The following is a 57671-nucleotide window of genomic DNA, read 5'->3' on the forward strand; positions in this document are numbered from 1 at the left end:
ACGCATGGTTTGATCCATGCGGATCTGATGCACCTGGCGTTTAATATGATTGCGTTGTATTCTTTTGGTATAGCCCTTGAAACTTATTTTTTCCCCGACGACCGGGTTTTCGGGGCAGATGCGCCGATGTATTTTACTGGCTTATATGTTGGAGGGCTTGTAGTGGCCAGTCTGCCGGATTATTTCAAGCACAAGGATGATTATTACTTCAAAAGTCTTGGAGCTTCCGGCGCTGTTTCTTCGGTGATCTTTGCGTGTATCGTGTTATTTCCTACACTTCCCATTCGCTTTTTATTTCTGCCCGTAGACATTCCCGGTTGGATATTCGGTGGATTGTACCTGCTGATTTCTGCCTATCTCGACCGGCAGGGGGGCGGGCGCATTAATCATGGCGCACATTTATGGGGTGCCGTTTTCGGTATTGTTTTTATTGTGCTGTTTGTTAGTTTGAAAGGACAGCTGAATGTTTTCGAAAACTTTATTCACCAGATCCGGAAGTGATTGGGTTACGCGGGAACCCATTCCAGATCCGGCGGCATTATAACCGGATGTTCTATTTTGAACCGGCAATTTCATTTCCGATAATAAGTATGGGAATCTTCAGCCGGTGCCGCACATTGTTAATCGTGCTGCCATAGATAAAATCCTTCAGGCCTTTGTGCCCATGTGCGCCCATTACCAGCAGGTTGGCCTGCTGATCGGTAACGATCCTGGGAATTTCGCGGGATGCAATGCCATAGCCCAGTTCCCATACGACCTTGTATCCCTTTTGGCGGATCTGCTTGGCATACCCGTCCAGGTAGGCCTTATCTGTTTTGGATTCTTCATCTTTTATTTCCCGGTTATTGAACCGTGCTGCTACACTCTCCACCACATGGATCAGTACAAACCTTGTTTGGGCACCGCCCTGTTTTAATGCCTGGGTGATGAGTACACTGTCGGTTTTCCCAAAATCAACCGCCACAGCAATGGTATCATAGGTATTGGCGCCGGTTGAAAGATCGAGTGGTTCCGGCTCCGGATGCACCGGGGAGAAGCTGGTTTTAAGTCCTCTTTTACTGAAAGGGTAGAAGATGGTATAAGCCAGCAGGACCAGTATCCCTGTACTGGCCAGGATGATCAGCAGCTTCCATCCCCAGGAGGCCGTGGTGGCAAAATAACCGGTGATCGCATCGGTAACCATGCGGCCGTTTAAATAGATCAGTACCGCCGTAATGATCCAGGCAAATAGTTTTGTAACCGGTTTAATGGTAAACATGCCCATTGTGTTCCGGTCGCTTACAAAATGGATCAGGGGTATGATGGCAAATCCCAGCTGCATGCTCAATACCACCTGGCTGAAGATGAGTAACTGGTCTACTTCGTTCTCACCATAAAGTCCAATGACCAGCACCGCGGGCACAATGGCAATCAGCCGGGTGAGCAGGCGGCGCACCAGCGGATTGATCCGGAGTTTTAAGTATCCTTCCATGATGATCTGGCCCGCCAGCGTACCGGTTACAGTGCTGCTTTGGCCGGCTGCGATCAATGCTACGGCAAAGAGTTTAGACGCGAAGTCGCTGCCGAGATGGCTGGGCAGCAATTCATAGGCCTGGCGGATCTCCGCTACATCGGTTCTGCCGGTTTTAAAGAAAATAGTGGCCGCCAGTACCAGGATGGCGGCATTGACCAGGAAGGCCAGGTTCAGGGCAATGGCGCTATCCCAGAAATTATATTTTAGTGCCTTCCGGATCCCCTCCTCTGTATTTTTAAATTTTCGGGTCTGCACCAGGGCCGAGTGCAGGTAGAGGTTATGGGGCATTACTGTGGCACCGATGATACCAATGGCAATATACAGGGCCGCATCATTCTGGATCCGGGGTACAAAGCCGGAGGCCATTTCCCGGGGATCGGGTGATGCGATGATAATCTGCACCAGGAACGACATGCCAATGATAAAGATCAGCCCGATAACAAAAGCTTCCAGTTTGCGCATTCCGAACCGTTGCAGCAGCATCAGCAAAAAAGTGTCCAGTACGGTGATCAGTACGCCATACATCAGGGGCATGCCGGTTAATAACTGCAACCCGATGGCCATTCCCAGCACCTCAGCCAGGTCGGTAGCGGCAATAGCGATCTCCGCCAGCAGGTACAGGATAAAATTGACGCCGCGGGGATAGGTTTCCCGGTTGGCCTGCGCCAGATCCTTATGCCGTACAATTCCCAGACGGGCGGAAAGGCTCTGCAGCAGGAGTGCCATCAGGTTACTCATCAGCAACACCCACAATAAGCTGTATCCAAACTGGCTGCCTCCGGCCAGATCAGTGGCCCAGTTGCCGGGATCCATATATCCCACGCTTACCAGGTAGGCCGGTCCGAAAAAAGAAAGGATCCGCCGCCATTTGGGTTTGTTGGATTGGGTGGTATCTACCGATTGGTGTACCTCGCTCAATGAAATATCGGAGTGATGCTTATTCATGATCCTTTACTAAAATGTTTTGCGATAGTTCTTTGGATATTTGTATGGTTTGCTTGCCTCCGGTTTTTATTTCCAGCGACTGATCGTAGGCAAACCGTTTCCGGACCTCCAGCAAGGTGCCGATCTTTATTTGCTTTTCATCCAGCAGCTCCAGTATACCTGCAGACTGATCGGCGATCTGAACCACTTCCACCGGCGTTTGCAGAGGGATCGCGGATAGCAGTTTATGGGTGCGTTTAACAATATGTCCTTTTTCATCGGGAATCGGGTCGCCATGCGGATCAATGCGGGGAAAACCTAAAAAAGCATCCAGCTTGTTGATGAGGCTGGTGCTGCCTACATGTTCCAGCTCTTCCGCAATATCATGTACCTCATCCCAGTTGAACCCGAGCTTTTTTGACAGGAAATATTCCCAGAGGCGATGCCGCCGGATGATCATTAGTGCACTCTTCCGGCCAGCCTCGGTAAGATTGCAGCCATAATAGGCTTTATAATGAACGATTTTTTTCTGTTTGAGCTTTTTCAGCATATCGGTAACAGAAGCCGCCGCGGTTTTTAGCAGTTCCGAGAGATGGTTGGTTGCTACAGGGGCACCATCCTGCTCCAGGTGATAAATTGCTTTTATATAATTTTCTTCCGTATGCGAAAGATTTGAAGACATCTAAATAAAAATTTAGACAAATCTAAAAAAAGGTTATGACCGGGCAAAAAATTTATTTTTTATGCAGATGCCCGGGATTTTATTTATTTTGTTGTATAATTGAAAGTATGCGTAAACCTTTATACTGGTGCCTGTTTGTGGCAGCCGTATTCCTGATCGCCTGTGGCGGAAAAAAGAAAAAGAAGATGACCGGCGATGAGGCGGTGAACATAGAGGAATTTATGGATGCGTACCCAACGCTTTCGCTTCCGTTTGTATATGGAGACACGTCATTTCCCACGCGGGAAAACGATTCCCTGCGGATTGCGCCGGAAGTCCTGCACCAGTTTATACCGGATTCTATTACGCTTAAGATTTTTGGTAACCGGGCACATCCAGCCTATTACCCGGTAGGAGCGGTACAGGCGGGAAAAGGAACCTTTTACCTGCTAACGAGGGGCATCGACCGCGACCGGAAGGTGCTGCTGATTACTGCGCATAATGAGAAAAAGCAGTTCATTGCCGGTATCCCGGTAATAAAACTAACGCCCAATACCAATGTGTCGATTTCCGTAACGATTGATGCGCGGCTGAATATCAATAAGGACCTGACCCAAAAGTTGCCGAACGATATCGAAATCAGCGGGCATGATGTTTTTGTACTGAATGAGGCGGCCAGGAATTTCTCACTGATTATGACGGACAGCCTGGGTGATGGTTTTACAGAACTGATCAACCCGATTGATACATTGGCGCGCAAGCAAAAGTATTCCGGCGATTATGGCGATAACAAGATGAACCTGATTTCGATCCGCGATGGGCAGCGGGAAGGCCGGATGCGTTTTTTCATCCACCTGGAAAAAAATAACAAGGAATGTGTGGGCGAACTGAAAGGGGATGCGGTGTTTGCTTCACCTACTGTTGCCGAATACCGGCAGGGAGGAGATCCCTGTGTATTGCGTTTTATTTTTGAAAACGACCGGGTTTCGCTGGAAGAAGTGGAGGGGTGCGGTTCCCGGCTGGGGGCATTGCAATGCTCTTTTAACGGCGAATATCTGAAGAAAAAGGAAAAGAAGAAAGCCACCGCCCCACGCGGAAAATAAGTAAGCATATACAGCGGGGCCGGGCATCCCCTGCTCAAACGCGGCTGATGCCGGAAGGGGCAAACGTCTTGGTTTGCCGTTTTGCACCGGAGGCCCTCTACGCATCCCGGCTATGAAATCTCACTTTAGTATAATTTAAAACGGGCGATCGGGCTGCTCCGGTTTAAGGCCGTTGCCCTGAAGTTTCAATGAAACGAATGGTGTGTATTCTCTTTTTTTATTCGTATCTTGTATCCAATAGTTGCTTAAACGATTAAATTATCGCGTATGAAAAAACAAATCTGTTCGCTTATACTGGGGGCACTGGTAGCGTCCCTGGTTTTTTATTCCTGTTCCCGGCAGCAGGAACCGGCAATGGTGATTCCGGCAAATACCACCGCAAAGCAGGGCACATCTTCTGCAGCTACGCTTGCCGCCCTGGACCTGATGAGCGGAAACCCGATATTGCCTCCATTTACAGCAGACCCGGACATCCTGTATGCCAACGGCCGCTATTATATTTATACCACGGCCAATGGCCCTACTGTAAACGAATTTCATGCTTACTCATCAGCCGATCTGCTGAACTGGGTAGATGATGGCGTGGTATTTAATTTAAACAATGTTAGCTGGTCGCATGCCGATGGCTGGGCGCCTTGCGTAGTGGCGCGCAACGGGCAGTATTATTTTTATTTTACGGCCAGCAAAAAGATAGGAGTGGCTGTGGGCGCAAGCCCTACCGGCCCTTTTACGGATATCGGTGCGCCACTGGCGACCGGGCTGGGTACGGATCCGATTGACCCCATGGCCTTTATTGACACAGACGGGCAGGCATACCTGTACTGGGGCAATACCACGCTGAACATCCAGAAACTGAACAGTGATATGGTGTCGCTCACCGGTACCCGGAGCAATGCCAAGCCCTCCAATTATTTTGAAGCGCCTTATGTGATCAAACGCAATGGGATCTATTACCTGATGTATTCTGTAAACGACTATCGCAACAACGATTATCATGTAGAATATGCCACTGCCACATCACCCATGGGGCCCTGGACCGTTAAAGGACGCATTACAGCTCCCAATGGCAATATCCTTGGTCCGGGGCATAATGCGGTGATCACCAGACCGGGCTGCAGCAGTGAATATTATTTTGTGTATCATCGCAGAACCAGTACCAATGTGAATGAGCGGCAGGTAGCAATCGACCGGATGTTCTTTGATGCCGCCGGCAATATTATGCCGGTGAATATTACTACCTCCGGCGTTATTGGAATTACCGGGTCAGCGCCTTGTACCAGTCCCACTCCCGTTGCCAACGGCATCTATGCCATCCGTTCAAAGGTGAACACCAGTTCGGGTCAGGGACTGTACCTCGATATTCCTGCCTGTGGCACCGGTAATGCGGATGTACGTACCTGGACGCGCACCAACTGTAACGGACAACGCTGGGCACTCACTTACCAGGGGAACGGATTTTACAAGATCATTTCCCAGCAGCCCAATCATAAATCGCTGGACCTGGATGCCTGCAAACTGGCTGTGGGTACCAATATACAGGTTTGGGACCAGCTGAATAATGACTGTCAGCTCTGGCGGATTGAAGATGCCGGTGGTGGCTGGTATCGGATTTTAGCAAAAGCCAGCGGCAACGTAATGGACCTGGCCAATGGCGATCCCACGCCGGGTGCCGACATCCGGTCCTGGTCGTGGAATGGAAGCGATGCGCAGCTCTTCCGGTTTGAAGCGGCACCCTGATGGGAGTTAATAATGTGATTGTTTAAACGCCGCCTCCATTTCGTTGGCCTCCGGGATGGTTAGTGCCTGTTGTGCAACCACAATGCGGTAGGTAAAGGTTTTGGACCGGCCCGGCGGCAATACCAGGTTTAATGAATCGCTTCCGTTGCTGAAAACAGCCCTGCCCAGCGGGTTGAGGGCAAACAGGCCATACCCGCGTGCATGCCAGTACGTAGGGTAGCCGGTATTGGAGGGGTGGTCAAACATCGCAATGGTGATGGGGGCTCCGTCTTTTTTCCCTTTTAGCATTGCCCAGGTACCCTGGCTGCTCCATACGGCATCGCCGGTTTTTCCATTGGATGCATAATACATACCCGTAGGAATGCCCGGACCCGATGCCGCAACGGTTGTTATATTCCCTTTATCATCTGTAAATGATTTGGATGTTGCAGAAGGCATTTCCAGTTCTTTTGCAAGCCTTATGGCAAAGAAACCATCCTTTACATCTTTGAATACAACCGGTTGCTGCCGGGCGGTAAGCATGGTTTTGCGGGTAATGGAGAACCGGTTATGCATTACTTCAAAGAAATAGGTCGTTTGCTCATCCAAAAAAGTATCCTGCGCCTGGTTGACCCATGTAGCGGTAACCTGAAGCGTGGCCTTGTTTCCGGATGCCGACTGTTTGCGGATCTTTTGGTGTATGATGGTGCCGTAGTGTGCTTTTTTTGCAGCGGGAATCGCCGATGAATTGTTCCAGAAGTCGATGCCATTTACGGATTCATAATTCATCCAGATGCCTACATGATGTGGATGATCGGTGCTTTCACCGGGAATGGGTTTTACCGGAAATCCTCGGGTAACCGTAATACCTCCGAGTGTATTTACCGGGTACAGAAAGGGCTTGGCGATACTGTCTGTATAACAATAGGCCGTAAGTAAGCGCCCGTTATATACAACGTCTACCTGCTTTTGACCGGGACGGTTGACCAGCTCAAACCCCTTGCGGGCAGTCTGTGCTGCTAAAGCCATGCAAACAAAAAAAGACAACAGGGCAAGGAAACTTTTTTTCATATGATGCTGTTTGAAGAATCGTGAAGGAGTTCAAAGATAAGAAAGGCCGGTAAAGGGGAGAAATGAAAACTGCGGCCCACCGTTTTTACACTATGTGGCCGCAGCGTTCTGTATGGAAGAATGGGTCAGAAGCGGTAACTGACGCTGAACCGGAGGTTGCGTGGTGGTTCTGTTTGGTAATAATAGGCTGGTTTTACCGAGCTCCAGTCGCCATACACAGCAGGCAGTTCGTAATAGGAGCCGGTGTACAGATAGCTGTTAAGAACATTAAACAGGTTTAAGGTAAAACGGTACCGGTTCCGGGTGTAAAATAATCCGGCATCCAACTTGAAATAATCCGGTAATTGTTGGCCCTGTGTAGACCAGCCGGTGTGCCGGTCGATCAGCGACGTAAATCCTCCCGAGATGCCCAAGCCCTGTAGTGCTCCTTCCTGCAGCTCATAAGAAAGCCAGGCGTTGGAAGTATGTTTTGCATAGCCGGGTACGATCTCGCCTACGGTATAACTACCGGCTGCCCCGGCCGCCACTTTGGTGATCATACTTTCTGTGAACGCGTAGTTAGCGATGGCGGTAAAGCCGGGAAGAATGATACCTCGGATATCGAATTCAACGCCCCGGGCCACTTTTTCTCCGAGCACGATACTGGTGGGCTGATTGGGATTGGGTGCATCCGGATCGGCGGTTAGCTCGTTCTGCTTTAAGATACGGTATACAGACAGTGTGGTCTGCCACCGGTCGTGCAACCAGCTTTTCTTAATGCCCAGTTCCATGTTGCTGCCGGTAATGGGCTTTATTTTACCGCCATTGCTGAGTGTGCCCGATTGCGGAATAAATGCCTGGTCGTACAGGCCGTATACCGCCAGGTTCTTATTAATGGAATAGCTCAGTCCGGTCCGGGGGGTAAAATGCCGGGCTTTCGAATAATCGGTACCCGTTCCGTAAATCTGGCTTACATCGGTATAGCGGCCGGCAAGGGTCCATCGCAACCGGTCGTGGAAGAAGGCTAGTTCATCCTGTATGTATACACTGGAATACCGCTGCGTTTGAATGCCTCCTGCTGCTACTGCCCGTTCTTCCAGCGGTTTGCTGCGGTCAAATTCCGGGTAGCCGTTTACCGGGGTGCCATAATCCGGATGTGTGGGATCAAACAAGGCTCCCATGGAATCCAGATCATGCGATTGGCCCCAGTCTGCATAGTATTTTTTATTGGCGGCATCTACACCTGCCAGTACCCGGTGCCGTATACTGCCGGTATGGAATTCCCCGTTTAAGAAAACCTGACCCAGCGCCATATTGCTTTTCGCATCCCAGATGCCGATATTGCGGATGAGGTGACCGGTGGTGGAATCCATCATGGATGGCCAGGAACTCATACCTGTCTGGTTGTAGTTAAAATAAGCACCTTGTGCGGTAATCTTCCAGTTGGTATTAAATGCATGCTCGAACGTAAGGTATCCGCTTTGGTCATTGATGCGGGTGGGCGGCAGGCCGGGATTGGTAAAGCTGAGGTTGCGCGGATAAGTACCATACCCGGATTTAGAAAAGATATAATAAGATCCTACTTCGGTCATCTTTGCAAACTGACCATTGTACTCCAGTGTTACCTTGGTGTTTGGGTCGAGCTGGTAAGAGATCACGGGTGCCAGCACATACCGGTTGTTGTATTCAAAATCACGGTGTGAACCGCGGTTCTGTGCTGCCATGTTCAACCGGTATAATACTTTTTTGTCTTTGCTAAGCGATCCGTCAAGGTCGAGGCTGCCCCGGTACAGATCGAAGCTGCCAAGCGTAAGATCGATGGCCCCTTTGGTGGTACCCGTTGGTTTTTTAGTAACGATATTGTATAAGCCGCTGGGATCACCATTGGCCAGCATAAACCCGGCAGGACCTTTTACAAATTCCACGCGGTCCACAAAGCTCATATCCTCTGTTAGCGGCCCCCAGTAGGACGCCACTACGTTAAAGCCGTTGCGGAACGCCTGTATCTGGGATCCGCGCGTGGTGATGTTCGCATAAAGGTCGCCCCAGTGCTCCACCCGTGTGGCGCCGCTTACATTTCGTACCAGCCCGTCGCTCATACTGATCACCTGTTGTTGTGCAAGGGTGGCCTGGTCGATCACCTGTATGTTTTGCGGCGTTTCAAGTAATGGAGTTTTCAGGCGCAAACTTACCGAAGCGTGTTCGATGCTCTTATGTGCGTTTACCAATACGGCGTCCAGCTGTTGTGCCGTTTCGTTAATTACAAAATCGACCTTAAGCGTTGCTCCTTTTGTGAGGGTGATGCTTTTTTGCTGGTTGGTGGTTTCGGCAGCGGAGAGCAGCAGGGTCCAGGATCCCGGTTTTATATTTTTGATTTCATAGTATCCCCGGTCATCACTCTGCACGGCATGCTGTGTGCCCTCAACGGTGATGGTGATATAGGGGGCCGGCTTTCCATCGGAGGTGGTAACAAAACCCTGTATTTTTCCGGATTGGGCAAAAAGGGGCGCAACGGCCAAAAAAAGGAACATTGATAATAAAGCGTACTTCTGTTTCATATTAGATCTGCGTTAAAGAGGCGCAAATCTATTTTACAAAAAAAAGGTTTGTTTACGCGATCGGGAAAAAGAAAGCACAACTGCTTTTTATTACATTGAGGTTACAATTAATGATGGATCGTATTTATTCTTTTCGGGGAAGACCAGCTGCTGTTAAAAGATGGGAGGCGGCGTATGCGGAGCGGCATCCAGAAAATCATTGGTCATGCGGATCAGCCAACCGGTACGTTGTATCACTGCTGCATAAAAAAAGGGGCTACCAGCGGTAGCCCCTCTATCACTTAGAATTTAGTAAATCTTTCTTAGTGGTGTTCCGGCTGCACTTTTACAGCGGAGCCTGTTTTACTTTTTCTTAATCCACCTCTCAGATCCACCAGTACCGGTGCCGCCACAAAGATAGAAGAGTAAACCCCGGTTACCACACCAATCAACATCGCGAAGGCAAATCCTCTAACGGCCTCTCCGCCAAATATGAACAGGATCAATACCGTTACAAATACGGTAAAGGAGGTCATAATGGTTCGGCTTAAGGTATCGTTAATGGCTTTATTCACCAATGTTTTCTGATCCATATTCGGGTACAGTTTTCCGTCTTCACGGATCCGGTCAAATACCACCACCGTATCATTCATGGAGAACCCGATTACCGTAAGAATGGCCGCAATAAAATGCTGGTCAATTTCAAGCGGGAAGGGTACCCAATCCCTCGCATAGGAGAATACGATCAGTGTTACCAAGGCATCGTGCAACAGCGAGAAGATGGTTCCCAGTGAATACCTCCAGTCGCGGAAACGCAGGAAGATGTACACAAAGATGGCCAGTATCGCCAGCACGGTGGCAGTTACTGCACCTCTCTTCAGGTCGTCGGAGATCGTTGGCAGCACCTTTTTGGTACCCATTTTATACTGGGTGTCAAACTGCTCATAGGTAGTACCCTGCGGCAGGTGATTCTTCAAACCTCCAAACAGCTTATGTGATACGATGGAATCTGCTTTTGTTGTGTTGGGATCTGTGATCAGGTAAGAGGTGGTAATATCCAGCGCACTGGCATCACCTACGGTTTTGATGAATGGATTCTCATTATCAAAAGCGGCTTTTACATCATCACGTACTTTTTCTACATCTACTTTTTTACCAAAGTCGATCCGGTAAGAACGTCCTCCGTTGAACTCCACACCATAGTCGAACCCGTGGAATATAGTACCAATGGATAACAGGAGGATCACTACTGAAATGATGTAAGCTACTTTCCGGAACTCGATAAATTTAAAGGCGCTGTGCTTGAAGATGCTCCGGCTCAGTCCTGTAAAGTATTTCAGGTGGTGGTTTTTATTGGTGAACCAGTCGGTTACCCAACGGCTTACCAGGATACCGCAGAACAGGGAGAGCAACAATCCCAGGATCTGGGTGGTTGCAAAACCTTTCACCGGTCCTAACCCAAAGTAATAAAGAATAAATGCGGTGATCAGAGTAGTTACGTGACCATCCAGTACCGGCGCAAGGGAGCGGCTGTAACCGTCATTGATTGCGGAGATATAACTTTTCCCTTTGGTGAGTTCCTCCTTAATCCGTTCATAGATAATTACGTTACTATCTACGGCCATACCGATGGTTAATACCAGACCCGCAATACCCGGTGCTGTAAGTGTAGCACCTAACCCGGCCAGTACACCAACAGTAAACAGCAGGTTCAGGATCAGGGCGATATTGGCTACCCATCCGCTGGTATTATAATAGATCAGCATCAGGATGAAGATCACGATAAAGGAGATGGTAAAGGACATTAAACCGCCTTTGATGGCTGCTTCTCCGAGGGTAGGTCCAACGGTTTCATCCGATACGATCTTGGCAGGAGCCGGTAACTTACCAATTTTAAGAATATTGGCAAGATCTTTTGCTTCTTCTGCGCTGAAATTTCCGGAGATGCTGGAGCGGCCTCCTTCAATTACATCGTTTACAACCGGTGCGGAATACACCTGGTTGTCGACCACAATGGCAATATGCTTGCCCTTATTGGCACGGGTCATATCGGCCCATACGCGGCTGCCGATGGCATCCATTTCCAGTGAAACATTGGTTTTGCCCGACTGGTCGTAATCGGCACCTGCATTGGTTACATGTTCTCCTTCCAGTTTCGCTTTATCACGTCCGTTTGTTTTGATGGCATAAAGCGCTACCATATTGCTTTTCTTATTACCTATTTTTTCCGGCATTCCATACATCCAGGCAATCTCTGAAGGAAACTGGGAGCGGATCGCCGGTGCTGTAAGCATGGCACGCACCGCAGCAGTATCTTTAATATTTACCTGTCCGATGATGCCCATATCAGCCAGCTGACCTTTTTGATCTACCGGGGGAACCAATGTACCCCAGATATGCTTTTTCATTTCCTGCTGCTGATCTGCGGCGGCATCCGCGGTTTTCGCAACATTTTTATCGGCTTTAGCCAGTTCTGATAACTGGTTCTGCAGTTTGTTGGTATCGGTGGTCGTTGTTTTTGTGGAATCTGCTTTAGCTACGCCTCCGGCAGCAACGCTGGCCGAGTCTGCCTTCACCGTACTGTCTTTTACGGCTTTACCGGCATTCTGCGCATAATAGATTTCATCCGCTTTCTGAAGGTTGGACCATAATTCGGAAATATTGTATACTTCCCAGAACTGAAGGTTGGCCGAAGCCTGCAGGTTTTTACGTACCCGCTCTTTATCCTGCACACCGGGCAGCTCTACAGAAATGATCTGTTTGGCAGGATCCGGGTTGATGCTGGGCTGTGCCACCCCGAACTTATCGATACGGGTAGTGATCAGGCGGGCGGTATTATCAAAGGCTGCTTTAGCCTGGTCCTGCAAAAACCGGGTTACCTTGGCATCATTGTCGGTAACTTTTATATTCTCGCGGTTTGCGGTGGCAAACAGGGATGCCAGCGGCGTATTCGGATTTAATTTTTTAAACTCTTCTACAAAGAGCGTAATAAAGTTGGCATCGCTGTTCCCCTTGCGCTTGTCGGCATTATCCAGTGCCTTTAAGAAGCTCGGGTCTTTTGAATTGTTGGCCAGGGTCTGCAGCAATCCGTTCATCTCTACTTCCATGGTAACGTTCATACCCCCCTGGAGATCAAGACCCAGGTTTAATTCTTCTTCTTTCGCTTTCTGGTAGCTGATGGCACCGGTAATTCCATAAGTAATGGTTTCGTCTTTGGTGCTGTCTTTTAAGCGGGTCAGGCGATCGTTGTAAATCTGGTTCAGGGTTTCCTGGTACACCTCCTGGGAATCTTTACTGGAGGGGAATTTCTGGGCAGCAGTCTGGTGATTTGCATTTACATAATTATGCGCAATCGTCTCCAATTTCTTTTCGTGGTTGCGTACAAACCATGTAAATGACAGCTGGTAGAGTGAGTAGATAATGAGTAAGATTGTAAAAAATCTAACCAGTCCTTTGAGTTGCATACGTATTTGTTAATTTAATCTTTGGTTCCTCTTTAAATTTAAAGGGGGCAAAGATAAGGTTTATAGACATATAGTGGATTTGGTTTTATAAATGGATTTTATACTGTAGAAATTTTTATTTAAGGGCGGATTTTATAGAATATTTCGATTTTTTAAGATTTTAAGTTCGAAGCTGTCTTTCTAACCCCTAAATTTGCCTGAATTTGTTTAAAAATCAATCATAAACGTTTAAAATGTCGTTATCTTCTCTTTTACAGCGGTTTAGTGAACCTGAAACGCTGAAAATGGCCAAATTAGGCCGTGAACTGAGGGCCCAGGGGATCGATGTGATCGATCTGAGCCTGGGTGAGCCCGATTTTGATACGCCCGAGCACATTAAAGAGGCTGCTATTAAGGCCATTAATGATAACTGGAGCCACTATTCTCCGGTTGCGGGTTTCCCGGATGCACGGGAAGCCGTTTGTGCCAAACTGAAAAGAGACAATAACCTGGATTACAAGCCGGAGCAGATCGTGATCTCCACCGGCGCCAAGCAAAGTCTGGCCAATGTGATCCTTGCATTGGTAGATGATGGTGAAGAAGTGATCATTCCCACTCCGTATTGGGTAACCTATTCCGAGCTGGTAAAGATCGCCCGTGGAAAAGTGGTGGAAATCAGAACCACGGTAGAACAGAAACTGAAGATTACTGCGGCTGACCTGGAAAAGGCCATTACGCCGAATACCAAGGCCTTCCTGTTCTCTTCTCCCTGTAATCCTTCCGGGGCTGTTTACACTAAAGATGAGCTGGCCAGCCTGGTAGAAGTATTTAAAAAGCATCCCCAGATCTATATCATCTCCGATGAGATCTATGAATACATCAACTACGTGGGCAAACATGAAAGCATTGCGCAGTTTGATGAAATCAAAGACCGTGTGATCATCGTGAACGGATTGGCAAAAGGATTTGCCATGACGGGATGGCGTATTGGTTATACGGCTTCTACCGTAGAAATTGCCAAGGGCATGGAAAAACTGCAGGGACAAATTACCAGCGGTACCAATACTATTGCACAAAAAGCAACGGTTACGGCCCTTACTGCCGATCTGGCGCCTTCTATAGAGATGACCAAAGAGTTTACCCGCCGTAAGCAACGGGTGATGGAGCTGATCAGCGATATACCAGGCATTACCTGTACAGAACCCGATGGCGCTTTTTATATATTCCCGGATATGAGTGCGTATTTTGGAACGTCGGATGGCGAAACCACGGTTACCAATTCTGCGGATCTTTGCATGTATATCCTCAATAAGGCGCATGTGTCTTCCGTTATGGGAGCTGCTTTTGGTGAGCCCAATTGCGTACGCTTTTCATTTGCCAACAGCCTGGAGAAAATTGAAGAGGGGTGGAGCCGTATTAAAAAGGCACTGGCGCTTTTAAAATAGAAAAAATATAAACCTGTTTGAAAAGGACGTCCGGCATGGTGCGTCCTTTTTTTTAGTCATCCCGGGCTGCGTGCGGATCTCAAAGCAGCAAACACGATGCGGGTGTTGTTTTTGCACCAGTTTCTGCTTAAAGTTTTGTAATTTTAAGCTGCGGATTTGAGAAAACGTTGTCCGAAATTTTCCCTAACAAAAACATGAAAGCGGTTCGTTCCTATGGTTTGCTTTTAATAGCAGGGGTTCTGTTTGCGCTGGTTCCGGTTTTGGCACAACGTGCGGTTGTGACGGGCAGGGAGGCGCAGGAGTTGCTGCGGGCACCGGATAGTAAGGCGAAGGTGGATTCCATCATCGCATTTGCCGCAAGGCACCGGAAGAACGATTCGGTTGATACGCTGTTTAAGATCGGCTTTAACCTCGTAAACCGGCTTGCATATATGGATGGCGAAGCCCGGCTACTGGATGCATACGGGGTTTATAACCGGGATTTTTCCCGGTATGCACTGGCATTGGCCAATCATAAAGATAGCCGGGAACTGGCCCGGAAAACAGGAGATGTACAAACAGAAATTCATGCAACCAATAATATCGGGGTGGTTTACCGGCGCCTGGATGAAAACGGCAAGGCGCTCACCTATCATATGGAAGCGCTGCGGCTTGCAGAAAAAGTGGGCGACGATTACAGTGCCAGCGTGGCCTTAAACAGCATCGGAAACATTCATATTGTGCTGGGCAACTATAATGATGCGATCACGTATTTCCGGAAGAGCCTGCCCATTGCCCAGAAGGCGAACAATATGCTGGGCATGGCTATGAACTACAATAACATCGGCGAGGCCTATGAATACATGGGAAAACTGGACTCTGCCGACAGCTATTACAAACAATCCCTGTTTTATAATAAACAGATCAATAATCATAAGGGACTTGCAATCTGCTATAATTCGATTGGCAATGTACTCAAGAAACAAAGCCGCGTTTCGGAAGCGATCGCCTTGTTCGAAAAGGCAAAGCACATCACCGATACCCTCGGTGACGGCCTTTACAGTGCCAATAATTATAACAACCTGGGAAATGCCTACCTGTTACTGCATCAATACAACCCGGCAAAGGCCATGTTCTTTAATGCCCTGGCCATTTCCAGCCGCATTGGCACAATGACGGAGACCAAGAGCGCTTACGAGGGATTGATGAAGCTGAACGAAATGACCGCGCACCTCGACTCTGCATTATTTTACAGCAAATTGTTTAAGCAATACAGCGACAGTATCGTAACGGAAAGCAACAACCGCCATGTGCGGCAGATGGAAGCCATCTATGATACAGAGAAGGAGCAGGCCCGGATCGTTTTCCTGGAAACCAACCGGAAGAACGACCGTATTTTTCTTTTCGGCGCATTGGTGTTGTTCCTGCTGATCTTAACCTCCGGTATCTTATACTACCTGCGCTACCGGTTGCTGGAGCGCAATAAGCGATTGAGCCAGGAGCTGGAGATCCGCTCGCAGATCGCCTCCGATCTGCATGACGATATGGGCTCAACCCTAAGCAGCATTCATATTTTCAGTGAGCTGCTCCGGACCTCCGGAACCAACAAGGAAGAATTACTCACCAAGATAGAAGCAAATGCCAAAGACACGCTGGATGCGCTGGATGATATTATCTGGCTGGTAAAACCCTCAAATGATAAATTCAGCAACCTGTGCCAGCATATCCGGGAATATGCGGTGCCGATGTTCCAGTCGAAGGGTATACAATTTCAAATTGATTTTCCGGAATCCATTTCCGAGATCCCGTTGCCGATGGACACCCGGAGAAATATCTTTCTTATCGTAAAGGAATCGGTAAATAACCTGGTGAAATACTCAAAATGTACGGAGGCCTCCATCATCGCCCGTAATGAAGAAACCGTGATCTTTTTTTCCGTAAAGGATAACGGGATCGGGTTCGACCCGGACAAGCTTACCGACCGCAACGGGGTAAAGAATATGCGGGCCCGGGCGCAGAAGATGAACGCAGGCATCCGCATCTCCACGGGATGCGGTAAAGGCACCCTGGTTGAGTTTTGGGTTACCAAAGAGAAAGCCGGAGAGGCCTGACGTATTTGAAAAACAATTCTTGCCGGATGTTTGCCAATTGCTATCTTTATTCAAATGCGTGTTTATGAAAAAACTTTTTTATCTCCCGTTTGTTTTACTGACGATGAAAACCATGGCGCAGCTACAATATCCCGTAACACAAAAGGAGGCTGTTACGGACGACTATTTCGGAACCAAGGTAACCGATCCCTACCGGTGGCTGGAAGATGATAACAGCGCGGCAACCAAAGCCTGGGTACAGGCCCAGAACAAGGTTACGGACGCCTATCTTTCCGGTATTCCTTACCGGGAAAAAATAAAGAGCCGGCTGGAGTCTTTATGGAATTATCCCAAGTTTGGGGCACCGTTTAAAAAAGGGCCTTACTATTATTTTTATAAGAATGATGGTTTGCAGAACCAGGCGGTGCTGTACCGCACCAGGGATCTTAATGGAGTTCCGGAAGTGTTTATAGATCCCAATACCTTAAGCAGCGAAGGTATTGCGGCACTCAGCGGACTGTCGTTTACAAAGGATGGCACATTGTGCGCCTATGCGGTATCAAAGGCCGGCAGCGACTGGAGCGAAATTTTTGTGATGAATGCAGCAACCAAAACATTGCTCACCGATAAAATTAACTGGACCAAATTCGGTGGTGCGGCATGGAAGGGTAATGAAGGTTTTTATTACAGCGCCTACGATGAACCGGATGAAAAATCGAAACTGAGCAAGAAGAACGAATTTCAGAAAGTGTTTTACCACCGGTTGGGTACTTCACAAAAAGAAGATATGCTTGTGTACCAGGATAAGGAGCATCCCCTGCGGTATTTTAGGGTAGGGCTTACAGAAGATCAGCGTTTCCTGATCCTGAATGTTACGGAAGGTACCAGCGGCGGCGAGCTCTGGTACCGGGACCTTTCGAATACGGGCCAACAGGATTTTTCATTACTGGTAAAAGGTTTTGATACGGAATCGTCTGTGATCGAAAACAAGGGCGGGCTGCTGCTGGTGAATACCAACTATAAAGCGCCCAACTACCGGGTGGTGGCGATTGATCCGCAGCAGCCGGCAAGGGAAAACTGGAAAACCGTTATACCGGAGCAGCGGGAGGCATTGCAGGGGGTAGGTACCGCAGGCGGTCATCTTTTTGCCAGTTACCTGAAGGATGCATCCTCAAAGATCATCGAGTATGATTTTGATGGCCGGAAGATCCGGGATATCGAATTGCCCGGGATTGGCACGGCAGGCGGTTTTGGAGCGGACCGGGAAGACAAGACCTTTTATTATACCTACAGCTCCTTTGCCACACCGGCGGCCATTTACCAGTATGATATTGTCTCGGGCGCTTCTACATTATACCGCAAAACGGAACTGCGTTTGAAAACGGACGACCTGGTTACCGAGCAGGTATTTTTTAAAAGTAAGGATGGCGCAAGGGTGCCGATGTTCCTAACCTATAAAAAGGGATTAAAAAAAGACGGCAACAATCCCGTGCTTCTGTATGGGTATGGCGGGTTTAATATTCCCATGACACCGGGCTTTAGTGTAAGCAACGCCTTTTTTGTAGAGCAGGGCGGTATTTATGCAGTGGTAAACCTGAGAGGCGGCAGCGAATACGGGGAAGCCTGGCATAAGGCCGGCATGTTGCTGAACAAGCAAAATGTATTCAATGATTTTATTGCTGCAACAGAATTCCTGATTGCAGAAAAATACACCAATAAAAACAAAACAGCGGTACGCGGCGGCAGTAATGGTGGGTTGCTGGTGGGCGCCGTAATGACCCAGCGCCCGGACCTGTTTAAAGTAGCGATTCCCCAGGTAGGGGTGCTTGACATGCTGCGGTTTCAGAAGTTTACCGTAGGATGGGGCTGGACAGTTGAATACGGCAGCGCCGATTCTGCTACCTATTTTCCTTATCTGTACCGCTATTCGCCCTATCATAACCTTAAAAAAGGGGTAAGTTATCCCGCAACGCTGATTACCACCGGTGATCATGACGACCGTGTGGTGCCGGCACATTCCTTTAAATTTGCAGCACGTTTGCAGGAGTATCATAAAGGCCCCAACCCGGTGCTGATCCGCATTGAAACCAATGCCGGTCATGGAGCCGGTAAACCCACCAATAAGGTGATTGAAGAGGCGGCTGATATATGGGCATTTACCATGTATAACCTGGGAATGAAATTCAAAGAGTAATGGTGCAAAGCACCATCATATCCAAATAAAACCTGAGGGTTTATAAAAGCAAAGACGATAGTGTAAGAGGCGCGGGCTGGACGGTGTCATGGAGTACCCGCAGGCCATCCCTTTAGATTTTAAAAAAAAGTAGTTGTAACATGAAGAAAGCATGGATGCATGAAGATTGGGCAATTGTAGTACTGGGTGGTTTAATCATTCTTTTAGCCCTTTCGGGGTTGGTGATTCCCGTTCCGGTTTATTCCTGGAAAAACGGCGGCGAACTGGTGTCAACGGTTTTATCGGTTACCAATCTCACCTATATCGGAAAACAATTACTCATTGTAACGCCCGTAGCGGCGCTGGCCGCAGCACTTACAGGGAAGCCGGTTAAGAATACCATCCTGGTATTTTTAGTGATCTTTATAATTACGCAGGTGGCCCTCGTACTGGCCGGAAACAGCATCATGAAAGAGCTGAACCTGGAAGCGGTTATCTTCAGTCTTGCCCTCGGCTTAATCATTGGTAACTGCTTTAAATTGCCGGAATGGTTCCGGGAAGTATTGAACGCAGAATTGTATGTAAAGATCGGGCTGGTACTCCTGGGATGTTCGGTTATTTTTTCGGATGTAATGAAGGCGGGAGGTCTGGGGCTGGTACAGGCCCTGGTTGTAGTATTGTCTGTGTGGTATTTTGCTTTCTGGCTTTGCCGGAAGATGAAGGTGGATGATGATCTGACGATGATGATCTCCAGTGCGGTTTCCATTTGCGGCGTATCGGCAGCCATTGCCACTTCCGGAGCCATTAAGGGCGATTCGAAGAAATTGTCGTACGTGATTTCAATGGTATTGGTTACTGCAGTGCCGATGATGATCTTTATGCCCGTGATCGCAAATTATTTCCACTTCCCGGAACGGGTAACCGGCGCCTGGCTGGGGGGCAGCATTGATACTTCGGGTGCTGTTGTGGCTTCCGGCTCCCTGGTGGGTGAGGAAGCGCTGAAGATCAGTACGATCGTGAAGTTTTCGCAGAATGTATTGCTGGGGATCGCCGCCTTTGCGATCTCGGTTTACTGGACCTATTCCAAGAGCACGGCTACCGGCAGCAAGGAAAAACCCACGCTGCGCCTGATCTGGCAGCGGTTTCCCAAATTTATCCTGGGATTTATCGGCGCCTCGCTGCTGTTTTCGTTTGTGGTTACCCCCGAAGTGAATGCTTCCGTAAAAAACGGGTTAAAGAGTTTGCAGGGCCTGTGGTTCGGACTGGCATTTACCAGCATCGGGCTTGAAACCCGGTTTGCCGATCTTTTTAAGAACAACAGCCGGAAGCCGCTATGGGCATTCCTCATCGCCCAATTGTTCAATGTAATCATCACCCTGATCATTGCGTTTATATTGTTCAGATAGACAGGCCGGTTACTGCTATAGCGGATCAAATAAAAATGACCAGGAGTGTGGCCGTAACCATATGCGCAGTGCCGCGTAAACCTGAGCTGCCGGTGCGCGGCACCTTCATTGTTTTTACAGTGGATTATGTATAAGATCGGCGTGCGCTGCAGCTTTCCAACAGGCAAAAATTATTTTGACGCCCTGCGATTGACCGGGAAGAAAGGCCGGCAGGACGTGCAGCGCAGGTTAATGATCTGCAGACACTGCCCGGGGCGCAATCCGCAACAGTTGCACTCCACCATTGATCAGCAGCTGTTTTGCTGCAGGGGCACCGTGTACTTCGTTTTCCCGTATAACTGCGTTTATTGGTCCGCCGGCAGGTGTCATTTGAAGACGGCCGTATTAAAAAAATAGCCGGTAGCCGGAAAAAAAATCCCGGCAATACTGCCGGGATCTGAATATTTTAAGTAAGGGAAACCTTATTTCCCGGAATCTGCTTTAGGAGCCTGCTGGACAGGTTGTTGTTGCGTACCGCTGTTAAAGGGAACCGCAGGTGTTGCCTGGGGCTGTGTCTGTTGAACCGGTTGTGTGCTTACATCCTGCAATCTTCCGTTGGTGGTGCCACTCGTTTTTGTGCCGGAAACAAAGAATGTTGAAAATAAGCACAGGAGACCGATCACGGCTGCAAAGATCCAGGTACCTTTTTCCAGTACATCATTGGTTTGTTTTACACCCATGAACTGGCTGCTTACACCTCCGAAGGTTCCGGCTAAACCGCCACCTTTCGGGTTTTGGATCAACACGATAAAGCTCAGAATAACACAGGCCAGAATGATCAATATTACGAATAGAGTTGTTAACATGAATTATTTCTTTAAATGTTCGATTTTCGCTGCAAAATAAGCTCTTTTAGAGGGATTTAGCAAACTTAATTTTTGGTAAATCTCAATGGCCTTTGCTTTATTGCCTTGTTTGGCCCAAACTTCAGCCATGGCAGCGGTTTCTTCGTTTTCGCCGTGAAGCGATTTTTCCGCCATTTTTTCGATAACGGCCTCATTTCTAGCGTTGAGGCGTACTCCCGCAGTGGCATCGGGGAGGCGGCGCATGTCCTTCAGCCAGGAAGTAAAGCTCTTTAACTGACGCTCGAACTGATCGCCGGTGCCGCTTTCGTCGTTCAATTTGATCCCCTGGGAGGCAAAATAATCTACGGTATAATAAGGCGTAAATAATAAACCCGCCTTGGCCGTATCGATGGGCTCCAGTTTTAAACCCGGGATGGCGAGCGGTGCTTCCGGGGCTTCGTTCCCGGATTCTTCAACCGGTGCACTTTCCGGATCGGCCAGCGGTTGCTCCGGTCCGGGTTTATATCCCGAAAAGAACTGGTATTGCAGTAACAGCGGATCTTTAAAATAAAGCAGGGTTTTCTGCCACTGGTTTCCGAACCCTTCGTCGCCGGTTTCTTTTAAGCGGGCCGCCAGCAGCAACTGCAGGGCAGATGCATAGGGGTATTGCTGCACCAGCTTCTTTAGATCGGCCACCGGCAGGGGATGCCCCTGATCGGGAAAAGCCGCAAAAGCAATAGCATTAATAAAATGATTCATGGTGTGTGATTGTTGACTGCTGCACGGATTTACCCGGGCCAAGCGTTAGGGATCTGCTGAAAATTGGATAATGCTTACAGGACCCGGTCCTGCCTCGCCAGCTACTGTTTACCAGTTAGAGAATATCCGGTTAAAGATATCGTCGGAAAGGCTCCGCAGCATTTCTGTTTTAAGTCCCTGTTCTGCCTGCTGCAGGGCCAATGAACCATCATAATCAAAACTGCGGGTAACATCGTACTTCTTGGTTTGCTGGGAATGATTATCCCGTACATCGATATGTACCCCCACGTTTAAACGGTTGGTATTGGCCCGCTGGTTGGAAATACCCGAAGTGGCAAAAGAGTAGGAAGTAATGGTGCAATTGATGTCCCAATCGGCATCATCCCCATTCGTTTGCTTCATACGGGTTTGGCTTACGATCTTCTGTTTCAGCCGTTCTGTAAGTTCCGGAGCCAGCTGGGGATTTACATAGGCTGCCTTGTTTTGGATAATGCCTACCCGAACCACTTTAACGCTATCGGGGATACTTACATCTTTAAATTTATAAACACCACAGCCGGTTTGGGCAAATGCCAGCACCAGCACTGCTGATACGGCCAGTACCGCCAACAAGGCCTTATAATTCTTCAATATCATATTCTTTTAATTTTCTGTATAGCGTACGTTCACTGATGCCTAGGTCGAGAGAGGCATCTTTTCTTTTTCCCTTATGTTTTTTCAGCGCTTTAATGATTAGTTCTTTTTCTTTTTCCATGATGTTGAGACTCTCGTCTACTTCCTCGTGCTCATCAATGGTATTATCCACGATCATGGGGCTGGCAGATGCTTGCGGCATGGTGAGCTGTACCGGCTGATAGGTGGTGGCAGGTGCCGGAAGATACCCCGAGTCATGCCCGTTATTGAGATCCTTCAGTTCATTAATGAGTGATGCATTCTGTGCGGCAACGGATGGGTTCTGCAGTACCTCCAGGAACATACGCTTGAGCTCGTTTACATCTTTTTTCATATCGAAAAAGAGTTTATAAAGGATCTCCCGCTCGTTTTGAAATTCATTCTGATGCTGAGCCGGTGATAGGGCCGGCAGGCGGTTGTTGGAGTAGGGCTGCAGGTAGCGGCTGAGTGCCTTGGCCGTGATCTGTTTGTTTTCGGATAAAACGGATATCTGCTCCGCAATGTTTTTTAATTCCCGGATATTGCCGGGCCAGGGATATTCCAGCAGCAAATTCTTGGCATCTTCATCCAGCTGTACCGATTGGGTTTTGTATTTATCGGCAAAGTCTGCTGCAAATTTCCGGAAAAGCAATACAATGTCCTCTTTCCGTGCCGAAAGGGAAGGTACCCGGATGGGAACCGTGCTCAAACGGTAGTAAAGGTCTTCCCGGAATTTATTTTGCTCCACCAGCCTCAGCAGGTCCTTATTGGTAGCGGCAATAACGCGCACATCCGTTTTCTGCACCTTACTGGAACCTACACGGATATATTCACCGGCTTCCAGCACCCGCAACAGCCGGGCCTGGGTGCCCAGGGGCATTTCCCCGATCTCGTCCAGGAAGATGGTACCACCGTTCACGGTTTCAAAATATCCTTTACGGGCATCTACCGCTCCGGTGAAGGACCCCTTTTCATGCCCGAACAGTTCGGAGTCGATCGTGCCTTCGGGTATGGCGCCGCAGTTCACCGCAATGAAAGGGTTGTGTTTCCTGGATGAAAGCGAGTGGATGATGGAAGAGAAGGCCTCTTTACCCACACCACTTTCCCCAATGATCAACACGGTAAGGTCCGTGTTGGCTACCTGTACGGCCACCTGCAATGCATAGTTCAATTCCGGAGAATTTCCTATGATATTAAAGCGGTTCTTTATTGATTGTAAATCCATGGATCAGTTATTCAAAATTGCTTAACCACCTGATATACTCAGTTTTTTAAGCGGTTTTTTTTATTTTTCGAGAAATATGTACATCCTGAAAAGAACAGCCGTGATGTCTTCTACTGCAACAGGTTTAATCCGGCAGCGATATAAAGAAACCGGTCTGCAAAAACACCTGCTGTTATCCTGCAACTACAGCGCTCCGCTTTTTTATCAGCTATACAATTGCTCCAAACAAAGTAGCCTGGGTGCAATCGCTGATCGTTACCTGTACATAATCTCCTTTTTTATGTTCCGCATTTTCCTGTTTGGGAAAGATTACTACCTTGTTCTGGGAGGTACGGCCCACCCACTGTTCACTGCTGCGCTTGCTGTCGCCATCGATCAGTACCTTGTAGGTTTGTCCTACATCTTTTTTATAGTCATTCAACGAAAGCTGGTTCTGTTTTTCGATGATCTCCTGCAGCCGTTTCTTTTTCAGTTCCAAGGGTACATCGTCCTGGTAGCGGCGCTGGGCCAGTGTACCCGGGCGCTCACTGTAATAAAACATATACCCGTATACATAGTTGCTATAATCCATAATGGAAAGCGTGTCCTGATGGTCTTCGTCGGTTTCTGTACAAAAACCGGCAATGATATCGGACGTAATGCTGCAGTCCGGAAGGATTTCCCGGATGCGGTCTACCTTCTTCATATACCATTCGCGGGTATAGGTACGGTTCATCAGCTGCAATACGCGCGTAGACCCGCTCTGTACCGGAAGGTGAATGCATTTACAGATGTTTTCGTAAGCTGCCATCGTATGCAATACATCGTCCGTAATATCTTTAGGGTGCGAAGTGGAAAACCGTACCCGTAATTCGGGGGAGATCTGTGCCACCTGTTCCAGCAGGCTGGCAAAGCTTACGGCATCGGCCTCCATTCCTTCTTTGGGAATATAATGATAAGAGTCTACGTTTTGACCCAGCAGGGTTACTTCCTTATAGCCCTGCTCAAAAAGATCACGGCATTCGCCAATGATACTGGCTGCGTCCCGGCTGCGCTCTCTTCCCCTGGTAAAAGGCACTACACAAAAGGAGCACATGTTATTACAACCCCGCATAATGCTTACAAAGGCACTAACGCCGTTGCTGTTGAGTCGCACGGGGGCAATATCGGCATAGGTCTCTTCCCGGCTCAGCAGTACGTTTACACTTTTTTGCCCATCGTTGGCCTCGTCGATCAGGCGCGGCAAACTACGGTACGCATCCGGTCCTACCACAATGTCTACCAGTTTTTCTTCTTCCAGGAATTTCGACTTCAGGCGTTCCGCCATACAGCCCAGCACACCAATAAGGGTACCGGGTTTCCCGCTCTTTAATCTTTTAAAATCCGTCAGGCGTTTGCGAACGGTTTGTTCGGCCTTTTCGCGGATGGAGCAGGTATTTACAAAAATAAGATCCGCCTCCTCCACATTGCGCGTTGCACCAAATCCTTCTTTATTTAAAATGGAAGCTACCACCTCGCTATCCGCAAAATTCATCTGACAACCATAGCTTTCAATGTAAAATCGCTTCCCGTAGCTATTAGGGTCGTTTGTAAAAGGGGCAAACTGCTCTCCCTGGCGTGCCTCATCATGCACCTTTGTTGTAGCTAGGTCTAACATACTGTACTCGTTCATTTGAAATCGCAAAGATAGGTAAATCTGTTGGTTGTATGACAGGATGACAGGCTCGAAATGTTAATTTCAGTCTCCCTCTGCCGGCTTTTGTTGTCAATTACTGACCGCTGCCAACGGACTGCCGGTAACTAAATCCTAAAAATCCTTCGGCAGGAAGATTTTATACTTTTCGAGGATCTTTCCGTCTGCATAGAGCTCAAAATTGACATACCCTGCTTTATAAAAATAGGAGCGATCGAGTTTAAACCGCTTCTCCTTGAGATCTTTTAACTCCAGCAGGGGCTGATTGGTTTCTGTAAAAAATTTGAGATCATACTTGCGGGAGTCCATCGGCAGTTCTACACGGATATACCGGTCCGGGGTCATAAAAACATACCGCGACTGGATAAATCCTGAGGGGAGAAAATCGGTTGTTTGGGTTGCCGGTTTGTTATTTACATTGACATCATTGGGCGCTACGGCAAACCCGGAAGTATCAACCATCGGGCGTTTGGCCTTGGTCATCGCATAACGGCTGCCGTCCAGCAATACATATACCCGGTAATACATACTGTCGTTGGGTGGATTGGGGTCGGAAACCCCGTTGTCTTTTAAATTGGGATCGGGGGGGGCACCGATGGACTGAAAATACCGGGTACTGTCATAGGAGCGCTGCACCGAGATCATCTTTACGGAAGGAAAATTATGCGTCCAGGACACAATTACCCGTTTGCCTACTTTGATTACAGAAAAATCTTTGGGGAGGTCTTCCTGGCCAAATGAAAAATTACTGATTACAGATCCGATCAAAAGTAACAATGCTATTTTTTTCATATCCTGTGCGCGGTATCTTCTGTTTTTGATTCAAACAAAGATAGGATTGCTGGCCCGAATCCCTAAAAAATTAACGTTCCTTTTGGCAGCGAGCGGTTGCCCTGCAAGCCGCCGCTGTGGATCACCAGCAGGTTCCCGCTATACTCCGGTGCCTGCTCCAGCAGGGCCCTCACGCCATAAAAGAGTTTGGCGGTGTATACGAAATCTGTGGGGATGCCGGTATGGTCATACAGTTCATTCATAAAACGGATCAGCTCTGGCGTATACTTTGCATACCCCCCAAAGTGAAAATCATGACGGATGGTATAAGGGCGTGCTGCGGGCGCCAGCAGCCGGTCGATCTCCTGCGGCAGGCTTTGATGGTTTTTTAAAGCACTGAAGCCGGTAATGGCGGTCGTTCCGGGAGCCGATTGCAGCAATCCGGCCATCATGGTACCCGTGCCGGTGGCACAGCAGATATGATCAAATGCACCGGGGCTAACAGGAATAGTGGCGGCTCCCTGCATACCGTATATGCCATAGCCCCCTTCCGGAACAATAAGCCAGTTCGCTTCAGAAAAGGATGCCGGCACCTGTTTTTGCCGGTAGGCCTCCCGTGTTATAAAATGGAGCTCCATGCCCATTGAAGCCGCATCTTTTAGTGTGGGCGAATAAGTTGGAGGGGCTTCCCCACGGATAATGCCGGCGCAACGGATCCCCTCCAGCCGGCAGGCAGCAGCGGTGGCCAGCAAATGGTTGGAATAAGCACCGCCAAAAGTGATTATATTTTGGCCTTGAGCCTTTGCCGTTTCCAGGTAAAACCGCAGTTTATACCATTTATTACCGCTAATCAGCGGGTGAACCCGGTCCAGCCGGAGTACATGCACGCGGGTTGTGGCATTGCTCAGCCAGGGTACGGGATCCAAAGTGACTAAATCTTCCTGAATTGCTTCCATTGCTTTTTAATCGATGTGTCCAATCCGATACATCGGACGGCTAATTTACCTATTTTTGAAATCTCGTTAAGGAACGATTACAACCCGATAGAATACGAAAAAAAAATTGAATGAAACCAACTTTAGTGATTTTAGCCGCCGGTATGGCATCCCGTTATGGAAGTATGAAACAGGTAGAGGCTTTTGGCCCTTCCGGAGAAACCATTATGGATTATTCGATCGCAGATGCCATCAAAGCAGGATTTGGAAAAATTGTGTTTTTGATCCGCAAGCAGTTTGAAGCCAATTTCAGGGAGCTGTTTGCCTCAAAACTGGATGGTAAGGTAAACTATGAGTTTGCCTTCCAGGAACTGGATATGTACCTGGACGGAGCCACTATTCCTGCGGAGCGTACCAAACCCTGGGGAACCGGCCATGCGGTATTAAGTACACAAACCGTGGTAAAAGAGCCATTTGCCGTTATTAACGCGGATGATTTTTATGGAGCCGATGCTTTTAAAAAAGCCGCTGAATTTTTAACCACCGGCGTGGATGAGCAAACCTATGCGGTTGTGGGCTATAATATCATGAACACGTTATCCGACCACGGCACGGTGAACCGCGGGGTTTGCGGTCTGGATGCGAAGGGAAACCTGCAAAGTGTGGTAGAACGGTATAATATTGCGGCGAGCGGGGATGTGGTAGTTTCAGATGACGGCCTGGAACCAAAAGAACTTTCAAAGGACACCACCGTTTCAATGAACTTCTGGTGTTTTCACCCGTCTATTTACAAATTGTACGAAGAGCAGTTCCGGGAATTTATTAAAGAATATCTAACGGTTCCGAAGTCAGAATTCCTGATCCCGGCGGTAGTGGATCATTTTATTAAGGAAGGGGGCGTGGTAAAAGTGATTAAAACGGATGCACCCTGGTTTGGTGTTACTTATAAAGAAGATGCTCCTGCTGTACAGCAACAGTTAAATGACCTGATTGCGAAAGGGGACTACAGCGATAATCTCTGGGGAAATTAAGGGCCTTAAAGCTGCTTCTCCGGACAAGCGCATTTGCTATGGCGTGATGGATCTTAACATTTTTAACCGCAAGGGGTGCAAAAATATGACGCCCTTTGCGGTTTGTTGTTTTTGCCGGCATATGTATTGCTTGCAGCGTTTTTGCGGGTGCGGTTTTTTTTGTCTGGAAGCCCGGTGCCGTTTCTGGCAGCCATCCCTGCACTACAACTTCCGGTTTGGGCCGGACTGTTTAAGGGGCTTGATGGATATAACGGTCCTTTACCGGAAAGCAGGCGGCCGTAAAATGTGCTGGGAAAAATGGGGTGTTTGCGTCGTTTAGTCTTTCAAAGATGTATAAACCGCCTCCGGAAGAAACGGACTGGCATCGCCGTTGTTCTTGATAATGTCCCGTACGATCGTAGATGCCACCGAAGTATATTTAGGCTCCCCGGTTAAAAATACGGTTTCAATGGTAGGGTCCAGGGTACGGTTGGCATCTGCAATGGTTTTCTCATATTCAAAATCGCTTACATACCGGATGCCGCGTAAAATAAAGTGGGCGCCGATTTCCTTACAGAAGTTAACGGTAAGCCCTTCGTAAATGGCACCTTCGATGCGCGAACTGTCCGGATAAATGCCCTTTATCCAGCTCAGGCGCTTTTCGGGGCTGAACATCGGACTTTTTGAGGTATTGATACCAATACCCACAATGATCTTATCAAACAAAGGAAGCGCCCTGTTGATAATGTCTACATGTCCGAGTGTAATGGGATCAAAGGTCCCGGGAAATAAACAGATTCTTGACATAACGCCAGGTTGTATACGCTGTTATTGATTTTTGTTGGAAAGCAAATATAACACAGCCATCCTTACCGCTACGCCATTTTCTACCTGCTGCAAAATAATTGACTGTCCTGAATCCGCCACATCGCTATCCAGCTCCACGCCCCGGTTAATAGGGCCGGGGTGCATGATCACCACGTCCTTTTTCAGGTTTTCCAGCAGTTTCCGGCTAATGCCGTATGAGAGGTTGTATTCGCGAAGCGATGAAAAAAGTACCTGGTTCTGCCGTTCCAGCTGGATGCGCAGTACGTTGGCCACATCGCACCAGTTGAGTGTTTCCTGCAAATTATAGTTAACAGTTACACCAAAGGCTTCTTCAATATATTTGGGCACCAGGGTAGGCGGACCGCAAACCGTAACCTTTGCGCCCATCTTGGTAAGCAGGTACATATTGCTCATGGCCACCCGGCTGTGCATAATATCACCGATAATGGCCACCTTGGTTCCATTGAGCGTGCCGATCTTTTCCCGGATGGAAAAAGCATCGAGCAAACCCTGCGTAGGATGCTCGTTGATCCCGTCGCCCGCATTTACGATGGCGGCAGGAATATGCTGCGACAGAAAATGCGGTGCGCCGGTAGCGCTATGCCGCATCACCACCATATCCACCTTCATGGAAAGAATATTATTTACGGTATCCAGGAGGGTTTCGCCTTTGGATACGGAAGAGCCGGAAGCGGTGAAATTGATCGTGTCGGCCGATAACCGTTTTTCGGCCAGTTCAAATGAAATGCGCGTGCGGGTTGAGTTTTCGTAAAACAGGTTTACGATCGTCACATCCCGTAAAGACGGTACTTTTTTTACCGGCCGTTGTAATACTTCTTTAAACTGAGCTGCTGTATCTAAAAAAAGGGAAATGTCACCTTTGGTAAGGTCCTTGATACCCAATAAATGTTTGGTGGAAAGCTTCATTAAAGAACAAAGATAAGGTAAAATCACTGAATATGAAAAACAGCGGCAGCTGATGTTCCTGTTATTATCAAGGTTTTGGATGCCGCAGATACGCAGATTTGGGAACAGGATCGACGAATCAGACCATCAGCGAATCAGCGGCTGTTATTCAATGTTTGATCTCGGATTGCGATGGCGTGATGCGTGCGCAGCAGCGTATGTTGGATGCCGCAGATACACAGATTTGGGAATATGATCGATGGATTGGGTCATCAGCGAATCAGCGGCTGTTATTCAGTGTTTGAAATCTCGGATTGCAACGCCGTGATGCGTGCGCAGCGGCGTATGTTGAATGCCGCAGATACGCAGATTTGGGAATATGATTGACGGATCAGACCATCAGCGAATCAGCGGCTGTTATTCAGTGTCTGATCTCGGATTGCGATGGCGTGATGCGTGCGCAGCAGCGTATGTTGGATGCCGCAGATACACAGATTTGGGAACAGGATCGACGGATCAGACCATCAGCGAATCAGCGGCTGTTATTCAATGTTTGAAATCTCGGATTGCAACGCCGGGATGCGTGCGCAGCAGCGTATTTTGGATGCCGCAGATACGCAGATTTGGGAACAGGATCGACGGATCAGACCATCAGCGAATCAGCGGCTGTTATTCAATGTTTGAAATCTCGGATTGCAACGCCGGGATGCGTGCGCAACAGCGTATGTTGAATGCCGCAGATACACAGATTCGGATGAAACTATTTGCGCTTTTGCGGCTATTATTCAGCATTTAGAATTGAATCGGCAAATAAGCCCATCTGCCGCATTCCTACATTTTATAAATATATCCCAGAGCAGTATTGAGCTCTATTGCCCCTGTGCCAGGCTGTATGCTTTTTTGCCATCCCACTCGTTGAGCAGTTCCAGCGAACAGATCTTAAAGTCGCCGCTCAGGCTCACATAAAGTCCGATCACATCCTGCTGTGTCAGTGAATGATCGTCGATGCTTTCAAAACGCACGTTATACTGGTTTACCAGGTTGGTATACACCGAGCCCGTAGGCCATACCTGCGTACCGCGGTTGCTTACGTTTACAATATTGAATTTTACCCCTGCGTGGCGCTGGCATTTTTTTGCGATCACTTCCGGCAGTTCGGAGCTTTCGATGAACAGGTCTACCCCCACAATTTTTTCCTGGCTGGTTTCCTTCGATTCCAGCATTACGTTTTTGTCCAGGTGCAATACGGTGCAGGAGCTGGCCACATCCGCCAGTTCGGGCTTGGCATTTTGCTCCGGCTTTTTACCCAGGTTGGCAATCACCGCATCGGCAAATGCAGTGGTATTTACCGAGGGGATGGATTTGTCGCCGAAATCGCCGGTATGCACGCCCTGCTCCAGGGTGTAAAGCAATGCATTTTCGATCTGGCCCGCCTTTTCCAGTAATCCCAGGTGGCGCAACATCGCGATACCGCTGAGCAACAGTGCGGTGGGGTTGGCAATATTTTTACCGGCAATGTCCGGAGCCGTTCCGTGTACGGCTTCAAAGATGCAGATATGATCACCGATGTTGGCAGAAGGCGCAAAGCCCAATCCGCCCACCAGCCCGGCGCACAGATCCGACACGATATCTCCCTGCAGGTTGGTGAGTACCACCACATCAAAATTATTGGGCTGTACCACCAGTTTCATACAAAGGTCATCCACGATCACATCATCGGCCTTCAGTTCGGGGTATTCTTTTGCTACCTCATAAAAGCATTCGAGAAACAGGCCATCGGTTATCTTCATAATATTGGCCTTATGACCACAGGTGATCCTGCGTGCATTTTTCTGCCGGGCCATTTCAAAGGCATAGCGGATCACCTGCATGCTTCCGGGCCGGGTAATGAAACGGCGGCTAAGGGCTACATCATGCGTCAGCATGTGCTCAATACCACCATAGGTATCTTCGATATTTTCACGTACAATGGTGATGTCGATAGGAATGCCGGCCTTGCTGAAAACCGTATCTACGCCATGCAGGGTCTGAAATACACGTTTGTTGGCATACGTATTCCATGTTTTGCGGGCGGTTACATTAATACTTTTAACACCTTTCCCTTTAGGGGTTTCCATCGGGCCTTTAAATAAAATACCCAACGCCTCGATGGTTTTCTTCGCATCGTCCGTCATCCCGTTGTTAAAGCCTTTGTCAAACACCCATTTTCCCATGTCTACATAATCATATTCCAGGGGTACGTCTGCTGCTTTAAAAATGGTAATTACTGCGTCCATGATTTCCGGACCGATACCGTCGCCTTTTGCTACTGCAATTTTCATGAAGAACGTTGATTTACTTTTAATGATTTGATGCTGGTTGAATAAAAGCCGTGTTAAATATTATTGGGTTTCAGACTATAATAATTTATTACCTAAAAAAATTAAATAGGTGAATCCATTTAACAAGCTCAATAATGCTGCAAAGGTAGGAGAATCTGCCTCCACAATAAATGGGAAGACCGTTAAAAAATGCTATATTTACCAAAACTCCCGTAAATGAGCAGTTTAATTTCGGCAGGTATTCATGTAACTGTAGAAGTATTCTTTCAACCGGAATACAGCAATGCATTGCAGTCTGAATTTATGTTTGCTTATCGCATCACCCTGGAGAACTACAACCCGTTTTCCGTAAAATTATTGCGGCGCAGCTGGTATATTTTCGACAGTAACGGCAGCTACCGCCAGGTGGAAGGAGAAGGTGTGGTAGGCGTGCAACCGGTACTGATGCCCGGGGAAACCTACCAGTATATGAGCGGTTGTAACCTGCGTTCGGAAATGGGCAAAATGAAGGGCAGTTATGAAATGGAAAATCAAAACAGCCAGCAGCTTTTTTCGGTGGAGATCCCCGAGTTTGAGATGATTGCTCCTTCAAAATTCAATTAAGAATCCCCAGGGATTTTTTTTGAAATAAACTACTAAAAATATTAGTATTTTAAAGCTAATTAATTTAGCTTTGTGTAAAACTGTTTTTATGCAAGCGATAGAATCTGTAAAAGCGGTGGCCGTTGCTGAATACCTGTTATTGATTACACCTCACGAAGACCTTTTCAACCGTATCCGGCTGGAAAAGCAGTCTTTTTTTGAAAAGTACAAAGCCCCGGAGGCGGTCCGGGGCAAACCGCATCTGACGCTGGTGCGGTTTACACAATTTGAAGGAGCGGAGGACCGCATCCGCCAGAAACTTCGTAACAAGGCGGCCGAATGGTTGCCTTTTTGTGTAGAGCTAACGGATTACGGGAGCTTTCCCTCGCACACCATCTATTTGAATGTGGCTACGAAAACCGGTATTCAAAACCTGGTGAAAAGCATCCGGACAGACAGTCAGGCATTAATGAAAATGGACAAAGATAACAAGCCGCATTTTATCCTGGAACCGCATATCACCATTGCGCGACGCTTAAAACCCTGGCAGTACGAAGCGGGGTGGCTGGAGTACCGGGATAAATCGTTCAGCGGAAAATTTATGGCGAATGCCATGACGCTTTTAAAAAGGGCCGACGAAAACACTCCTTATAAAACGGTAGAACGTTTTGTATTTGCCGGCCGGCCCTTATTGCCGAAGCAGGGGGTGATGTTTTGAATTTTAAAATTTGAAGATGTGTAAATGTGCAAATAGGCAATAAAGAATCAATGTCGTTGCCTTAAAGCCGCAGATCACGCCCGGTGCGTGACAAGTTGCGCAGATTTGGTATCGGCTTTAACGGCAACAATGTCGCAAAAAAACGCCGCGGGCGTAATCAGCGTACCCGCGGAAATCATAAAATTGTTTAGGGGAACGGTATTGAATCGTGAATGGGGAATAGAGCGGCGGGCATAAATCGGAACCGAACCTGGAACCTTTATTGGAATTTGAATACAGATAGATTCGTGGGTGAAAATGGGGTTGCCCATCGGGGCAGTTGCGCAGATTTGGTATGGGCTTTAACGGCAACAATGTCGCAGAAAAGCGCCGCAGGCGCAATCAGCGTATCTGTGGCAACCATAAAAGTAGTTTAAGGAAACGGCATTGAATCGTGAATGGGGAATAGAGCGGCGGTCATAAAACGGAACCGAACCTGGAACCTTATTGGAATTTGAATACAGATAGATTCGTGGGTGAAAATGGGGTTGCCCATCGAGGCAGAAACGGATCTGCCCTTAAACATGAAACCTTAAACCCTGAACAAAAAACGCTACCATGGAAAAGAAATTACAGCAGGATCACTTTAAAGTATCGGTTTCAAAAAAAGAAGAAGAGCAGCAATACCTGCAGGGCCGGGGAGCGCAGATCAACACGCCCAACCGGTTTCTTAAAAATGAACGGGTAAAAGAGCATATAGAAGGCATTGATGACTGGGAAGAAGTGAATGTGTCTACTCAATACCTGGAACAGGAGGCGAAGACCATTGTAAATAAAGTGGAGAGTCCGGATGTAGGAATGGGGTATAGCATGAATGCCTATGCGGGTTGTGAACATGGCTGTATTTATTGTTATGCGCGTAATGTGCATGAATACTGGGGATACAGCGCGGGGCTGGATTTTGAACGCAAGATCATCGTAAAAAAAAATGCGCCGCAGTTACTGCGCAAGCAGCTGATGCACCCCAAGTGGGAGCCCATCCCGATTATGCTGAGCGGGAACACCGATTGCTATCAGCCGGCAGAAAAAAAATACCGGCTTACACGCGGCCTCCTGGAAGTATGCAACGAATTCAACCAGCCGGTGGGGATCCTTACCAAAAATGCGGGCATCCTCCGGGATAAGGATGTACTGCAGGAGATGGCAAAGAAAAACATCGTGCGGGCGATGGTTTCCATTACATCGTTTAACGAAGACCTGCGCCGGGTAATGGAACCCCGTACAACGACCGCATTACAGCGGTTAAAAGTTATTGAGGAGCTGAGCAACGCAGGTGTAACCATGGGTATTATGATGGGGCCCATGATCCCGGGGCTTAATGAGCACGAAATGCAGCGCATCATGAAAGCGGCGTCCGAAAGGGGCGCTACATTTACGGCCTATACCTTTATCCGGCTGAATGGTGCTATAAAATTCCTGTTTCACGACTGGCTGTATAAAAATTTCCCAGACCGGGCGGATAAGATCTGGCATCTGATCGAGCAAAGTCATAACGGAACGGTAAACGATTCCCGCTGGGGACTCCGGATGCGCGGGGAGGGAAGCATCGCCCAGATCGTAGCACAACAGTATGCCAAATACGGGAAGCTGTACCACATGAATGAAGGTGAAACCGGTATGGATCAGCGGGCCTTCCGCCGGCCGGGGCAGCAGGGGACGTTGTTTTAGGATTAGCGATCAGTTTTCAGCTTCAACCATCAGTTTGCAGTGAAAGGCCGTACTGTACTCCGGTTCCTTATTCCGGTTTTTATGCTGAACGCTGCTAGCTGATGAAAGAAACCGACTGTGCCCTGTGCTGGATTTTTCCTCGGGTGGCGTTCCGGCTACGGTATTCGGGCTAAGACCGAACGCAGCTAGCTGAAAGCAGGCAGCCGCTGGTACAATATGACTCAAATATTAAGGGCCGGACATAGTTTTCCACAAATTTTTGGGGAAGGTGGAAAATATTTTTTATTCCCGACCGGGCAGATTTGATAATTTTCTGAAAATTTTCCAGTTGAGGATTTATGAGTGGAGGATCGAGGTGTGTTTCATAAACAGATAAAACCAGATTCATATGCATAATAAAACAAAACAATGGAGGAAACTGACCGGTGAAAGAATTACTACTTATATCGAAGAGGAACTGCTTGACGTGATCCGGCGCGAGCGTCAGCTGGGCAGTCAGCTAAAGGTATGCATTGGTACGGATAGCCAGGTAAAGGGCGCCGATACCGAATTTGCAACAGCCATCGTATTTATCCGGAAAGGACGCGGTGGTTTTATGTACCTCAATAATGAAACAACACGGGAGAAAATGAGTATCCGCCAGCGGATGATGGTGGAAGTGGCGCGCAGCATTGAAGTGGCCTATGCCCTCAGTGGTGTTTTTAATACCCACCAGGTGGATATGGAAGTGCATGTAGACATCAATACCGACCCGATGTACAAGAGCAATGATGCGCTCCGGGAGGCTATCGGTTATATTACCGGGATGGGGTTTGCGTTTAAAGCCAAACCGGAAGCTTTTGCCAGTTCCTGCTGCGCTAATAAGGTGGTACAGTAAGAACTGCTGTTCCTGTTTTGAGGTTCAAGGTTTCACGGTAGTTCCGCTGTGAAGCACGATGCGGTCCCGTCATTTTAACATTCATTCAATCAGAACCAACCTCAAACGTTAAACCTGGAACCTGAAACTTTAAACGTTAAACTAGAAACATATCATATACGCCCGCCTTCTATTAAACTAACTTGCTTTCTATGTGAAACCTCGGTTACTGGAAACTTGATAATCCGCCGGGTGCGCTCCTTCATCAAAGCGATCGCCTGTTCGCGGGATTCGAACATGTTGTTAATGTTCACGAGGTTATCCGCAAGTTTATTGTATTGCTTGGTCATCAGGTAAATAAAAATATGCAGGTAATGAATTCCGTCAAACACAATGGCTTTCCGTGAAGCAAATTCATCCTTGCGTTTCATAAATTCACCCGGCATTTCCGTATAATGCAATCCCGGGCGCAGGTGATGAATGATATGATACCCGTCATTCCAGCAAATATGGTTATACTGCGTATTGATGCAATTGATGGAATTGGTATAAAGGTCTTCCGGATCCGTACGGTCAATAAATGAATGCTGTGTCCAGTTGCCCAGCATCATCACAAAACGTGCAAATACAAGAGGAACAATAAACACCACCAGCGTGGCTTTTAGGTTTACAAAACACATCAGCACACAAAATACCAGGTACGTAATCTCGCCAAAACTGAGCCGTCTTGCCAGCTTTCGGCGGTTGCGTTTGGTGAGGTATTGAAACGTATCTTTTACCCCTGTAAATATGAAATTAAAGAAATATGCAAAAAAGCTCAGCAGGCTGTCACGCTGATAATTCATTGTACTGCTGTCGTCGTGTTCATTATTGTTTTCTACGTGGTGCATGCCCATATGATGACTGAAATAGCCTTCGGGTGCGTGGCCAAACAGCGGACAAAGAACCCAGGTAATATAGGTATGCGCCGCTTGCTGATAAGCCGGCCGGAAGGTTTTCCGGTGGCAAAGGCAATGGAACATCAGTCCAAACCGCCCTTTAAAATAAAACTGGGCTACGTAAAAATAGGGTACTGCCACCGCCCACCAGGTCCATCCTGTAAGCAACGGCGTAAAAAGCAGGATTGCAGCAGGAATTACGGTTAAGTGAATGACCGTTAACAGCCGGATAAACGGAAGATCCCTTTTATCATTCATCCATTTCAGCCAAAATCGCTCATAAGCATTAAAAGAGTTGCGGGTCCGATACACCGGATCCGTCAGTTCCGACAACGTTTTCATAAAAGGGATTTTAAATTTAACCAATAGAAGCAGGACAATATAAGTAATCTTTTCGAGGCACGGCGACAAAAATGTCTATAGAGAATGTTAAAGTATATTTGGCTTTATTCTTTGTTCTCATAAGGTTACATTTGTAACTATTAAAGGATGTTTCATGAGAATCGCTCTAGCGCAACAGAATTATCATATCGGCAATTTTGAAGTGAATACCGGGAAGATCATTGCTGCCATCCGGCAGGCGAAGGAACAGCGGGCGGATCTTGTAGTGTTTACAGAATTGTGTGTATGCGGGTATCCGCCACAGGATTTTCTCGAATTTGATGATTTTATTACTGCCTGTGAAACGGCGGTGGAGGCGATCGCCGCGCATACATCCGGCATCGGTGTGCTCATCGGGGCACCCTGCCGCAATGAAAAAACAGAGGGCAAAGATCTTTTTAACGCGGCGTTCCTGCTGGAAGACGGATTGGTTAAAGGAGTGGTACATAAGACCTTACTGCCTAATTATGATATTTTTGATGAATACCGGTACTTTGAACCCGCGGACTGCTGGAATGTACTGGAGTTCCGCGGTAAAAAACTGGCCGTTACCATTTGTGAGGATATCTGGAATATGGGGGAAAACCCGCTGTACGGTATAACGCCGATGGATGAGCTGATAAAGGGGGCGCCGGATCTGATGATCAATCTTTCTGCCTCTCCCTATAATTATGCCCAGGATGTGGTACGCAACAGCATTGTAAAAGCGCATACACTGAAGTATGGATTGCCGATGATTTATTGCAATACCGTTGGCTCTCAAACCGAAGTGGTGTTTGATGGCGGAAGCCTGGTGTATGATAACGCGGGTAATAAGATACAAGAATGCCGGTATTTTGAGGAAGATTTTTACGTAGTGGAACTGGATACACTGTTGGCAAACCCGATGCAGGCGGCCGCAGAAACACCCATATTTTTTTCAGCGTCTGAAGTGGGATTGGGGAAGAATACCCTGGAGTACCTGTCGGATGAAAAAAATATTGAAGAGATCTACCAGGCATTGGTACTGGGGATTAAAGATTATTTTACAAAAATGGGTTTTACCAAGGCCATTCTTGGTGCATCCGGGGGAATTGATAGCGCCCTGGTGCAGGCATTGGCGGTGGCTGCGCTTGGCAGAGAAAATGTGTGGGCCATCCTTATGCCCTCGCAGTATTCTACGGGGCATTCTGTTTCAGATGCCGAACAGTTGAGCCAAAATCTGGGCAACCCCTATAATATAATACCCATCAAGCCCATTTATGATGTCTTTCTCCAGGAACTGAGCCCTGTTTTTAAAGATCTGCCGTTCAGCGTGGCGGAGGAAAACATCCAGAGCCGCAGTCGCGGAAACCTGCTGATGGCGTTGTCTAACAAATTTGGACCTATTTTATTGAATACATCCAACAAAAGTGAACTGGCAACCGGTTATGGTACGTTGTATGGTGATATGGCGGGAGGGATCGGTGTGTTGGGCGATGTATATAAAACACAGGTGTACGCGCTGGCCCGGTACATTAACCGGAACGGCGAGGTGATCCCGGAGAATATCATTACCAAGCCGCCTTCCGCCGAACTGCGCCCCGGACAAAAAGATAGCGATAGTTTACCGGATTATGCAGACCTGGATACCATCCTGGTGGAATATATTGAAGGGCGGAAGGGCCCAAGAGAAATAGCCGCCATGGGATACGATGCGGCGCTGGTTGACCGGATCCTGAAGATGGTGAACCGGAATGAATACAAGCGAAAACAATTTTGTCCCATCATCCGGGTGAGTTATAAAGCCTTTGGGCCGGGTAGAAGAATGCCGGTGGTGGGGAAGTATCTTTCCTGATAAAAAAGGAAGCACAATGATACGCGCATTGGAATGAACAATAAGAACAGCTCATTCCGGCAGGTTATTTGCAGAAAGGGAGAGAGTAGTGAATAAGCAATGGCGAATAGTCAACGGTGAATAGTGAATCGTTAATGGATTGCCGGATGATCAGGTACATCTCAATTCTCGAATCTCGAATCTCGAATCTCAAATCTCAAATCTGGAAACTGAAAACTGGAATCTCAAATCTCAAAAACATTATGGCAAAAACAGGAGAAGAAATACGGCAGCTAAATGAAAAGATCGTTGGAGCCGGCTATTTTGTAGATGCATTGCGCAAGGAGATCGGTCAGGTCATTGTAGGGCAGCATCATATGCTGGACCGCTTACTGATCGGGCTGCTCAGCAACGGACATGTGCTGCTGGAAGGTGTACCGGGACTGGCAAAGACGCTTACGATCAAATCCCTTGCTACGGCCATACAGGCCGATTTTAACCGGATCCAGTTTACGCCGGACCTGCTGCCGGCCGATGTGATCGGAACGCTGATCTATAACCAGCAGCAAAATGAATTTGTAGTACGCCGGGGACCCATTTTTGCAAATTTTATTCTTGCGGATGAAATCAACCGGGCGCCCGCAAAGGTACAGTCGGCACTGCTGGAGGCGATGCAGGAGCGGCAGGTGACCATTGGGGATCATACCTATAAACTGGATGATCCCTTCCTGGTATTGGCTACCCAAAACCCGTTGGAGCAGGAGGGAACGTACCCGCTGCCGGAGGCCCAGGTAGACCGTTTTATCATGAAAGTGATCGTGCGCTATCCTGAAATGCAAGAGGAACAGCTCATCTTACGGCATAATGTGCAGGGAGAACGGCTGCCGCCCATCCGGCCGGTGGTGAACATCCAGGAAATACTGGACGCCAAGAGCCTGGTACGCGACATATACCTCGATGAAAAAGTAGAACGGTATATCCTGGATATTGTATTTGCCACCCGTTACCCCGGACGTTATCAATTGGAAAAACTGACTCCCCTGATCTCATACGGTGCATCGCCCCGCGGAAGCATCAACCTGGCGCTGGCCGGAAAGGCGCAGGCCTTTTTAAACAAACGGGGCTTTGTGATCCCCGAGGACATCCGCAGTGTCATTTACGATGTGCTGCGGCACCGGATCGGGCTTACTTATGAAGCAGAAGCAGAAAATATTGCTGCAGAAAATATTATTGATGAAGTGCTGAAAGCGGTGAATGTGCCGTAGGTGGAAATAGTGAGAAGTGAATGGGTGAATAGTGAATGATGAATAGTTAATAGTTAATGGATGTCTGGACGCTAAAGGCTGAATGCTGAAAGTTGAAGGCTGATAGCTCAAATCTGGAATCTCAAATCTCAAAAAATCATTGCGAACACGCGAAGAAATATTAAAAAAGGTACGGGAGCTGGAGATCAAAAGCAAGAAGCTGGCAACAGAATTGTTCTCCGGTGAATATCATAGTGCCTTTAAGGGAAAGGGGATGTCATTTAAAGAAGTACGGGAATACATGCCCGGAGATGATGTGCGCTTTATCGATTGGAACGTATCCGCCCGGATCGGGCATCCGTACAGCAAGATCTTCGAAGAGGAACGGGAGCTAACGGTAATGCTGCTGATTGATATCAGCCGGAGCGGTTTGTTTGGAACCTCTTATGGCCGCAAACGGGATGTGGCTGCAGAGATTGCGGCGGTACTTTCTTTTTCCGCGGTTGCCAATGCCGATAAGGTGGGCGCGGTGTTTTACAGTGATAAAATAGAGCTGTACATTCCTCCCAAAAAGGGAAGACAGCATGCCTTATTTATCGTAAGGGAAATGCTGGGAGTGGAGCCTTCCGGCAAAGGGACCAGTACCGCTACGGCGATCCGTTTTTTAACCAACGCCATGAAGCAGGGATGCATCGCATTTGTATTAAGCGATTTTATTGATGCCAACTATGAAGATGCGCTGCGGGTGGCCGGGAAAAAGCATGACCTCATCGGGATTAAATTATACGACCGGATGGATAAGGAATTGCCGGATGCGGGCCTGATTCAGTTAATGGATGCAGAAACGGGCGCGCTTCAGTGGGTAGACTCCGGCAATGCTTATGTGCGTCGCAAATATGAAGAAGAATTTTTCAGGATCACGGCCTATTGCGCCGCCGTTTTTAAAAAAGCCAATAGCGACCTGTTGCACCTGAAAACCGGCGATGATTATATTCATGTATTGCGCCGCTTTTTTAAAAGCCGGGTTAAAGGCAGTATTAAATAAAGAGTAAAACAAGGGATGTTTAAGAAAGGAGCCTGGATCATTGGGGTATTGTATCTGCTGACAGTGGGGCTGCATGCTTCGCTTTACGCGCAGGGACCTACGGTTACTGCTTCTGTAGACAAGAATAAGATACTGCTTGGAGAACCTGTTTTACTGACCCTGGAAATACGGGCCCCGGCCGCTGATAAGGTGCAACCGCTTAAACTGGACTCCATTCCTCATTTTGAGTTCTTATCAAAAGACAGTATTGCAAAAGAAGATACGGACGGTCAACAGGTGATACGGCAGTATTTCCGGATCACCAGTTTTGATTCCGGCCGCTGGGCCATTCCGCCGATTGTGCTCAGTGCTGAAGCAAAAACGGCTTCTATCTTAATGGATGTGGTATTTACCGATCCGTTTGATCCCAGCCAGCCCTATCATGATATACAGGACATCCGGTCCGTACCGTTTAAACTGGGAAAGCAGTTTGAAAAATGGTGGTACATGGTTGCGTTGTTGCTGATCATGATCACGCTGGCCGTATACTGGATGACCGGAGAGAAGAGGCCCCGCGCGGAGGCGAAGGTTTACAAAAGTGCCTATGCCAGGGCCAAACAGCAACTGGAGGCGCTGAAAGCATCCAAGGTGCCGGAGAACCGCTTTTATGCCCGGTTGGTGGAGATCCTGCGGGCTTTTTTATCCGAGCGGGCCGGCGTAAACTCGTTACAGCAAACTTCCGGAGACCTTGTTGAAAAAATAAAACCGCTGTTTACCGACGAATCGCTTTATCATAGCCTGGAACAGGTACTGGCACTCTGTGACCTGGTAAAATTTGCCCAATACGACCCGGAAGACGCAGAAGCACAGTCTGCGTATGAAGTGATCCAGAAGGGCGTTGATCATATTGAAGAGGGCATCCGGCATGCCGCTAAATTAAAAAAAGAAGAACGCGCACATTCCGTAACGGAGTCCGGCGAAGTGATCCATAAAAAATGATTTACGACTGGTTACAAAATATAAAATTTATCTGGCCGGAGAATTTTATTTTCCTGGCACTGATCCCGTTTTTGATTGCCCAGTATATCAAGAACGGAAGGCGCGGTAAAGGTGCAATCCTCACCTCCGGGCTCCAGGCAAAAATACCCGGAACCTTCCGGACGCGGTTCCGGCACCTGCCCTTTATATTGCGGCTGATCGGAATTGCTTGTCTTGTAACCGCACTGGCAAGGCCGCAGCATCAACAGGAACTGACCCGCAGTGAAGGCGAAGGGATCGATATCATGCTGGTGATGGATGTAAGCGGAAGTATGCTGACGCAGGATATCAAACCCCGTCGGTTTACGGTGGCCAAGGAAGTGGCCATCGAATTTGTAAAGAGCCGGCCAACGGATCGCATCGGCCTGGTTATCTTTTCGGGCGAAGCCTTTACAAAAGTACCCCTGACACCGGATAAAGCTACCTTGCTCGATCAGCTGATGCGGCTAAAAGTGATGGACGACGGATACCTAGAACCGGGTACCCTCATCGGTGAAGGACTGGCTACGGCTGTAAACCGCATCAGTAAGGGCAGCAGTAAAACAAAGGTGATCATCTTGCTGACCGATGGTAAAGAAGACGCACCACCAACGCGTATCATTGATCCGGATATGGCATTGGAGATCGCCAAGGCAAATAAGGTGCGGGTATACTGTATCGGTTTGGGTGTAAGCGAATTTACTGAAGAACAAATGGCATCCGGTGTGCGGAATTTCCTGGATGAAGACCTGTTAAAAAAGATCGCCGGCCAAACCGGCGGGCAATACTATCATGCGGTAGACAAAACTTCGCTGCAGGCGATTTATAACCAGATCGATAAACTGGAAAAGACAAAAGTAGAGATCATCCGGTATAAACAAACCGAAGAAATGTTCCTGCCGCTGGTGCTTGCGGCACTGGCCCTGTTGCTGATCGAAGTGCTGCTGCGGTACACCTGGTTTAAACGCTTTCCATAATGCGGGTGCTGTTTCCGGCAAATCGCAGGGGTTATGGTTGGTAAATGATCCGCGCCGATCAGCGGATAAAACAGTTGTGCCCGGTTTCCCGATCCCCGTTTTTTATTTTAAATAAATGTTCATTTATTGGAACAATTCCGGAGTTTTGGTATCTTCAGGAAGTATTTCAGTGATTGAAGTAGCGCAAGACTTATGAGGCGATCGTGTTTTTTTGACGTCGTTTATTCATCTTTAAAACATAAATCATATGAAAGTAACTGCTGTATCGAAGTTCTTTGCAGAACTGATCGGAACCATGGTATTGGTGCTTATGGGATGCGGAAGCGCTGTAATTGCGGGGGCAGACGGCACAACCGGCGTTGGTTTGCTGGGTATTGCCTTTGCCTTTGGCTTAAGCGTGGTAGCAATGGCTTATGCGATCGGACATATATCCGGTTGTCATATTAACCCGGCGATCTCCATTGCCATGGTGGCAGCGGGACGGATGAAGGCTGGTGAAGCGGCCTATTATATTTTAGCCCAGATCATCGGTGCCATCATCGGCGCCGCCATTTTATCGCTTATTGCAAGCGGAAAAGCAGAGTACCTGGGCGGACTGGGCCAAAACGGGTATGGTGATTTTTCTCCGCAAAAATATACTCTTCAAAGCGGTCTGATTGCAGAGATCATCTTTACGTTCATCTTTCTGCTGGTGATCCTCGGGTCTACTTCAACAAAAAACATCAATGGAGGCTTTGCAGGTCTGAGTATCGGGCTGAGCCTCGTGCTGATCCATATTGTGGGCATACCCATTACTGGTGTTTCTGTAAACCCGGCACGTAGCATCGGACCCGCATTGCTTAAAGGTGGGGAAGCACTGAGCCAGGTTTGGTTATTTATTGTTGCCCCCATTGCCGGGGCCATTCTTGCGGCCATTGTATGGAGCTTATTGCTGGAACGGCCGGATCGCAAAACCGCCTGATCAAAAAAAAAGATCGGATACGATCTCCGGGTGTACCCGGAAAATGCCGGGAGCAAACCGGTATAAACAGCCTCATTGTGCAGTCTATTGTGCGATGCGGCTGTTTGTTTATACGGCAATGCCATGATCGTTGAACGTTTTGCGGCCTGTGTTGCCGTATTGCAGCAACTTACATCCCCGGGGAATAATCTGTATAGCCCGGCCGGTTAACCGGAAAATGGGAAAGCCGCTTAATATATTGAAAGACGGGAATGATTTGCCAACGCGGCCATGTAATAAACAATGCCGGTCATGGTAGGCCGCTTCAGCTATTCATGTCTTTTTTTATAACATACCCAATTGCTGCCAAAGCTGGAAAAATCGCTGATCGCCTGGGTAGAACCGTTTAAGGGTTTCGGCATAAGGTTTGGCGGCGGCCGGGTTGTTCTGTTGCAGGTGCAGCACACAAAGCGCATAATTGATGTCTGCATCAGCAGGCGCCAGCTGCAGCCCCTTCAGGTACTGTTGTTCCGCCTCTTTATATTGTTGCCGTTGCTGCAATAAAATGGCGTAGTTATAATACACCCTGGGATTTGGTGTTTTGAGTTCAATGGCCTTCTTTAAACTTTTTTCAACATTATCCGGCTGGTTCAGCTCATTATACAGCAGCGCAAGATTAAAATAAATCCGGTCGTTTTTAGGATCGATCCGGGCCGCTTCTTCCAGGGTTTTTAACGCTGCCTGGTTATTGCCTTTAATATTATAAACGGTTGAGAGGTTCAGCCGTGCGTAGTTCATCTGGTTGTCTTTCTGCAACCCTTTCAAGTAAAAAGATTCGGCTTTATCATAGTTCTTCAGCTTTAAAAAGTAATCGGCCGCCATAATATTGCCCGATGCAAAATCCGTTTGATAAAGCACATGGTCGTTGAGCTCGGCCAATGCATTGGTATAACCGGTTCCCAGGCCCGCGATCAGGTCGGCATCATTGGCACCCAGCACCAGGTTGGCTGCAGCAATGCGCACCGCCCTCACTTTATCGGTTAGCATCTCCTGTATCGCATCCCGCCAAAGGGCAGGGGCAAAATTATTTAAACCGGTAACCGCCCGGTAGCGCACCTGGGCATCTTTATTATGAAGCTCCCGGAGCACACCGGCAACCGGGTTGTCGCCGCCCTGAACACCCGATAAATAATGCACTGCTGTGGCCTGGATGATCGGCGGGGTGGCTGTATCCTGTATCAGTTTGATCAGGTGGGCCTGGCTGCCGGCATCCATTTTACTCCCGGGGATCAGGTCTTCTGCAAAATGATAGGCGCGTGCAGGGCCATACCATTTATTAACGGCAGCTTCTGCCCAGCTGGCAGACTTGTTGGTATGGCAGTTGTTGCAGGCATTAGGAGTACCGTATTTTACCGAAAGATCGGGGCGCGGTACACGGAAGGTATGATCGTGCCGCCAGTCGTTGCCCATATAAAACTTGCCCGGCATATGACAGTTCTTACATTCGGCACCAGCCGTATTTACAGCGTGAAAGGTATGTGCCGGCGCATCGTATTTTTTGTCGTGGCATTGCAGGCAGGCCCCGTTGCCGGCGATCAGCAGTTTGCCGGTATGGGGGTTATGACAGTTGCTGCATTTAACCCCATGCTTGTACATCTTGCTTTGAAGAAAGGACGCGTACGTATAATCTTCGTCGTCTGCCTGTCCGTCTGCATGAAAGAATTCGGTGGATGGGATCTCCGGGAGATAGTCATCCAGGAGCTCGGTGCTGTTTTTCAGATCGGCACTGATATTTCCTTTGCGGGCATGACAGGGGAAGCAGGTCTGGATCTCTGCCAGCTGACTGCTGTTTTTAGGGGCTCGCAGGTAGGAACCGGCCTGTTTATCTCCGTGTTTGTAATCGCTGCCGTTCACATAGTCAATATGCTGTTTGGCCGGTCCGTGACAAGCCTCGCAGCTTACGGTGAGCACACTGTAGGTGGTATTATAGCTATCGGTTTCGGTGTTGTAGTTCTTTTTTAAATTGGTACTATGGCATTCCGCGCACATGGTGTTCCAGTTTTGCCCGTTGCCGGTCCAGTGCAGCCAGTCGTTGGCCGCAAGCTTCTGACCGGCATACTGGTGAAACCATTTTTTGTCTTTGCTGTTCCAGGATTGTCGGGTGGCCTGCATGCGGCCCCGGTCAAATTCCACCAGGTATTGCTGCAGGGGATAGTATCCGAATGTGTATTTGATCTCATAGTCATGCAGCTTTCCGTCCGGGCCTTCCGTATTGATAAAGAATTTGCCGTCCTTCTTAAAAAAACGGGAGGTAACGCCATCGGCGGAATAGGAAGTGTTGTTAAAGTTGCCCAATACTGTAGAGTCATTGGCGGGCTGCATGGCTTTAAAATGATCCGAAAGCTGCCATTGGTCATGTTCGCTTTTATGACAGCTGATACAGGCCGCATCTCCCACATAGTCATTGGCCACCTGCGTTTCCCTGCTTTTTTTATCCGGTTGTGAGCACCGTACAATGATCAGGCTGCCCAGGAAAAACAACAGGATCGAAGAAAGCACAAGAACGGTCTTTTTGTGATGCGTCCACCTCATAGGGAACAAATATAAGTATCCGTTTGCAGCTTTCAGACTTCGGCTTTCAGATTTCAGCCCGGGCGCCCGCCAAATCGGAAATACCGAATCTTGATACAATGTCGTTTGTCTAAGTGATTTTTTTTATAATTGCCGCTGATTCGCTGATTGCGCCTGCGGCGCTTCGCTTCGATATTGTTGAGTACCATTAAAGCCTGCACCAGATCTGCGCATCTGCAGCCTTAACCCAACCGACATTGATTCTTATCTCAAGTCTGGAATCTCGAATCTCAAGTCTGAAAGCTGAAATCTGACCGCTACCGGCTTCCCTTTACCCGCTCCTGGTTCACCAGCATATGCGCCAGCCGTGTAGGCTCGGGGATACGGTATTTACCGCAGCATCGGGTAATGATCTCCAGGCTTTGATCCATGCCCACTCTATTTCCAGGGGATACGAATACCGGGTTGCAGTTGGGTTTGGTACGCAAAACAGTACCGATCTGCTCCTGTTTATCAAATAAAGGAGCCTGGTCAAAACGATGATTGCCCGGCTCCTGGTATACGCCTGTAAGACGGGTTTTGGCACATCCGATGGTGGGCTGGTTCATTATAAGACCAAAATGCGTGGCGATGCCCAGCCGCCGGGGATGTGCAATGCCATGGCCATCCAGCACCAGGATATCGGGTTTCAAGGTCAGTGCATCCCAGGCTTTTAACAGTGCCGGTACCTCCCGGAATGCCAGTAGCCCGGAAATGTAGGGGAATTGTACCGTACAGGTAACCGATGCATGCGCCTGTACCACCATTTCAGGATACTTCAGTACAACGATGCCCGCATATACCGTTGTTTCAAATTTATTAAATGATATGTCGGCTCCGCCGATATACCGGACCGGTGTGGTAAGCGGCGTGCAATCTATTTTTTCGCGTAATTCCTTTTGAAGCGCAACTGCCTCAGAGGGGGTGAGGTTATCGTAAAACTCGGGTGTAATCATGTGTTAAAGATACGGCATTTGCCGGGCCGGTGCAACGTTGCAGTATAAAGCCTTCGAAGCGTTGAATACTGCTCAGGAACGGGCTTTCTTAAATCAGGGGCTATGTTGTTTGCATCGTTTGCCATGTATTGTTTTTAACCGGAGCGGATGCAATGCAGAAAGCGAAAGTTGCGGCAGATAGGAGGCAAAATCTGCGATCAGCGGGAATGCCGGGGAGCAGGCCGGCTAACTATTGTCCGCTACGGGAAGCGTTACCACAAATTCCGTTCCTGCGCCAAACTCACTGTGTACGGCAATGGAACCGCCCTGCGCTTCAATCAGCTCCTTGCTGATAGACAGCCCAAGGCCGGTGCCTTCTTTTTTAGAACCGGGGATCCGGAAATAGCGGTCGAATATTTTGTCGAGATAAAAAGGCGCGATGCCCTGTCCCTGGTCCTTCACCGTGAAAAGCACGTGTTCTTTGCCGGCGGCAATGGTTATGGTAACGGGGCTGTTCTCGTGGCTGTAACGGATGGCATTGGAGATCAGATTGCTGAAGATCCAGGCTGTTTTATCAGTATCCACCTTTAAAAAAGGAAGGGTTTCCGGCTGCCGCACCTCCACGTGAATATTCCTGGATGCTGCTGCCGTTTCATTGATCTGTACCGCCTTACGGATCAGTTCTTCCGGGCGGCACAGCACCGGCTGCAACTGCAGTTTGCCGCTTTCCAGCTGGGTTACGTTCAGCAATTCACTGGTTATTTTCAACAGGCGTGCGGCATCCTCATGGATGCTTTCCACCAGCTCTTTTTGCTCCGCATTTAAATTTCCGATGCGGTTGTTTTCGAGGAGCTGGGCGCTCATTTTTATGGAAGAAATGGGCGTTTTAAGCTCGTGGGAAACGGTAGCGATAAAATTGGTTTTTGCATAATCCAGCTCTTTGAAAGGGGTAATGTTTTTCAGGAAGATCACATCTCCCAGGTGGTGCGCTTCGGTTTCGCCGGTTGGAACAATACTGATGGGGATGATGGCCTTGTCGAAATAACTTTCTTTATTGTCGGCATATATTTTCAGCGGTTCGTGTGCGGTTACCGGTTCAAAAAAATCCCGGATCAGCATCCGGATCAGGTCGTTGCTTACCGCAAGGTCCTGTACGGGTTTCCCCAGTACATCTGCCGGCCTTGTGTTGGTAATCCGGGCGGCTTCTTCGTTGATAAAAATAACCTTTTTGGTTTCATCCAAACCAATTACGGGTTCGTGTATATTATTGATCAGCGTTTCGATCCGCTGCTTTTCGCTCATCAGTCGTGCCAGGTTGCTGTTGTTGTATTCTTCCAGTTTCTGCGCCATGGTATTAAAAGCCCTGGCCATATCGCCAAACTCATCCGCTTTGTTGTAATAGATCCGTTCCGCATAGTTTTTGGAAGTAATACTGCGAATGCTTGAAGTAAGTGTTTTGATGGGATTGGAGATGGCGCCGGGAAGGTTAAGCAGCAGGGTAAAGGCAATCATAAAACAAAGGGTTCCGCTTACGGCGATCCACACGATGGCGTTGTCGGCTGTTTTTCCCGCAATAGCACTTTTACGCTGGATCGCGCGCATGTTTAAGAGCATAATGGCAGCAAGATCTTTCCGGATCTGGTAGACCAGCTGCGAATCTGCGGGGTTCTTTTTGATCTGCTGAAAATCGGCATTCACCCGCTCGGTGGCTTCCAGCTCATTGGTCTCGGTGATGTTCGCTTTCTGACGTTTTAACTGTGCCTCGAATTTTTGCTGTATAAGGGGCAACCAGATCCCCTCATCAAGCGCCAGCAACATCTCCCGGGAATAAGATACCGAGTTGTAATTGGCCACCAGGATATTCTTGGTATCTGCCGAAAGCCGGTTGATGTAAAAGCCGGAAAGAATGGCCAGGAAGGCCACCAGCGCAAAAAGCGCACCCAATCCCAGGGCCAGTTTTTTTTGAATACGCATTGCTTAATTTTTATACATCGGCAAAAATAGAACAACCTTAACTCAGGATCACCAGGTCGATCTGGCTATCGCTTAGTTTTTTTAAAAGATTGCTGAAAATATTGGTGGCTGCAATCACCTGCATCAAACTCAAATGGGGCTTGCCGATACAAATGGTCGTAATTTTCCGCTCCTCGGCCTGCTCCACAATCGCTGCTGCAATACGGTCGGCCTTTATCTTAATGATCTCCGCCCCAAGCTCGGTGGCCAGCTGGAAATTATGAATGAGGTAGCGCTGTTTGTCCAGCCGGATCTTATCCGCACTTTCCGATGGCGTTTCTACATACAGCACATACCATTTGCTATGGTAATAATTGGCCAGGCGCGCGGTTTTCCGGATAACGGTCTTGGATGTTTTTTCGTTGCTGCTGATACAGGCCATAAAGCGTTCCTGCTGCAGGGGAAGCTTTACCACTTCGGCCTCTACCTTCCGTTCTACGGCAGAAGCTACTTCTTTTAATGCCAGTTCCCGCAGTTGCAGGATATGATCGTGTTTGAAAAAATGGGTAAGTGCCGACTGGATCTTATCGCTTTTATAGATCTTCCCTTCTTTCAGTCGGGTGATCAGTTCATCGGACGGCAGGTCGATGTTTACTACTTCATCGGCTTCCTTAATGATGCTGTCCGGGATCCGCTCCGTTACGTTCACGCCGGTAATGATCCGGATGTCTTCGTGCAGGCTTTCGATGTGCTGAATATTTACGGCCGAAATCACATTGATGCCCGCATCGAGGATCTCCCGCACATCCTGCCAGCGTTTTTGATTGCGGCTGCCTTCTATATTGGTATGGGCCAGTTCATCTACCAAAACCACCTCCGGCCGCAGGCTGATGATGGCATCGGTATCCATTTCTTCCAGCTCCTTGCCTTTATAAAAGAGCCGCCGTCGTGGAATTTCGGGCAACCCGTCCAGCAGCGCATGGGTTTCTGCCCGGTAATGGGTTTCAATATACCCGATGCGTACATCGATGCCGTTGCGCAGCAGCACATGGGCCTCCTGCAGCATACGGTATGTTTTTCCCACGCCGGCACTCATACCGATGTATATTTTAAACCGGCCCCGTTTATTTTTCTGAATGAGTTTTAAAAAATCCGCTGCTGCTTCCATGATGATCGTTTATTAAAAAGAAAATGCAAGTGCGCTTGTAAATGCAAAGTTATTCTTTGCCGGAAGCGTCTTCTTAAAAAAGATGGGTTCGGGGCTGTTCCATCCCCGGCCTTCGACCCTCCAAACGAACTGACGGGTGATCTTCCGGTCGATGTTAAGGGAGTATCCCAGTGTTTTAAAGCCCTGCCCGGTGCCCGCAGCTATAATCACGCCGGCCGGGTCGTTAAAATATTCTCCTCTTAACCCGATGTTCCATTGATCATTGAACCAGGAAGTGATGAGTACGGGTGTATACCAGGTATTGTAGCGGCTGCTTCCTTTTGCCTGTTGCTCCATACCGATATCGAATCCCAGGGTAAGTGAAAAATGCGGCGACAGCAGGAACTGACCATAAAGGTCATGAAAGTAACGCCGCTGCCGTACACTGTCTGGTTTGTCGTTGCCGATGAAAGAGCTGCTATTGAGCGTTATCTGATCGGAGGGTTTAAACGTAAGCTGGTGGCCAAATGCGGGGGTATTGTTCCCGTTTACCCGCTCAATGCGCTGCCATCCGTTCAGGATCAGCCCGCTGATATACCATTTGCCGTTATCGGTGGTATACGAAAGGCGGGCTCCTGTTTCAAAATAGGGAGAATTTTCTGCGGCGATGCTGCGCGTTAGTGTTTGGCAATCTTTGCCGATAGCACTTTCCCAGCCGATATGCGAGGGCAGTACACCGGCATCGATCCAGAGGTTGCGTTTTTTTGATAATTTAAAACCGGCATTGGCTTCATAAATGTTTTTCAGCACGTCTTTTTCGGCAACCATGTTGTCGTTGCTATAGGTACCGGTCATCAGTCCTATAGCGCCTCTGGTGCGTTCTGTGGTATAGCTGGCTTTAACCAGGGCCAGGTTGATATTAACCGTGTTGTGACGGTTATAGCTGTACAAAAAGGGCTGGCGGATATGATGGGCAGGTTGCCCCAGGTCGTAACTGTAAAATGCTTCGGCATAGCCGCCGATGGTTAGCGCTTTTTGAGTGGTTTCCGTTTGGGCGGCTGCTTTTTGCAGCTCAATAAACGGGGCTGTCAGTGCCAGCCAGATAATGCTGTTGCGGATTGTTTTGCTGTGCATACGTTTTCTTTTTTTTGATGCCGGTTTTTTGGCGGTTGCAGGCCCGGATCCCGGCGGCTCCTCTTCGCTAAAAGAGGGCCGGGGCGGTCATCGGGTTATAAAAAGGATCAATGGCTTAATTGATCAAGGCCGATATTTAACTTCAATACATTTATTTTCTGAGGACCAAAAAACGGACGGTCGATCGATTTGTTTACCAGCTGCTGTACGGTTTGTTGAGACAGTTTGCGGGCGGCTGCAATGCGCGCTACCTGTGCGTTTGCGGCGGCAACGGAAATATCGGGATCCAGTCCGCTGCCACTGGCCGTTACTATATCGGCGGGGATTGAGGCCCCGGGATTTTTTTGTTTGAAATCGTCAACCCGCTGCTGTACCTCTTTCAGGTAGTCGGGATTATTGGGGCCTTTATTGCTGCCACCGCTTCCGGCAGCATTATAGGCTACCGCAGAGGGGCGGGAGTTAAAATAAATAGTTGTATCAAAGCGCTGCCCGATGTTGGCATAATAGCTTTTGCCATTGCCGTCGGTGATCTTTTCGCCGCTTCCTTTTTCCGGGGTGAGCCGGGCAAAGCCGGAAAGCAGCAGTGAATAAATGCCTACACAAAGGATCATCAGCACCAGGGTAAGGCGTATGGCGGGAAGAATATGTTGTTTCATTGTTGTGTTTTTGGATTTGTGAACTGTATAATGAAATGTTGGAGGGGGGTGTGTTTTTAAAACAGCAGTCCTACCATCAGGTCGATCAGTTTGATGCCGATAAAAGGCACGATGATGCCGCCGAGTCCGTAAATAAAAAGGTTCCTTCGCAGCAGTGCGCTGGCGCCGATGGGTTTGTAAGCCACGCCTTTTAATGCCAGTGGTATCAGTAAGGGAATGATGATGGCATTGAAGATCACAGCAGAAAGGATCGCACTTTCGGGGCTGTGCAGCCGCATAATATTGAGCCCTTGCAGGGATGGAATGGCGGCAATGAATAACGCGGGTATGATAGCGAAATATTTGGCCACATCATTGGCAATGCTGAAGGTAGTGAGCGTTCCGCGGGTCATCAGTAATTGTTTTCCGATCTCTACTACTTCAATCAGCTTTGTAGGGTCATTGTCCAGGTCTACCATATTGCCGGCTTCTTTGGCGGCCTGCGTTCCGCTGTTCATTGCTACGCCTACATCGGCCTGCGCCAGGGCAGGCGCATCGTTGGTTCCGTCGCCCATCATCGCAACCAGGCGGCCTTCTGCCTGCTCCTTCCGGATATAGTTCATTTTATCTTCTGGCCGGGCCTCTGCAATAAAGTCATCCACCCCGGCTTTTTCTGCAATGAACCGGGCGGTAAGTGGGTTATCGCCGGTTACCATTACCGTTTTAATACCCATCCGGCGCAACCGTTCAAAGCGTTCCTGAATGCCGGGCTTAATGATGTCCTGCAGTTCAATAACCCCCAGTACCGTATCGTTTTGAGCTACCACCAGCGGTGTGCCGCCGTTGCCTGCGATCTCTTTTGTTTTGGCAAGGGTTTCTTCGGGGATGTGATTGCCTGCTTTTTGAACCAGCCTGGTAATGGCGTCCATGGCGCCCTTACGGATATGGATGCCGCTGAAGTTTACCCCGGAGCAGCGGGTTTCTGCAGTAAACGGAACAGGCGTATAGCTGCTGTGTTCCGCCAGAAATTGCTGCTGCATATGCGGAATATAGCTTTTGTCTTTTAACAGGCCGGAGGCCAGTTCTACGATCGACTTTCCCTCGGGTGTTTCATCTGCAAGGGAACTGAGCACCGCTGCTTCCATAAAGCCCGGTGCACCGGTGCCATTGGCCGGCCAGAAATGGGTGGCCTTCCGGTTTCCGATGGTGATGGTGCCGGTTTTATCCAGCAGCAACACATCAATGTCCCCGGCGGTTTCAACGGCCTTACCGCTCTTGGTGATCACATTGGCCCTGAGTGCCCGGTCCATACCCGCGATACCGATCGCAGAGAGTAAGCCACCGATGGTGGTGGGGATCAAACATACAAAGAGCGCGATCAGCGCAGCGATGGCGATGGGGGTATGCGCAAAGTCTCCAAAGGGTTTCAGCGTCGTGCATACGATGATAAATACCAGCGAAAAGCCCGCCAGCAGGATGGTAAGCGCGATCTCGTTGGGCGTTTTCTGACGGGAGGCGCCTTCCACCAGGGCGATCATTTTGTCCAGGAAACTTTCGCCGGGCCTGGTGGTTACCTTTACTTTTATTTTATCCGACAATACCTTGGTACCGCCGGTGACCGAACTTTTGTCACCACCGGCTTCGCGGATCACCGGCGCGCTTTCGCCGGTAATAGCGCTTTCATCGATGGTGGCCAGCCCTTCAATGATCTCTCCGTCGGTGGGGATGATATCGCCCGGTTCGCAGATGAAAACATCATTGAGCTGCAGGGTAGAGGAGGGTACGATGCGGATTTCATTCAGAGTCATTTCACCAACCCGTTCTATTTTCTTTGCGGGGGTTTCTTCTCTTGTTTTACGCAAACTATTGGCCTGAGCCTTTCCCCGTGCTTCTGCAATAGCCTCTGCAAAATTGGCAAAGAGCAGGGTGATAAAAAGAACGGAAGTAATGGTGATATTATAAGGCAGGGAGCCCTGTGCTCCGTTGCTTCCGGTAGCGGCGATCCAGATGCACACGCCCAGCATAACCAGTGTGCCCATCCATACCAAAAACATGACCGGATTACGGAACATTTTTGCGGGACTGAGTTTTACAAAAGAATCCTTCAGCGCTTCAATGAACTGGTCCTTTTGAAATAACGATGTATGTTGATTTTTCATTGTGAGATGTTGTGAGAAGTGAACGGTAATTTAATAAGACGCGAGGTTTGAGGTTTGAGATTCGAGATTCGAGAATTGAGATGCGCGATATGAGGTAGGTGAATGGAGGTGCGAGACCGTATTCCGCGTGAAGATTTTTGTTGTTGAATGCATTGTTCCGCATTTATTCTCGAATCTGGCGTCTCAAATCTCGAATCTCCATTCTGCAACCTATCCCATCCCGAAATATTCTGCAATGGGCCCCAATGTTAACGCCGGGAAGAAGGAAAGTGCTGCTACGATCACAATTACCGCAAACACCATAAATCCAAAAGTGGCGGTGTCTGTTTTGAGCGTGCCGGCGCTTTCGGGGATGTATTTTTTTGCACCCAGGATCCCGGCAATGGCTACGGGACCAATGATGGGCAGGTAACGGGAAAGGATCAGTACAAAACCAGTGCTGATGTTCCACCAGGGCGTATTGTCGCCCAACCCTTCAAACCCGCTGCCATTATTGGCGGCACTGGAAGTATATTCATAAAGCATTTCACTAAAGCCGTGAAAGCCCGGGTTGGCGAGTGTGGATGCTGTTTGCGACGGCAATGCCGCTGCAAGCGCGGTGCCGGCCAGTATCAAAAGCGGGTGGAGCAATGCTACGATCATGGCGATCTTCATTTCGCGGGCTTCTATTTTTTTTCCCATAAACTCGGGTGTGCGCCCTACCATCAACCCGCTCACAAAAACAGCGAGAATAATGAATATGAAATAATTCAGGATGCCTACACCACATCCCCCGTAAAAACAATTGGTCATCATGGCCAGCAACATATTCATACCACTGAGGGGCATATAGCTGGAATGCATGGAATTGATGGAGCCGGTGGAGATCACGGTGGTGGCGATGCTCCAGTAGGCGGAAGACGGGGCGCCGAAGCGTACCTCTTTTCCTTCCATTGCTCCCAGCGCAGGACTTACACCCATGGCCGTGATGTTGGGATTGCCGTGCATCTCCATAATGATATTGGGTATACAAAGGATCAGGAATCCAAGGGTCATGACGCACCAGATCGCCCATCCCAGCTTCCTGCGGTTAATGAACTGTCCAAAAGCAAATACCATTGCAAAGGGTATGAGCATTTGCGCAATCATCTGCGTCATGTTGGTGATGTAGTTCACATTTTCCAGTGGGTGCGCGGAATTGGCTCCAAAAAAACCACCGCCATTGGTGCCCAGGTGTTTGATGGGAACGAAGGCTGCCACCGGGCCGGTAGATACATACGTGGTATCGCCCTGCAGGGTGATCATCTGCTGTTTTCCTTCAAAGGTCATGGGCGTATGATTCAGGATCAGGATCATTCCGATGATGATGGAAATGGGTAACAGGATCCGGGTAATGGATTTTACAAAAGCATTGTAGAAATTACCCAGGGTTTGATGTGTGCCCTTCCGGAATGCATAAAACACGGCTGCTGCGGCGGCCATCCCCGTAGCAGCAGTTACAAACTGCAAAAACATGAGGTAAAGCTGACTGAAATAACTGACGCCGGTTTCCCCGGAATAATGTTGCAGGTTACAGTTCACCAGGAAGGAGATCGTGGTATTAAAGGCCTGGTCAGGCGTTTGGTTAGGATTATGATCGGGGTTGAGTGGCAGCCACGATTGGTTGAGCAGGATGAACATGCCGAGAAAAAACCAGATCAAATTGATGACCAGTAATGCTACCAGTTGCTGTTTCCAGTTTTGCTCTTTATGGGGATTGATACCACCGCATTTAAAAAGAAGCCGTTCCAAAGGATTGAAAACCGGGTCTAAAAAAGTGCGCCCGTTGCCATACACTTTAGCTATATACCTGCCCAGGGGAAGCGACAGCAGCAGTGTAAGAACAAACATGACGATGATGCCTAAGATTTCAGTGTTCATTGTTGTTGTGAGAGGTTAAATAGTGAATAGGGAATGGTGAATGTGCCGCATGTTCCTTAAAACTTTTCGGGTTTGAGCAGCACATAGCACGTATAAATAAATACGAGAATGGCGATGATCAATAGTCCTGTCATTTGATTACGTTTAAATGGTTTAAAAATGCTGCGCTAGATTTTTTCAAAAAAAGGAATGGATCTGAAAAAGAGAATAAAGCAGCCGATGCCGGAAAGAATAAGAATACCTGTTAACATGTTTCGATAATTATTTAATGTTTAAAGTCAAACCTCCGGTGCCAAAAACAATTCCGGTTTTTTTAAATAATTATAAGGTGTTGATTGTTAGATTATTGCTTGGTGTTGATATGTTTATCGGCATAAAAAAGCCTATCAAAATGATAGGCATGGTTATCAAAATGAGCAATAAAATGATGGAACAGCCGGAGCGGCTGGGAGGGGCGTAACGCGTGTTTAGAGTTTATACTCATCAATTTTCCGGTACAGGGTTGCGATCCCGATTTCAAGGATACGGGCCGCTTCGGCTTTATTGCCCCTGGTAAATTGCAGGATGCGGCGAATATGGCTTTTTTCCATGGATGCCAGCGACGACGGGTTTTCTCCCGGGCCGGCGGCAGAAGACGGGTATTGCTGTATCTCCAGGGGAAGGTCTTCTACGTGCAGCGTATCATCCTGCATCAGGATCACGCTGCGCTCAATGCTGTTTTTTAGTTCCCGGATATTGCCCGGCCAATTATAATGTTCCAGGGCCTGGAATACTTCCGCTGGAATATGGAGTCCTTTCCGGTTTGTTTTTTCGGCAAACAGCCGGAGGTAAAAAGTGGCCAGTGCTTTTATGTCTTTCTTCCGTTCCCGTAATGCGGGAAGATTTATTTTAAAGGTAGCAATCCGGTAATAGAGGTCTTCCCGGAATTGCCCGGTCTCAATTTCCTTCAGCAGGTTCCGGTTGGTAGCGGCCAGCAGCCGTATATTGATTCGGGTAGGTTTGGTTTCCCCGATTTTGATGAATTCACCGGATTCCAGGACCCGCAGCAATTTTGCCTGCAGATCGATCGCCATTTCGC

Annotated in this window: 45 protein-coding genes (2 of these 45 cut by a window edge); 19 read left to right on the forward strand and 26 right to left on the reverse strand. The window is 48.4% G+C overall.

Annotated elements, in window-relative coordinates; translation table 11 throughout:
- Positions 1–501, forward strand: the 3' portion of a protein-coding gene (locus tag LQ567_RS00280) for a rhomboid family intramembrane serine protease (protein ID WP_231001974.1). Its footprint begins 141 nt before the window's first position; only the last 501 of its 642 coding nucleotides appear in the window; the start codon falls outside the window, past its left edge; the stop codon is at positions 499–501.
- Between the two features lie 52 nt (positions 502–553).
- Here the strand turns inward: LQ567_RS00280 and LQ567_RS00285 are convergent, their stop codons facing one another.
- A complete protein-coding gene (locus LQ567_RS00285) occupies positions 554–2458 on the reverse strand; it encodes an Nramp family divalent metal transporter (protein ID WP_231001975.1) in 1905 nt (634 codons plus the stop codon).
- Positions 2451–3119, reverse strand: a complete 669-nt coding sequence (locus LQ567_RS00290) for a metal-dependent transcriptional regulator (RefSeq protein WP_231001976.1) — start codon at positions 3117–3119, stop codon at positions 2451–2453. The genes LQ567_RS00285 and LQ567_RS00290 overlap by 8 nt, the downstream gene beginning before the upstream one ends.
- 107 nt (positions 3120–3226) lie before the next feature.
- Between LQ567_RS00290 and LQ567_RS00295 the strand changes: the two genes are divergently transcribed.
- Both LQ567_RS00295 and LQ567_RS00300 read left to right on the forward strand, forming a co-directional pair.
- Positions 3227–4201, forward strand: a complete 975-nt coding sequence (locus tag LQ567_RS00295) for a hypothetical protein (protein WP_231001977.1) — start codon at positions 3227–3229, stop codon at positions 4199–4201.
- A gap of 267 nt (positions 4202–4468) precedes the next feature.
- On the forward strand, positions 4469–5938 hold the full coding sequence (locus tag LQ567_RS00300; RefSeq protein WP_231001979.1) for a family 43 glycosylhydrolase: 1470 nt from the start codon (positions 4469–4471) through the stop codon (positions 5936–5938).
- A 6-nt stretch (positions 5939–5944) separates the two neighbouring features.
- On the opposite strand, the gene LQ567_RS00305 is transcribed toward LQ567_RS00300, so the two are convergent.
- The 3 genes from LQ567_RS00305 to secDF all read right to left on the reverse strand — a co-directional run bounded on the left by LQ567_RS00305 (position 5945) and on the right by secDF (position 12968).
- Complete coding sequence (locus tag LQ567_RS00305; RefSeq protein WP_231001981.1) at positions 5945–6988, reverse strand: DUF6807 domain-containing protein; 1044 nt, start codon at positions 6986–6988, stop codon at positions 5945–5947.
- Between the two features lie 125 nt (positions 6989–7113).
- The gene (locus tag LQ567_RS00310) at positions 7114–9525 is read right to left on the reverse strand and encodes a TonB-dependent receptor (protein WP_231001983.1); all 2412 of its coding nucleotides are present in this window, start codon (positions 9523–9525) and stop codon (positions 7114–7116) included.
- A gap of 302 nt (positions 9526–9827) precedes the next feature.
- Positions 9828–12968, reverse strand: coding sequence for a protein translocase subunit SecDF (gene secDF, locus LQ567_RS00315; protein ID WP_231001984.1), 3141 nt, complete (start codon positions 12966–12968; stop codon positions 9828–9830).
- Between the two features lie 233 nt (positions 12969–13201).
- On the opposite strand from secDF, the gene LQ567_RS00320 reads away from it, so the two are divergent.
- The 4 genes from LQ567_RS00320 (at position 13202) to LQ567_RS00335 (ending at position 20040) form a co-directional block, all read left to right on the forward strand.
- A complete protein-coding gene (locus tag LQ567_RS00320) occupies positions 13202–14392 on the forward strand; it encodes a pyridoxal phosphate-dependent aminotransferase (protein ID WP_231001986.1) in 1191 nt (396 codons plus the stop codon).
- Between the two features lie 194 nt (positions 14393–14586).
- Positions 14587–16482, forward strand: a complete 1896-nt coding sequence (locus tag LQ567_RS00325; protein ID WP_231001987.1) for a tetratricopeptide repeat-containing sensor histidine kinase — start codon at positions 14587–14589, stop codon at positions 16480–16482.
- Positions 16483–16546: 64 nt separating this feature from the next.
- Positions 16547–18655 (forward strand): prolyl oligopeptidase family serine peptidase, encoded by a 2109-nt coding sequence (locus tag LQ567_RS00330; RefSeq protein WP_231001989.1) that lies wholly within the window; start codon positions 16547–16549, stop codon positions 18653–18655.
- Between the two features lie 140 nt (positions 18656–18795).
- Positions 18796–20040, forward strand: a complete 1245-nt coding sequence (locus LQ567_RS00335) for a YeiH family protein (RefSeq protein WP_231001990.1) — start codon at positions 18796–18798, stop codon at positions 20038–20040.
- Between the two features lie 461 nt (positions 20041–20501).
- Here LQ567_RS00335 and secG read toward each other — a convergent pair whose 3' ends face one another.
- The 7 genes from secG to LQ567_RS00370 form a co-directional block, all read right to left on the reverse strand.
- Positions 20502–20885: a preprotein translocase subunit SecG gene (gene secG / locus LQ567_RS00340; protein WP_231001993.1), complete on the reverse strand. Its 384-nt coding sequence runs from the start codon at positions 20883–20885 to the stop codon at positions 20502–20504.
- Between the two features lie 3 nt (positions 20886–20888).
- Entirely contained in the window at positions 20889–21623 is a 735-nt protein-coding gene (locus LQ567_RS00345; protein ID WP_231001994.1) for a hypothetical protein, read from the reverse strand.
- A 108-nt stretch (positions 21624–21731) separates the two neighbouring features.
- The gene (lptE, locus tag LQ567_RS00350; protein ID WP_231001995.1) at positions 21732–22259 is read right to left on the reverse strand and encodes an LPS assembly lipoprotein LptE; all 528 of its coding nucleotides are present in this window, start codon (positions 22257–22259) and stop codon (positions 21732–21734) included.
- Positions 22240–23499 (reverse strand): sigma-54 interaction domain-containing protein, encoded by a 1260-nt coding sequence (locus LQ567_RS00355; protein ID WP_231001997.1) that lies wholly within the window; start codon positions 23497–23499, stop codon positions 22240–22242. The genes lptE and LQ567_RS00355 overlap by 20 nt, the downstream gene beginning before the upstream one ends.
- Before the next feature lie 208 nt (positions 23500–23707).
- Positions 23708–25135: a tRNA (N6-isopentenyl adenosine(37)-C2)-methylthiotransferase MiaB gene (miaB, locus tag LQ567_RS00360; protein WP_231001999.1), complete on the reverse strand. Its 1428-nt coding sequence runs from the start codon at positions 25133–25135 to the stop codon at positions 23708–23710.
- 150 nt (positions 25136–25285) lie between these two features.
- Positions 25286–25963, reverse strand: a complete 678-nt coding sequence (locus tag LQ567_RS00365) for a hypothetical protein (RefSeq protein WP_231002001.1) — start codon at positions 25961–25963, stop codon at positions 25286–25288.
- Between the two features lie 62 nt (positions 25964–26025).
- On the reverse strand, positions 26026–26898 hold the full coding sequence (locus tag LQ567_RS00370) for a 1-aminocyclopropane-1-carboxylate deaminase/D-cysteine desulfhydrase (RefSeq protein ID WP_231002002.1): 873 nt from the start codon (positions 26896–26898) through the stop codon (positions 26026–26028).
- Between the two features lie 110 nt (positions 26899–27008).
- Here LQ567_RS00370 and LQ567_RS00375 point away from each other — a divergent pair, with 110 nt between their 5' ends.
- Positions 27009–27908, forward strand: a complete 900-nt coding sequence (locus LQ567_RS00375; RefSeq protein WP_231002004.1) for a sugar phosphate nucleotidyltransferase — start codon at positions 27009–27011, stop codon at positions 27906–27908.
- Between the two features lie 315 nt (positions 27909–28223).
- Here the strand turns inward: LQ567_RS00375 and coaD are convergent, their stop codons facing one another.
- The 3 genes from coaD to LQ567_RS00390 all read right to left on the reverse strand — a co-directional run bounded on the left by coaD (position 28224) and on the right by LQ567_RS00390 (position 31942).
- Entirely contained in the window at positions 28224–28694 is a 471-nt protein-coding gene (coaD, locus tag LQ567_RS00380; protein WP_231002006.1) for a pantetheine-phosphate adenylyltransferase, read from the reverse strand.
- Positions 28695–28715: 21 nt separating this feature from the next.
- Positions 28716–29642, reverse strand: a complete 927-nt coding sequence (locus tag LQ567_RS00385; protein WP_231002008.1) for an aspartate carbamoyltransferase catalytic subunit — start codon at positions 29640–29642, stop codon at positions 28716–28718.
- Positions 29643–30490: 848 nt separating this feature from the next.
- Entirely contained in the window at positions 30491–31942 is a 1452-nt protein-coding gene (locus tag LQ567_RS00390) for an NADP-dependent isocitrate dehydrogenase (protein ID WP_231002010.1), read from the reverse strand.
- Between the two features lie 216 nt (positions 31943–32158).
- On the opposite strand from LQ567_RS00390, the gene apaG reads away from it, so the two are divergent.
- From apaG to LQ567_RS00410, 4 genes are all read left to right on the forward strand, one after another.
- The gene (gene apaG, locus LQ567_RS00395; protein ID WP_231002012.1) at positions 32159–32545 is read left to right on the forward strand and encodes a Co2+/Mg2+ efflux protein ApaG; all 387 of its coding nucleotides are present in this window, start codon (positions 32159–32161) and stop codon (positions 32543–32545) included.
- Between the two features lie 88 nt (positions 32546–32633).
- Positions 32634–33242 carry a 2'-5' RNA ligase family protein gene (locus LQ567_RS00400; protein ID WP_231002013.1) on the forward strand — a complete coding sequence of 203 codons (609 nt, stop codon included), beginning with the start codon at positions 32634–32636 and terminating at the stop codon, positions 33240–33242.
- Positions 33243–33839: 597 nt separating this feature from the next.
- The gene (locus tag LQ567_RS00405; protein ID WP_231002015.1) at positions 33840–34949 is read left to right on the forward strand and encodes a PA0069 family radical SAM protein; all 1110 of its coding nucleotides are present in this window, start codon (positions 33840–33842) and stop codon (positions 34947–34949) included.
- Positions 34950–35337: 388 nt separating this feature from the next.
- The gene (locus tag LQ567_RS00410; RefSeq protein ID WP_231002016.1) at positions 35338–35826 is read left to right on the forward strand and encodes a ribonuclease H-like YkuK family protein; all 489 of its coding nucleotides are present in this window, start codon (positions 35338–35340) and stop codon (positions 35824–35826) included.
- Between the two features lie 152 nt (positions 35827–35978).
- On the opposite strand, the gene LQ567_RS00415 is transcribed toward LQ567_RS00410, so the two are convergent.
- Complete coding sequence (locus tag LQ567_RS00415) at positions 35979–37085, reverse strand: fatty acid desaturase family protein (protein ID WP_231002017.1); 1107 nt, start codon at positions 37083–37085, stop codon at positions 35979–35981.
- Between the two features lie 154 nt (positions 37086–37239).
- Between LQ567_RS00415 and LQ567_RS00420 the strand changes: the two genes are divergently transcribed.
- From LQ567_RS00420 to aqpZ, 6 genes are all read left to right on the forward strand, one after another.
- Positions 37240–38940 (forward strand): NAD+ synthase, encoded by a 1701-nt coding sequence (locus LQ567_RS00420; RefSeq protein ID WP_231002019.1) that lies wholly within the window; start codon positions 37240–37242, stop codon positions 38938–38940.
- A 242-nt stretch (positions 38941–39182) separates the two neighbouring features.
- Positions 39183–40184: an AAA family ATPase gene (locus LQ567_RS00425; protein ID WP_231002022.1), complete on the forward strand. Its 1002-nt coding sequence runs from the start codon at positions 39183–39185 to the stop codon at positions 40182–40184.
- Between the two features lie 139 nt (positions 40185–40323).
- Positions 40324–41208 carry a DUF58 domain-containing protein gene (locus LQ567_RS00430; protein WP_231002024.1) on the forward strand — a complete coding sequence of 295 codons (885 nt, stop codon included), beginning with the start codon at positions 40324–40326 and terminating at the stop codon, positions 41206–41208.
- A 15-nt stretch (positions 41209–41223) separates the two neighbouring features.
- Positions 41224–42186 carry a BatD family protein gene (locus LQ567_RS00435; protein WP_231002026.1) on the forward strand — a complete coding sequence of 321 codons (963 nt, stop codon included), beginning with the start codon at positions 41224–41226 and terminating at the stop codon, positions 42184–42186.
- Positions 42183–43181, forward strand: coding sequence for a vWA domain-containing protein (locus tag LQ567_RS00440; protein ID WP_231002027.1), 999 nt, complete (start codon positions 42183–42185; stop codon positions 43179–43181). The genes LQ567_RS00435 and LQ567_RS00440 overlap by 4 nt, the downstream gene beginning before the upstream one ends.
- A 247-nt stretch (positions 43182–43428) precedes the next feature.
- Positions 43429–44142 (forward strand): aquaporin Z, encoded by a 714-nt coding sequence (gene aqpZ, locus LQ567_RS00445; RefSeq protein ID WP_231002029.1) that lies wholly within the window; start codon positions 43429–43431, stop codon positions 44140–44142.
- A gap of 324 nt (positions 44143–44466) precedes the next feature.
- On the opposite strand, the gene LQ567_RS00450 is transcribed toward aqpZ, so the two are convergent.
- From LQ567_RS00450 to kdpF, 9 genes are all read right to left on the reverse strand, one after another.
- Complete coding sequence (locus LQ567_RS00450) at positions 44467–46713, reverse strand: tetratricopeptide repeat protein (protein WP_231002031.1); 2247 nt, start codon at positions 46711–46713, stop codon at positions 44467–44469.
- 296 nt (positions 46714–47009) lie between these two features.
- Complete coding sequence (gene nfi, locus LQ567_RS00455) at positions 47010–47687, reverse strand: deoxyribonuclease V (protein WP_231002033.1); 678 nt, start codon at positions 47685–47687, stop codon at positions 47010–47012.
- 225 nt (positions 47688–47912) lie between these two features.
- Positions 47913–49640 carry a sensor histidine kinase gene (locus LQ567_RS00460; protein ID WP_231002035.1) on the reverse strand — a complete coding sequence of 576 codons (1728 nt, stop codon included), beginning with the start codon at positions 49638–49640 and terminating at the stop codon, positions 47913–47915.
- A gap of 37 nt (positions 49641–49677) precedes the next feature.
- A complete protein-coding gene (locus LQ567_RS00465) occupies positions 49678–50787 on the reverse strand; it encodes a sensor protein KdpD (protein ID WP_231002037.1) in 1110 nt (369 codons plus the stop codon).
- A gap of 12 nt (positions 50788–50799) precedes the next feature.
- Positions 50800–51900 (reverse strand): porin, encoded by a 1101-nt coding sequence (locus tag LQ567_RS00470; protein ID WP_231002038.1) that lies wholly within the window; start codon positions 51898–51900, stop codon positions 50800–50802.
- Between the two features lie 107 nt (positions 51901–52007).
- Positions 52008–52556 carry a potassium-transporting ATPase subunit C gene (locus tag LQ567_RS00475; RefSeq protein WP_231002040.1) on the reverse strand — a complete coding sequence of 183 codons (549 nt, stop codon included), beginning with the start codon at positions 52554–52556 and terminating at the stop codon, positions 52008–52010.
- Between the two features lie 56 nt (positions 52557–52612).
- Positions 52613–54694, reverse strand: a complete 2082-nt coding sequence (kdpB, locus tag LQ567_RS00480) for a potassium-transporting ATPase subunit KdpB (RefSeq protein WP_231002042.1) — start codon at positions 54692–54694, stop codon at positions 52613–52615.
- Positions 54695–54904: 210 nt separating this feature from the next.
- A complete protein-coding gene (gene kdpA, locus LQ567_RS00485; protein WP_231002044.1) occupies positions 54905–56593 on the reverse strand; it encodes a potassium-transporting ATPase subunit KdpA in 1689 nt (562 codons plus the stop codon).
- A gap of 56 nt (positions 56594–56649) precedes the next feature.
- The gene (gene kdpF / locus LQ567_RS26240; protein WP_366914029.1) at positions 56650–56727 is read right to left on the reverse strand and encodes a K(+)-transporting ATPase subunit F; all 78 of its coding nucleotides are present in this window, start codon (positions 56725–56727) and stop codon (positions 56650–56652) included.
- 134 nt (positions 56728–56861) lie between these two features.
- Between kdpF and LQ567_RS00490 the strand changes: the two genes are divergently transcribed.
- Entirely contained in the window at positions 56862–57053 is a 192-nt protein-coding gene (locus LQ567_RS00490) for a hypothetical protein (protein ID WP_231002045.1), read from the forward strand.
- Between the two features lie 7 nt (positions 57054–57060).
- Here the strand turns inward: LQ567_RS00490 and LQ567_RS00495 are convergent, their stop codons facing one another.
- Positions 57061–57671: the final stretch of a sigma-54-dependent transcriptional regulator gene (locus tag LQ567_RS00495; RefSeq protein ID WP_231002047.1), read on the reverse strand. It continues 733 nt past the right edge of the window; the window shows 611 of its 1344 coding nt (coding positions 734–1344); its start codon lies off the right edge, out of view; it ends in the stop codon at positions 57061–57063.

It is taken from the genome of Niabella pedocola (assembly GCF_021044425.1).
GTDB classification, from domain to species: domain Bacteria; phylum Bacteroidota; class Bacteroidia; order Chitinophagales; family Chitinophagaceae; genus Niabella; species Niabella pedocola.

Coding starts and splice junctions, on each gene's coding strand:
- LQ567_RS00365 (WP_231002001.1), bottom strand. CDS start 25,963: ATGAAAAAAATAGCATTGTTACTTTTGATCGGATCTGTAATCAGTAAT.
- LQ567_RS00415 (WP_231002017.1), bottom strand. CDS start 37,085: ATGAAAACGTTGTCGGAACTGACGGATCCGGTGTATCGGACCCGCAAC.
- LQ567_RS00390 (WP_231002010.1), bottom strand. CDS start 31,942: ATGAAAATTGCAGTAGCAAAAGGCGACGGTATCGGTCCGGAAATCATG.
- LQ567_RS00330 (WP_231001989.1), top strand. CDS start 16,547: ATGAAAAAACTTTTTTATCTCCCGTTTGTTTTACTGACGATGAAAACC.
- LQ567_RS00320 (WP_231001986.1), top strand. CDS start 13,202: ATGTCGTTATCTTCTCTTTTACAGCGGTTTAGTGAACCTGAAACGCTG.
- LQ567_RS00335 (WP_231001990.1), top strand. CDS start 18,796: ATGAAGAAAGCATGGATGCATGAAGATTGGGCAATTGTAGTACTGGGT.
- kdpA (WP_231002044.1), bottom strand. CDS start 56,593: ATGAACACTGAAATCTTAGGCATCATCGTCATGTTTGTTCTTACACTG.
- kdpB (WP_231002042.1), bottom strand. CDS start 54,694: ATGAAAAATCAACATACATCGTTATTTCAAAAGGACCAGTTCATTGAA.
- lptE (WP_231001995.1), bottom strand. CDS start 22,259: ATGATATTGAAGAATTATAAGGCCTTGTTGGCGGTACTGGCCGTATCA.
- secDF (WP_231001984.1), bottom strand. CDS start 12,968: ATGCAACTCAAAGGACTGGTTAGATTTTTTACAATCTTACTCATTATC.
- LQ567_RS00285 (WP_231001975.1), bottom strand. CDS start 2,458: ATGAATAAGCATCACTCCGATATTTCATTGAGCGAGGTACACCAATCG.
- secG (WP_231001993.1), bottom strand. CDS start 20,885: ATGTTAACAACTCTATTCGTAATATTGATCATTCTGGCCTGTGTTATT.
- LQ567_RS00470 (WP_231002038.1), bottom strand. CDS start 51,900: ATGCACAGCAAAACAATCCGCAACAGCATTATCTGGCTGGCACTGACA.
- aqpZ (WP_231002029.1), top strand. CDS start 43,429: ATGAAAGTAACTGCTGTATCGAAGTTCTTTGCAGAACTGATCGGAACC.
- kdpF (WP_366914029.1), bottom strand. CDS start 56,727: ATGACAGGACTATTGATCATCGCCATTCTCGTATTTATTTATACGTGC.
- LQ567_RS00400 (WP_231002013.1), top strand. CDS start 32,634: ATGCAAGCGATAGAATCTGTAAAAGCGGTGGCCGTTGCTGAATACCTG.
- LQ567_RS00345 (WP_231001994.1), bottom strand. CDS start 21,623: ATGAATCATTTTATTAATGCTATTGCTTTTGCGGCTTTTCCCGATCAG.
- LQ567_RS00475 (WP_231002040.1), bottom strand. CDS start 52,556: ATGAAACAACATATTCTTCCCGCCATACGCCTTACCCTGGTGCTGATG.
- LQ567_RS00300 (WP_231001979.1), top strand. CDS start 4,469: ATGAAAAAACAAATCTGTTCGCTTATACTGGGGGCACTGGTAGCGTCC.
- LQ567_RS00290 (WP_231001976.1), bottom strand. CDS start 3,119: ATGTCTTCAAATCTTTCGCATACGGAAGAAAATTATATAAAAGCAATT.
- LQ567_RS00435 (WP_231002026.1), top strand. CDS start 41,224: ATGTTTAAGAAAGGAGCCTGGATCATTGGGGTATTGTATCTGCTGACA.
- LQ567_RS00325 (WP_231001987.1), top strand. CDS start 14,587: ATGAAAGCGGTTCGTTCCTATGGTTTGCTTTTAATAGCAGGGGTTCTG.
- LQ567_RS00410 (WP_231002016.1), top strand. CDS start 35,338: ATGCATAATAAAACAAAACAATGGAGGAAACTGACCGGTGAAAGAATT.
- LQ567_RS00420 (WP_231002019.1), top strand. CDS start 37,240: ATGAGAATCGCTCTAGCGCAACAGAATTATCATATCGGCAATTTTGAA.
- miaB (WP_231001999.1), bottom strand. CDS start 25,135: ATGTTAGACCTAGCTACAACAAAGGTGCATGATGAGGCACGCCAGGGA.
- coaD (WP_231002006.1), bottom strand. CDS start 28,694: ATGTCAAGAATCTGTTTATTTCCCGGGACCTTTGATCCCATTACACTC.
- LQ567_RS00295 (WP_231001977.1), top strand. CDS start 3,227: ATGCGTAAACCTTTATACTGGTGCCTGTTTGTGGCAGCCGTATTCCTG.
- LQ567_RS00305 (WP_231001981.1), bottom strand. CDS start 6,988: ATGAAAAAAAGTTTCCTTGCCCTGTTGTCTTTTTTTGTTTGCATGGCT.
- LQ567_RS00490 (WP_231002045.1), top strand. CDS start 56,862: ATGTTTAAAGTCAAACCTCCGGTGCCAAAAACAATTCCGGTTTTTTTA.
- apaG (WP_231002012.1), top strand. CDS start 32,159: ATGAGCAGTTTAATTTCGGCAGGTATTCATGTAACTGTAGAAGTATTC.
- LQ567_RS00310 (WP_231001983.1), bottom strand. CDS start 9,525: ATGAAACAGAAGTACGCTTTATTATCAATGTTCCTTTTTTTGGCCGTT.
- LQ567_RS00375 (WP_231002004.1), top strand. CDS start 27,009: ATGAAACCAACTTTAGTGATTTTAGCCGCCGGTATGGCATCCCGTTAT.
- LQ567_RS00440 (WP_231002027.1), top strand. CDS start 42,183: ATGATTTACGACTGGTTACAAAATATAAAATTTATCTGGCCGGAGAAT.
- LQ567_RS00450 (WP_231002031.1), bottom strand. CDS start 46,713: ATGAGGTGGACGCATCACAAAAAGACCGTTCTTGTGCTTTCTTCGATC.
- LQ567_RS00355 (WP_231001997.1), bottom strand. CDS start 23,499: ATGGATTTACAATCAATAAAGAACCGCTTTAATATCATAGGAAATTCT.
- LQ567_RS00370 (WP_231002002.1), bottom strand. CDS start 26,898: ATGGAAGCAATTCAGGAAGATTTAGTCACTTTGGATCCCGTACCCTGG.
- LQ567_RS00460 (WP_231002035.1), bottom strand. CDS start 49,640: ATGCGTATTCAAAAAAAACTGGCCCTGGGATTGGGTGCGCTTTTTGCG.
- nfi (WP_231002033.1), bottom strand. CDS start 47,687: ATGATTACACCCGAGTTTTACGATAACCTCACCCCCTCTGAGGCAGTT.
- LQ567_RS00465 (WP_231002037.1), bottom strand. CDS start 50,787: ATGGAAGCAGCAGCGGATTTTTTAAAACTCATTCAGAAAAATAAACGG.
- LQ567_RS00385 (WP_231002008.1), bottom strand. CDS start 29,642: ATGAAGCTTTCCACCAAACATTTATTGGGTATCAAGGACCTTACCAAA.
- LQ567_RS00405 (WP_231002015.1), top strand. CDS start 33,840: ATGGAAAAGAAATTACAGCAGGATCACTTTAAAGTATCGGTTTCAAAA.
- LQ567_RS00425 (WP_231002022.1), top strand. CDS start 39,183: ATGGCAAAAACAGGAGAAGAAATACGGCAGCTAAATGAAAAGATCGTT.